Source organism: Sporosarcina sp. SG10008 (assembly GCF_044569405.1).
GTDB lineage: Bacteria > Bacillota > Bacilli > Bacillales_A > Planococcaceae > Sporosarcina > Sporosarcina psychrophila.
This window is the reverse complement of sequence record NZ_CP172607.1, coordinates 2,695,465-2,753,135: the sequence shown is the minus strand read 5'-3', so window position 1 is coordinate 2,753,135 and position 57,671 is coordinate 2,695,465. Positions and strand designations below refer to the sequence as shown.

At 42.0% G+C, this 57,671-nt stretch carries 59 protein-coding genes (2 of these 59 only partly in view); 44 read left to right on the top strand and 15 right to left on the bottom strand.

The window, feature by feature from the left end:
* Nucleotides 1-585: the 3' portion of a TrkA family potassium uptake protein gene (locus ACGLYD_RS13275; protein WP_067211613.1), read on the top strand. Its footprint begins 75 nt before the window's first position; only the last 585 of its 660 coding nucleotides appear in the window; its start codon lies beyond the left edge, outside the window; it ends in the stop codon at nt 583-585.
* A gap of 676 nt (nt 586-1,261) precedes the next feature.
* Here ACGLYD_RS13275 and rnjA read toward each other — a convergent pair.
* The 3 genes from rnjA to def form a co-directional block, all read right to left on the bottom strand.
* Nucleotides 1,262-2,929, bottom strand: a complete 1,668-nt coding sequence (rnjA, locus tag ACGLYD_RS13270) for a ribonuclease J1 (protein WP_187045469.1) — start codon at nt 2,927-2,929, stop codon at nt 1,262-1,264.
* Between the two features lie 2 nt (nt 2,930-2,931).
* Nucleotides 2,932-3,141: a DNA-dependent RNA polymerase subunit epsilon gene (locus ACGLYD_RS13265; protein ID WP_067211608.1), complete on the bottom strand. Its 210-nt coding sequence runs from the start codon at nt 3,139-3,141 to the stop codon at nt 2,932-2,934.
* 462 nt (nt 3,142-3,603) lie between these two features.
* The gene (gene def / locus ACGLYD_RS13260) at nt 3,604-4,161 is read right to left on the bottom strand and encodes a peptide deformylase (protein ID WP_067211605.1); all 558 of its coding nucleotides are present in this window, start codon (nt 4,159-4,161) and stop codon (nt 3,604-3,606) included.
* Nucleotides 4,162-4,297: 136 nt separating this feature from the next.
* Between def and ACGLYD_RS13255 the strand changes: the two genes are divergently transcribed.
* The 7 genes from ACGLYD_RS13255 to ACGLYD_RS13225 all read left to right on the top strand — a co-directional run bounded on the left by ACGLYD_RS13255 (nt 4,298) and on the right by ACGLYD_RS13225 (nt 11,553).
* On the top strand, nt 4,298-4,939 hold the full coding sequence (locus ACGLYD_RS13255) for a YkyA family protein (protein WP_399628369.1): 642 nt from the start codon (nt 4,298-4,300) through the stop codon (nt 4,937-4,939).
* A gap of 266 nt (nt 4,940-5,205) precedes the next feature.
* Complete coding sequence (pdhA, locus tag ACGLYD_RS13250; protein ID WP_067211600.1) at nt 5,206-6,321, top strand: pyruvate dehydrogenase (acetyl-transferring) E1 component subunit alpha; 1,116 nt, start codon at nt 5,206-5,208, stop codon at nt 6,319-6,321.
* 3 nt (nt 6,322-6,324) lie between these two features.
* Nucleotides 6,325-7,302, top strand: a complete 978-nt coding sequence (locus tag ACGLYD_RS13245) for an alpha-ketoacid dehydrogenase subunit beta (RefSeq protein WP_187045468.1) — start codon at nt 6,325-6,327, stop codon at nt 7,300-7,302.
* A 30-nt stretch (nt 7,303-7,332) separates the two neighbouring features.
* A complete protein-coding gene (locus tag ACGLYD_RS13240) occupies nt 7,333-8,682 on the top strand; it encodes a dihydrolipoamide acetyltransferase family protein (protein ID WP_187045467.1) in 1,350 nt (449 codons plus the stop codon).
* A 3-nt stretch (nt 8,683-8,685) separates the two neighbouring features.
* Nucleotides 8,686-10,098 carry a dihydrolipoyl dehydrogenase gene (lpdA, locus tag ACGLYD_RS13235; RefSeq protein WP_067211592.1) on the top strand — a complete coding sequence of 471 codons (1,413 nt, stop codon included), beginning with the start codon at nt 8,686-8,688 and terminating at the stop codon, nt 10,096-10,098.
* A gap of 192 nt (nt 10,099-10,290) precedes the next feature.
* A complete protein-coding gene (locus ACGLYD_RS13230) occupies nt 10,291-11,247 on the top strand; it encodes an NAD(P)H-dependent flavin oxidoreductase (RefSeq protein ID WP_399628364.1) in 957 nt (318 codons plus the stop codon).
* A gap of 24 nt (nt 11,248-11,271) precedes the next feature.
* The gene (locus ACGLYD_RS13225) at nt 11,272-11,553 is read left to right on the top strand and encodes a UPF0223 family protein (RefSeq protein ID WP_399628361.1); all 282 of its coding nucleotides are present in this window, start codon (nt 11,272-11,274) and stop codon (nt 11,551-11,553) included.
* 259 nt (nt 11,554-11,812) lie between these two features.
* On the opposite strand, the gene ACGLYD_RS13220 is transcribed toward ACGLYD_RS13225, so the two are convergent.
* Entirely contained in the window at nt 11,813-12,442 is a 630-nt protein-coding gene (locus ACGLYD_RS13220) for a YktB family protein (protein ID WP_067211585.1), read from the bottom strand.
* A 160-nt stretch (nt 12,443-12,602) separates the two neighbouring features.
* Between ACGLYD_RS13220 and ACGLYD_RS13215 the strand changes: the two genes are divergently transcribed.
* Nucleotides 12,603-12,800, top strand: a complete 198-nt coding sequence (locus tag ACGLYD_RS13215) for a hypothetical protein (protein ID WP_067211583.1) — start codon at nt 12,603-12,605, stop codon at nt 12,798-12,800.
* 118 nt (nt 12,801-12,918) lie between these two features.
* Nucleotides 12,919-13,713: an inositol monophosphatase family protein gene (locus tag ACGLYD_RS13210; protein WP_067211581.1), complete on the top strand. Its 795-nt coding sequence runs from the start codon at nt 12,919-12,921 to the stop codon at nt 13,711-13,713.
* Nucleotides 13,714-13,780: 67 nt separating this feature from the next.
* Here the strand turns inward: ACGLYD_RS13210 and ACGLYD_RS13205 are convergent, their stop codons facing one another.
* Nucleotides 13,781-13,966 (bottom strand): YlaF family protein, encoded by a 186-nt coding sequence (locus ACGLYD_RS13205; protein WP_399628357.1) that lies wholly within the window; start codon nt 13,964-13,966, stop codon nt 13,781-13,783.
* A 99-nt stretch (nt 13,967-14,065) separates the two neighbouring features.
* Here ACGLYD_RS13205 and typA point away from each other — a divergent pair, with 99 nt between their 5' ends.
* The 3 genes from typA (at nt 14,066) to ACGLYD_RS13190 (ending at nt 17,123) form a co-directional block, all read left to right on the top strand.
* On the top strand, nt 14,066-15,895 hold the full coding sequence (gene typA / locus ACGLYD_RS13200; protein WP_067211576.1) for a translational GTPase TypA: 1,830 nt from the start codon (nt 14,066-14,068) through the stop codon (nt 15,893-15,895).
* A gap of 170 nt (nt 15,896-16,065) precedes the next feature.
* Complete coding sequence (locus ACGLYD_RS13195) at nt 16,066-16,413, top strand: YlaH-like family protein (RefSeq protein ID WP_067211573.1); 348 nt, start codon at nt 16,066-16,068, stop codon at nt 16,411-16,413.
* A 572-nt stretch (nt 16,414-16,985) separates the two neighbouring features.
* Nucleotides 16,986-17,123 carry a hypothetical protein gene (locus ACGLYD_RS13190; RefSeq protein WP_156476076.1) on the top strand — a complete coding sequence of 46 codons (138 nt, stop codon included), beginning with the start codon at nt 16,986-16,988 and terminating at the stop codon, nt 17,121-17,123.
* A gap of 103 nt (nt 17,124-17,226) precedes the next feature.
* On the opposite strand, the gene ACGLYD_RS13185 is transcribed toward ACGLYD_RS13190, so the two are convergent.
* Entirely contained in the window at nt 17,227-17,430 is a 204-nt protein-coding gene (locus tag ACGLYD_RS13185) for a YlaI family protein (RefSeq protein ID WP_067211571.1), read from the bottom strand.
* A 13-nt stretch (nt 17,431-17,443) separates the two neighbouring features.
* Nucleotides 17,444-17,944 carry a peptidyl-prolyl cis-trans isomerase gene (locus ACGLYD_RS13180; protein ID WP_187045465.1) on the bottom strand — a complete coding sequence of 167 codons (501 nt, stop codon included), beginning with the start codon at nt 17,942-17,944 and terminating at the stop codon, nt 17,444-17,446.
* Nucleotides 17,945-18,340: 396 nt separating this feature from the next.
* Between ACGLYD_RS13180 and ACGLYD_RS13175 the strand changes: the two genes are divergently transcribed.
* From ACGLYD_RS13175 to pyc, 3 genes are all read left to right on the top strand, one after another.
* Entirely contained in the window at nt 18,341-18,634 is a 294-nt protein-coding gene (locus ACGLYD_RS13175; RefSeq protein ID WP_067211564.1) for a YlaN family protein, read from the top strand.
* 62 nt (nt 18,635-18,696) lie between these two features.
* Nucleotides 18,697-19,860 (top strand): FtsW/RodA/SpoVE family cell cycle protein, encoded by a 1,164-nt coding sequence (locus tag ACGLYD_RS13170; RefSeq protein ID WP_067211561.1) that lies wholly within the window; start codon nt 18,697-18,699, stop codon nt 19,858-19,860.
* An 18-nt stretch (nt 19,861-19,878) separates the two neighbouring features.
* Entirely contained in the window at nt 19,879-23,316 is a 3,438-nt protein-coding gene (gene pyc / locus ACGLYD_RS13165) for a pyruvate carboxylase (RefSeq protein ID WP_187045464.1), read from the top strand.
* A 105-nt stretch (nt 23,317-23,421) separates the two neighbouring features.
* On the opposite strand, the gene ACGLYD_RS13160 is transcribed toward pyc, so the two are convergent.
* A complete protein-coding gene (locus ACGLYD_RS13160; protein WP_399628349.1) occupies nt 23,422-24,333 on the bottom strand; it encodes a heme A synthase in 912 nt (303 codons plus the stop codon).
* Between the two features lie 325 nt (nt 24,334-24,658).
* On the opposite strand from ACGLYD_RS13160, the gene cyoE reads away from it, so the two are divergent.
* The 7 genes from cyoE (at nt 24,659) to ACGLYD_RS13125 (ending at nt 31,572) form a co-directional block, all read left to right on the top strand.
* The gene (cyoE, locus tag ACGLYD_RS13155) at nt 24,659-25,576 is read left to right on the top strand and encodes a heme o synthase (RefSeq protein WP_067211558.1); all 918 of its coding nucleotides are present in this window, start codon (nt 24,659-24,661) and stop codon (nt 25,574-25,576) included.
* Between the two features lie 100 nt (nt 25,577-25,676).
* On the top strand, nt 25,677-26,750 hold the full coding sequence (gene coxB, locus ACGLYD_RS13150; RefSeq protein ID WP_399628345.1) for a cytochrome c oxidase subunit II: 1,074 nt from the start codon (nt 25,677-25,679) through the stop codon (nt 26,748-26,750).
* Nucleotides 26,751-26,784: 34 nt separating this feature from the next.
* On the top strand, nt 26,785-28,659 hold the full coding sequence (gene ctaD / locus ACGLYD_RS13145; RefSeq protein ID WP_342538801.1) for a cytochrome c oxidase subunit I: 1,875 nt from the start codon (nt 26,785-26,787) through the stop codon (nt 28,657-28,659).
* Nucleotides 28,659-29,285: a cytochrome c oxidase subunit 3 gene (locus tag ACGLYD_RS13140; RefSeq protein ID WP_067211552.1), complete on the top strand. Its 627-nt coding sequence runs from the start codon at nt 28,659-28,661 to the stop codon at nt 29,283-29,285. Before ctaD ends, ACGLYD_RS13140 begins: the two co-directional genes overlap by 1 nt.
* A 1-nt stretch (nt 29,286) precedes the next feature.
* Nucleotides 29,287-29,634 carry a cytochrome C oxidase subunit IV family protein gene (locus ACGLYD_RS13135; protein WP_067211550.1) on the top strand — a complete coding sequence of 116 codons (348 nt, stop codon included), beginning with the start codon at nt 29,287-29,289 and terminating at the stop codon, nt 29,632-29,634.
* Nucleotides 29,635-30,040: 406 nt separating this feature from the next.
* A complete protein-coding gene (gene ctaG, locus ACGLYD_RS13130) occupies nt 30,041-30,964 on the top strand; it encodes a cytochrome c oxidase assembly factor CtaG (RefSeq protein WP_067211548.1) in 924 nt (307 codons plus the stop codon).
* Nucleotides 30,965-31,110: 146 nt separating this feature from the next.
* Nucleotides 31,111-31,572, top strand: coding sequence for a DUF420 domain-containing protein (locus ACGLYD_RS13125; protein ID WP_067211545.1), 462 nt, complete (start codon nt 31,111-31,113; stop codon nt 31,570-31,572).
* A 40-nt stretch (nt 31,573-31,612) separates the two neighbouring features.
* On the opposite strand, the gene ytvI is transcribed toward ACGLYD_RS13125, so the two are convergent.
* Both ytvI and ACGLYD_RS13115 read right to left on the bottom strand, forming a co-directional pair.
* Entirely contained in the window at nt 31,613-32,671 is a 1,059-nt protein-coding gene (ytvI, locus tag ACGLYD_RS13120) for a sporulation integral membrane protein YtvI (protein WP_067211542.1), read from the bottom strand.
* Nucleotides 32,672-32,805: 134 nt separating this feature from the next.
* Nucleotides 32,806-33,171, bottom strand: coding sequence for a YugN family protein (locus tag ACGLYD_RS13115; protein ID WP_067211539.1), 366 nt, complete (start codon nt 33,169-33,171; stop codon nt 32,806-32,808).
* Between the two features lie 234 nt (nt 33,172-33,405).
* On the opposite strand from ACGLYD_RS13115, the gene ACGLYD_RS13110 reads away from it, so the two are divergent.
* Nucleotides 33,406-34,476: a CAP domain-containing protein gene (locus ACGLYD_RS13110; protein WP_399628338.1), complete on the top strand. Its 1,071-nt coding sequence runs from the start codon at nt 33,406-33,408 to the stop codon at nt 34,474-34,476.
* A gap of 13 nt (nt 34,477-34,489) precedes the next feature.
* On the opposite strand, the gene ACGLYD_RS13105 is transcribed toward ACGLYD_RS13110, so the two are convergent.
* A complete protein-coding gene (locus tag ACGLYD_RS13105; RefSeq protein ID WP_067214025.1) occupies nt 34,490-35,221 on the bottom strand; it encodes an aspartate kinase in 732 nt (243 codons plus the stop codon).
* Between the two features lie 110 nt (nt 35,222-35,331).
* Here ACGLYD_RS13105 and ACGLYD_RS13100 point away from each other — a divergent pair, with 110 nt between their 5' ends.
* Both ACGLYD_RS13100 and ACGLYD_RS13095 read left to right on the top strand, forming a co-directional pair.
* Nucleotides 35,332-36,771, top strand: a complete 1,440-nt coding sequence (locus tag ACGLYD_RS13100; RefSeq protein ID WP_067211534.1) for a UDP-N-acetylmuramoyl-L-alanyl-D-glutamate--2,6-diaminopimelate ligase — start codon at nt 35,332-35,334, stop codon at nt 36,769-36,771.
* A gap of 57 nt (nt 36,772-36,828) precedes the next feature.
* Nucleotides 36,829-37,269 carry a YlbF family regulator gene (locus ACGLYD_RS13095; RefSeq protein WP_338655768.1) on the top strand — a complete coding sequence of 147 codons (441 nt, stop codon included), beginning with the start codon at nt 36,829-36,831 and terminating at the stop codon, nt 37,267-37,269.
* Between the two features lie 184 nt (nt 37,270-37,453).
* Here ACGLYD_RS13095 and ACGLYD_RS13090 read toward each other — a convergent pair whose 3' ends face one another.
* On the bottom strand, nt 37,454-38,365 hold the full coding sequence (locus ACGLYD_RS13090) for a glycerophosphodiester phosphodiesterase family protein (protein ID WP_340740449.1): 912 nt from the start codon (nt 38,363-38,365) through the stop codon (nt 37,454-37,456).
* Nucleotides 38,366-39,012: 647 nt separating this feature from the next.
* On the opposite strand from ACGLYD_RS13090, the gene ACGLYD_RS13085 reads away from it, so the two are divergent.
* Nucleotides 39,013-39,285, top strand: coding sequence for a YlbG family protein (locus tag ACGLYD_RS13085; protein WP_067211526.1), 273 nt, complete (start codon nt 39,013-39,015; stop codon nt 39,283-39,285).
* A 3-nt stretch (nt 39,286-39,288) separates the two neighbouring features.
* Here the strand turns inward: ACGLYD_RS13085 and ACGLYD_RS13080 are convergent, their stop codons facing one another.
* Entirely contained in the window at nt 39,289-39,684 is a 396-nt protein-coding gene (locus ACGLYD_RS13080) for a methylthioribose kinase (RefSeq protein WP_399628333.1), read from the bottom strand.
* 96 nt (nt 39,685-39,780) lie between these two features.
* On the opposite strand from ACGLYD_RS13080, the gene ACGLYD_RS13075 reads away from it, so the two are divergent.
* From ACGLYD_RS13075 to coaD, 3 genes are read left to right on the top strand one after another with little or no spacing between them, the layout of a single operon-like run.
* A complete protein-coding gene (locus tag ACGLYD_RS13075) occupies nt 39,781-41,220 on the top strand; it encodes a hypothetical protein (RefSeq protein ID WP_399628330.1) in 1,440 nt (479 codons plus the stop codon).
* Nucleotides 41,217-41,765 (top strand): 16S rRNA (guanine(966)-N(2))-methyltransferase RsmD, encoded by a 549-nt coding sequence (gene rsmD, locus ACGLYD_RS13070; RefSeq protein WP_338655773.1) that lies wholly within the window; start codon nt 41,217-41,219, stop codon nt 41,763-41,765. The genes ACGLYD_RS13075 and rsmD overlap by 4 nt, the downstream gene beginning before the upstream one ends.
* A gap of 10 nt (nt 41,766-41,775) precedes the next feature.
* Nucleotides 41,776-42,261, top strand: coding sequence for a pantetheine-phosphate adenylyltransferase (gene coaD / locus ACGLYD_RS13065; RefSeq protein WP_067211517.1), 486 nt, complete (start codon nt 41,776-41,778; stop codon nt 42,259-42,261).
* A 49-nt stretch (nt 42,262-42,310) separates the two neighbouring features.
* On the opposite strand, the gene ACGLYD_RS13060 is transcribed toward coaD, so the two are convergent.
* Complete coding sequence (locus tag ACGLYD_RS13060) at nt 42,311-43,231, bottom strand: hypothetical protein (RefSeq protein ID WP_399628327.1); 921 nt, start codon at nt 43,229-43,231, stop codon at nt 42,311-42,313.
* Between the two features lie 129 nt (nt 43,232-43,360).
* Here ACGLYD_RS13060 and ACGLYD_RS13055 point away from each other — a divergent pair, with 129 nt between their 5' ends.
* Nucleotides 43,361-44,407, top strand: coding sequence for a SepM family pheromone-processing serine protease (locus ACGLYD_RS13055; RefSeq protein WP_399628325.1), 1,047 nt, complete (start codon nt 43,361-43,363; stop codon nt 44,405-44,407).
* Nucleotides 44,408-44,552: 145 nt separating this feature from the next.
* On the opposite strand, the gene ACGLYD_RS13050 is transcribed toward ACGLYD_RS13055, so the two are convergent.
* Nucleotides 44,553-45,782 (bottom strand): nucleotidyltransferase, encoded by a 1,230-nt coding sequence (locus tag ACGLYD_RS13050; protein ID WP_399628322.1) that lies wholly within the window; start codon nt 45,780-45,782, stop codon nt 44,553-44,555.
* A 117-nt stretch (nt 45,783-45,899) separates the two neighbouring features.
* Between ACGLYD_RS13050 and ACGLYD_RS13045 the strand changes: the two genes are divergently transcribed.
* The 13 genes from ACGLYD_RS13045 to ACGLYD_RS12985 form a co-directional block, all read left to right on the top strand.
* Nucleotides 45,900-46,433: a DUF177 domain-containing protein gene (locus tag ACGLYD_RS13045; protein ID WP_067211507.1), complete on the top strand. Its 534-nt coding sequence runs from the start codon at nt 45,900-45,902 to the stop codon at nt 46,431-46,433.
* Between the two features lie 23 nt (nt 46,434-46,456).
* Nucleotides 46,457-46,630 carry a 50S ribosomal protein L32 gene (gene rpmF / locus ACGLYD_RS13040; RefSeq protein WP_067211505.1) on the top strand — a complete coding sequence of 58 codons (174 nt, stop codon included), beginning with the start codon at nt 46,457-46,459 and terminating at the stop codon, nt 46,628-46,630.
* A gap of 399 nt (nt 46,631-47,029) precedes the next feature.
* Entirely contained in the window at nt 47,030-47,788 is a 759-nt protein-coding gene (locus ACGLYD_RS13035; protein WP_187045451.1) for an enoyl-CoA hydratase/isomerase family protein, read from the top strand.
* A gap of 391 nt (nt 47,789-48,179) precedes the next feature.
* A complete protein-coding gene (locus ACGLYD_RS13030) occupies nt 48,180-49,541 on the top strand; it encodes an acetyl/propionyl/methylcrotonyl-CoA carboxylase subunit alpha (protein WP_187045450.1) in 1,362 nt (453 codons plus the stop codon).
* Nucleotides 49,538-49,753: a biotin/lipoyl-binding carrier protein gene (locus ACGLYD_RS13025; RefSeq protein ID WP_067211496.1), complete on the top strand. Its 216-nt coding sequence runs from the start codon at nt 49,538-49,540 to the stop codon at nt 49,751-49,753. The genes ACGLYD_RS13030 and ACGLYD_RS13025 overlap by 4 nt, the downstream gene beginning before the upstream one ends.
* A 264-nt stretch (nt 49,754-50,017) precedes the next feature.
* Complete coding sequence (locus ACGLYD_RS13020; RefSeq protein WP_338655785.1) at nt 50,018-51,568, top strand: acyl-CoA carboxylase subunit beta; 1,551 nt, start codon at nt 50,018-50,020, stop codon at nt 51,566-51,568.
* A gap of 227 nt (nt 51,569-51,795) precedes the next feature.
* Nucleotides 51,796-52,698, top strand: coding sequence for a ketopantoate reductase family protein (locus ACGLYD_RS13015; RefSeq protein WP_399628316.1), 903 nt, complete (start codon nt 51,796-51,798; stop codon nt 52,696-52,698).
* The gene (locus ACGLYD_RS13010; protein WP_187045447.1) at nt 52,695-53,084 is read left to right on the top strand and encodes a DUF3397 domain-containing protein; all 390 of its coding nucleotides are present in this window, start codon (nt 52,695-52,697) and stop codon (nt 53,082-53,084) included. Before ACGLYD_RS13015 ends, ACGLYD_RS13010 begins: the two co-directional genes overlap by 4 nt.
* 95 nt (nt 53,085-53,179) lie before the next feature.
* Nucleotides 53,180-54,796, top strand: a complete 1,617-nt coding sequence (gene bshC, locus ACGLYD_RS13005) for a bacillithiol biosynthesis cysteine-adding enzyme BshC (protein WP_187045446.1) — start codon at nt 53,180-53,182, stop codon at nt 54,794-54,796.
* Between the two features lie 192 nt (nt 54,797-54,988).
* Nucleotides 54,989-55,420, top strand: a complete 432-nt coding sequence (gene mraZ / locus ACGLYD_RS13000) for a division/cell wall cluster transcriptional repressor MraZ (protein ID WP_067211481.1) — start codon at nt 54,989-54,991, stop codon at nt 55,418-55,420.
* 32 nt (nt 55,421-55,452) lie between these two features.
* Nucleotides 55,453-56,385 carry a 16S rRNA (cytosine(1402)-N(4))-methyltransferase RsmH gene (rsmH, locus tag ACGLYD_RS12995; RefSeq protein WP_067211480.1) on the top strand — a complete coding sequence of 311 codons (933 nt, stop codon included), beginning with the start codon at nt 55,453-55,455 and terminating at the stop codon, nt 56,383-56,385.
* A gap of 16 nt (nt 56,386-56,401) precedes the next feature.
* Nucleotides 56,402-56,773, top strand: coding sequence for a cell division protein FtsL (gene ftsL, locus ACGLYD_RS12990; RefSeq protein ID WP_067211479.1), 372 nt, complete (start codon nt 56,402-56,404; stop codon nt 56,771-56,773).
* Nucleotides 56,770-57,671, top strand: the beginning of a protein-coding gene (locus ACGLYD_RS12985; RefSeq protein WP_354312422.1) for a penicillin-binding protein. It continues 1,300 nt past the right edge of the window; only the first 902 of its 2,202 coding nucleotides appear in the window; the start codon lies at nt 56,770-56,772; the stop codon falls past the right edge of the window. The genes ftsL and ACGLYD_RS12985 overlap by 4 nt, the downstream gene beginning before the upstream one ends.

Here is a 57,671-nt window from a genome sequence, read left to right as displayed (position 1 = left end):
GCTGATGTTATGGCTATCGATATTTCATCAGAAAGAGTGGATGAGTATGCTCACATTGCTACACAAGCGGTAGCGGCCGATACGACTGATGAGTCTGTTCTCAGGTCAATAGGCATCCGCAACTTCGAACATGTAGTCGTTGCAATTGGAGAAAATATCCAAGCAAGTATTTTGACAACACTTATGTTGAAGGAAATTGGTGTGAAAAAAATAACAGTGAAAGCTCAAAATGATTCCCATGAAAAAGTGTTGCGTAAAATTGGGGCAGACCAGGTAGTACACCCTGAACGCGATATGGGGATTAGAATTGCGAACAATATGGTATCGAATAATATACTCGATTATCTTGAACTGTCAGATGAGTATTCCATTGCGGAAATAAAGGCGAATGATAAACTCGTTGGATCAACATTAATAGATTTGGACATTAGGGCCAAATATGGTGTCAATATTGTTGCCATCAAACGAGGTAAGCATATACTTGTATCTCCTCAAGCAATTGAAAAAATCCGACTTGAAGATATCCTGATTGTCATTGGATCGGATGAGGAAATCCATAAGTTTGAAAAGAAAGCACTGCATTAATGAATCACGTCTGTTGATTAATCATTTACTTGCATGAAATACTGGTGAGTAGGGCTTGAAGACCTTCATTTTCACTGCACTATTTTCGGCCCGCTTTCGACTAACTATTCATGATAGATTTACTGAGGGGTCCGAGTGTGGTAGAAGTGACTTCGTCACTTCTACCACACTCTTTTCAGTAATACTATTAGGAATAGTTTCCTGTCGCGTACCTACAATGTTCAAGTAAAAAATGCAGTCGTTTGGAAGAAAAGAATAGATTATATTCTATGGAGAGTATCAGTGCCCGAAGATGCAATTTCGGGCACTCTATTACGTTGTACAATGCGTTCCTTGCTTACTTTTAGCAAAGAGTATGCATGTAATCATGTGAACCTTTATAGAAAGTATCAGCCGCCAAAATTGCATCTTTGGCGGCTTTTATCCAGCTAAGAAGCACAAGCTATTCTTTCGTCCCAAAAAGCTTCAGCAATACGTGTACTTATCCCTACACAGTCAGACATCCCGTTAATTGTTTAGAAGTCATTCAATCCAAAGCAATCGAAAAATGCAACTATACACGTAGCGCCCAGTAGGTAATCATGTTATTCACTAGTTACTATTAGGTTTATCAACAGATGTGTTAATGAATAAAAAAACCGTAAACGCTTATAGGCGTTTACGGTTTTTAGCTTTGTTAAACTTCCATGATAACAGGAAGCACCATTGGTTTACGTTTCGTTTTATCGTATAAATACGGTCCGAGAACATCAATGATTTCACTTTTCAGTGCATCGAAATCTGAGGGCGAGCTTGCAAGCTTGCGCTGCATCTGTTTGGATAACATCTGTTGTGCTTCGTGAATCATTGCACCAGATTCACGCATATAAACGAATCCACGAGAAATGATATCTGGTCCTGAAACGACACGATTGCGTTTTAGATCTACAGTTGCTACAACAATTACAAGACCATCTTCAGACAAAATTCTGCGATCACGCAGAACGACGCTGCCGATATCCCCGATTCCGCTTCCGTCAATATAGACATCACCAGAAGGAATCCGACCAGCAAGGTGCGCTTCATCTTGTGTAAGAGCGAGTACATCGCCATTCCCCATGATGAATGTGTTCTCTCGAGGAACATCACAAGAGACAGCAAGATCAGTATGGATTTTCAACATTCTATACTCACCGTGAATCGGCATGAAGAATTTTGGTTTGATCAATCTGATCATCAATTTTTGTTCTTCCTGCGAACCGTGACCGGAAGTATGGATATTATTTAAAGAACCATGGAGCACATCAGCACCTGCACGGAATAGTGCATTAATAGCTTTATTGATGCTAAGTGTATTGCCTGGAATCGGTGAAGACGAGAAAATTACCGTATCGCCAGGATGGATTTGAACTTGTCTATGCGTTCCGTTTGCAATACGAGAAAGTGCAGCCATCGGTTCACCTTGACTACCTGTACAAAGAATTAATACTTTGTTGGCCGGCAGCTTATTCAATGATTGGGTATCGACAAATAATTCTTTCGGTGCATCGATGTAACCAAGTTCTCGACCGATTGTAATGGCATTGTCCATACTGCGGCCAAATACCGCAATTTTACGACCCAATACCTGGGCAGACTCAATTACTTGTTGCAGTCTATGAATATTTGATGCGAATGTCGCGAATATAATACGGCCTTCAACTTTTCTGAAAATCTCATTCAAGCTGTCGCCGACTTTTCGTTCAGACATTGTGAAGTTAGGGATTTCAGCATTTGTACTATCTGATAACAGACAAAGTACGCCTTCGCTACCGATTTTCGCCATCTTCGTCAAGTTTGCTGGTTCCCCAACTGGTGTGAAGTCGAATTTGAAGTCACCCGTGTGAACAATATTACCGGAAGGTGTTTTAACTACAACACCGAATGCATCTGGAATACTATGTGTAGTCCGGAAAAATGATACCGCTGTCTTACGAAACTTGAAAACGTCATCTTCACCAAAAGGGATCAACTTCGTAGTCCGTAACAGACCATGCTCTTCTAGTTTGTTACGCAAAAGTCCAAGTGCAAGTTTTCCGCCATATACTGGCACGTTAATTTTACGAAGAAGATAAGGAATACCACCAATATGATCCTCATGGCCATGTGTAATGAATAGGCCTTTAATCTTGTCCACATTACGTTCAAGGTATGTGTAATCTGGAATGACATAGTCGATACCGAGTAATGCGTCATCAGGGAACTTAATACCAGCATCAATTAGAATAATTTCGTCTTGGAATTGTACACCATATGTGTTTTTACCGATTTCACCTAGTCCGCCTAAAGCGAAAACGGCAGTTTCATTGTTTTTGATAGATTTCATACTTAAACCTCTTCAAGCTCGAAATAGGGTGCAGCCTGTTCGTATTCAAGATGAACACCTTCAAGAAGTTGGATAAATTCGATGTTAAAAGCACGATCTTTCAACTTCGCACGGACTGACCTTTCCGAGTCCGCCTCGATGTACATGCTTTTCGTATTTTCACGGACTGGTATTTGAAGCAAGTTATCTTGATAATAGATTTTATAAATCATCGTTTGCTCTCCTTTTTACGTTCGTTTGAACTGATTCTCTTTATATTAGCATGACACCTCTTTAAAATAAAGAAAAGCCCACCAATTTGATGGCGGACTTAACATAATTAAGCGATAGTTTTTTTTCCGAGTATGCCATTTAGCCGTTTCAACCATTTTCGTTTTAGGCGTTTGTACATGGCGACATCACTCCTCGAAATCATTATACTATATTCAGAACATTGTGTCAAGCGGGATTTTCGGCATAGCCGAAAGATCCATCCGTTATTTAAAAGCGTAGTCGAAAGATCCAAGTAATCACCAGTAACATGGGGGGAGGGGGTTGTATCAGCTACTGCCCTTCAAATTGAGACAGTAGCTGGTACCACACACTTGGCACCATACTACAAACTGAACAAACTCTAGGATCATGTAGGATATAAAGATTCCGTTCAACTTCGCTCTGTTTACACAGAAAACATTTCAATCGCGAACAAGTGGGGTGGCACCGGGAATATCCTTAAAAGGTACTTCTTTATCAATATGGTCATAGAACATGACACCATTCAAGTGATCAAGTTCGTGTTGAAAAGCAATAGCGGCAAGTCCTTTCAATCTTTTTTTGAATTCATGGCCATCGGGATCATAGGCTTTAATTGTAATTCGTGCATAACGAGGTACATATCCTTCTACATCGCGATCTACTGACAGGCAGCCTTCACCTGAAGGAAGATAGGTTTTTTCGATAGAGTGACTGACGATTTTTGGATTAACAGCAATAAAACTAATTGCTTGTTGAACATCATCTGTAATATGGAGTGCAAATATTCTTTTCGATTTATCCAATTGTGGTGCGGCCAGGCCGATTCCAGGGCGGAGGTCGAACTTTTCACTCAGTTCGGAATCTTGACTATTTATAACGTACCCCATCAAATCCTCGCAAAGTTTCCGGTCAACATCGGACAATGGGAAACTTAATTCTTCGGCTCGTTTGCGGAGAGCAGGGTGTCCTTCCCTAACAATATGTTCCATTAAAATCATCGTGCAATCTTCCTTTCGGTTTTACTCTATTCAATAGTATAAACGAATGTGAATAGGGGTGGAAGAAATTGAACGCGAAGTTGAATAGTGAAATATAAAACGTTATAGTGTAGAGGGAAATTGGAGGTCGGCAATTTTGAAGAAATCTATCATTGGATACATATTAGCGGTAACTTTGGTGCTCTCAGGGTGTAGTTCTGACTCGACGATTAAAACGCAACTGTCAGCTACTATAACAAAGATGAATAATGCCGAACAAGCATATAAGGATGCGCAAGCTGAATTGACGGAGCTTGAAAAATTGGAACAGGAATTATTCAATCAGACGATGGAGTTGACGCAACAACAGTTAGGTGAGCTGAAAATAAAGGTAGCTGAGCTTGAAGAATTGCTGGGACAACGACTTACTCATATAGAAGGAGAAGAAAAGTCCATAAGTAAAGCAAGCAAATCCGTGGACGAACTCGATGCAATCATTGAACAAACAGATGGAACTGTTGAAAAAAGTATAGAAGAACTGAAAGAAGCTGTAACTAACCGATATGAGCTCCATTCAGCCTTTGTTGTTGAATATAAAAAACTTACCAGTCTTCAAGAGGAGTTATACGGAATGCTTGTTGCTGAGGAAGTTGAACTAAAGGAACTTAAGGATAAGGTCGGCGAAGTGAATGAACAGAATGAGTTAGTCCATACAGCAGTTATCTCTTTTAATGATGCGACGGTCAAAGTGAATGTGTTAAAGGACGACACTTTCTCTAATTTACAGAAAGAAGAATAAGCAGTAGTGAGGCAGTAGAGTTAATTCTATGCTTTTTTCTATAAATATAAAGTGCGGGAAAATGGTATTCTATTATAATACAGACGTCTTATTGTGCTAATACAGTTTGGTGATGACAATCAATTCTAATAGCTATTATCTGCAAAGGTACATGCGATTACTATGTTTGACCATTCAGTTCTGATTAGATATACTGTGAAGGGAATAGATTGTACCAATCAATACACTAATGGTTCATAATACAGTTATAAAGGAGAGTTGCCGAAATGGCTGCCAAAAAAGACAAGCAGTTCGATCCGGTGGAAACACTTCACGCGATTGAAGAAAAGTTTGAAATGTTCCAGATCTTGAACGAAGAAGGCGAAATCGTTAATAAGGATGCAGATCCGAATTTATCCGATGAAGAACTCATTGAGTTAATGACTCGTATGGTATATACACGTATTTTGGATCAACGTTCAATTTCGTTGAACCGTCAAGGACGTCTAGGATTCTATGCACCGACAGCGGGGCAGGAAGCTTCACAACTTGCTTCACAATTTGCACTTGAGAAAGAGGATTTCATCCTTCCAGGTTATCGTGACGTTCCACAAATGTTATTCCACGGATTACCGTTATCAACGGCATTTTTATGGTCACGCGGCCATTTCCAAGGTGGTAATATTCCAGAAGGCGTCAACGTATTCCCGCCACAAATCATTATCGGTGCACAATATATTCAAGCAGCAGGCATTGCACTTGGCTTCCAAAAACGCGGAACGAAAGCAGTTGCTATGACATACACAGGTGACGGTGGGACATCGCAGGGTGACTTCTATGAAGGGATTAACTTTGCAGGAGCATATCGTTCTCCAGCAATCTTCATCATTCAGAATAACCAATTTGCTATTTCGACTCCACGTGACATGCAAACAGCTGCAAAAACGCTTGCACAAAAAGGTATTGCAGCAGGTATACCAAGTGTTCTTGTTGACGGTATGGACCCTCTTGCGGTGTATGCGGTTACACGTGACGCACGCGAGCGCGCAATCAATGGCGATGGACCAACACTAATCGAGGCGCTTTGCTACCGCTACGGGCCACATACGATGGCAGGAGACGATCCTACGCGTTACCGTACTTCAGAAACAGACAGCGAGTGGGAAAAACGCGATCCGTTAATCCGTTTCCGTACATACCTAGAAGCAAAAGGTATCTGGAATGAAGAACAAGAAAACGTAGTAATTGAACGTGCTAAAGAAGAAATTAAAGAAGCAATCAAAATAGCTGATGCAGCTCCTAAACAAAAAGTAAGCGATTTTATCAACATCATGTACAAAGGCGACCTGCCATACAACTTGCAGGAACAGCTAGCCATTTACACAGAGAAGGAGTCGAAGTAACCGATGGCACAAATGACGATGATTCAAGCAATAACTGATGCTCTACGTACGGAGCTGAAAAATGATGAAAACGTCCTCGTCTTCGGTGAAGACGTTGGAAATAACGGAGGAGTCTTCCGTGCAACTGAAGGCTTGCAAAAAGAATTTGGCGAAGTGCGTGTATTCGATACACCGCTTGCAGAATCTGGTATTGGTGGATTAGCAATCGGGTTGGCATTCACAGGCTACCGTCCAGTTATGGAAATTCAGTTCTTTGGTTTCCTTTATGAAGTAATTGACTCAGTTAGTGGTCAACTTGCGCGCATGAGTTTCCGTAGTGCAGGTCGTTTCAATGCACCTGTTACAATCCGCTCACCATTCGGAGGCGGCGTAGCAACACCTGAGATGCACGCTGATAGCCTTGAAGGTCTCGTAGCTTCACAGCCTGGTTTGAAAGTAGTTATCCCTTCAACTCCATATGACGCGAAAGGGTTACTGATTTCTGCAATCCGCGACGACAATCCGGTCATCTTCCTTGAACATATGAAACTGTACCGTTCATTCAGACAAGAAGTTCCTGAAGAAGAGTACACGATTCCACTTGGGAAAGCGGATGTGAAACGTGAAGGGAAAGACCTTTCAATTATCACGTACGGCGCAATGGTTCACGAAAGCTTGAAAGCGGCTGAAGAACTTGAAAAAGAAGGCTTCTCTGTAGAAGTTATCGACTTGCGTACAATTCAACCAATGGATATCGAAACAATCATTGCATCTGTTGAAAAAACAAACCGTGCAATCGTTGTGCAAGAAGCGCAGAAACAAGCAGGAATCGCTGCGAATATCGTAGCTGAAATTACAGAGCGCGCAATTCTAAGCCTTGAAGCACCTGTTCTTCGCGTAACTGCACCGGATACTATTTATCCATTTGCGCAAGGTGAAAATGCTTGGCTTCCGAATGCGAAAGATATTATTGAAACAGCTAAAAAAGTATTGACGTTCTAAAAAGGTATCAATTAAGAAAGGGTGAATCACGTGGCATTTGAATTCCGTTTACCAGATATCGGAGAAGGAATCCATGAAGGTGAAGTCGTAAAATGGTTCGTCGCTAAAGGCGATAAGATCAATGAAGATGACATACTTCTTGAAATCCAAAACGATAAAGCAGTTGTGGAAATTCCATCACCGGTTACGGGTACTGTTGAAGAAATACTCGTTTCCGAAGGAACAGTTTCAGTCGTAGGGGATGTATTGATTCGCTTCGATGCACCTGGTTATGAAAATGTGAAATCTGAAGAGGATGACAACGCAGAAACTGAAGCACAAGTTCAAGCAACAGCTGAAGCGAGTCAACCGATTGAAAAAGAAGAGGCGCCTAAGGAAGAAGCAACTACAACAGTAGCTGCCCCGACTGCAAGTGTGCAAGCACAAACAGACGTCGATCCGAATCGCCGCATTATTGCAATGCCTTCCGTGCGTAAATTTGCGCGTGAGCAAGGTGTCGAAATTCAGCAAGTTGCAGGATCAGGCAAAAACGGCCGCATCTTGAAAGAAGATATCGAGTCATTCAAAAATGGTGGACAAACACAAGCGGCAACTCCAGCAGTGGCGGATCAAGATGGTCAAGCTGAAAGCGTTGCACAAGAAACTTCGGCTCCGGCTCCAGTTCATCTTGAAGGCGATTTCCCTGAAACACGCGAAAAAATGTCTGGAATCCGAAAAGCAATTGCAAAAGCGATGGTCAATTCAAAACACACTGCTCCGCATGTTACGTTGCTTGACGAAGTGGATGTTACCGAACTCGTTGCACATCGCAAAAAGTTCAAAGACATTGCTGCAGAAAAAGATATCAAACTGACGTATTTGCCTTATGTCGTAAAAGCACTTGTTTCGACATTGCGTGAATTCCCAGCGTTCAATAGCTCACTCGATGATGCTACACAAGAAATTGTTCAGAAGCATTATTACAATATTGGTATCGCTGCGGACACTGACCGCGGACTTCTTGTTCCGGTTATCAAGCATGCAGACCGTAAATCAATCTTCGCAATTTCTGATGAAATCAATAGCCTTGCCGTAAAAGCACGCGATGGTAAATTATCACCTGCTGAAATGAAGGGTGCTTCTTGTTCCATCACGAATATTGGGTCTGCAGGAGGACAATGGTTTACACCTATCATTAATCATCCTGAGGTTGCAATTCTTGGAATTGGTCGTATCGCAGAAAAGCCAGTTGTGAAAAATGGTGAAATTGTAGCGGCACCTATGTTAGCATTGTCATTGGTATTCGATCACCGGATGATCGACGGCGCTACTGCACAACACGCGCTGAATCACCTTAAGAGATTGCTCGCAAATCCGGAACTTTTATTAATGGAGGCGTAAACAATGGTAGTAGGAGACTTTCCAATCGAAGTAGATACACTTGTCGTAGGTTCTGGACCGGGAGGATATGTCGCAGCAATCCGTGCGGCACAATTGGGCCAAAAAGTAATCGTTGTTGAAAAAGGCGATATTGGTGGCGTGTGCTTGAACGTAGGATGTATTCCTTCTAAAGCGCTAATTGCTGTTGGACATCGTTATGCCAATGCAAAAAATTCCGATTCAATGGGAATTACAGCAACAGAAGTGAAACTAGATTTCACTAAAGCGCAAGCGTTCAAAGATAGCGTAGTCAGCAAGTTGACTGGCGGAGTTGCAGGACTTCTTAAAGGCAACAAGGTTGATTATGTTCAAGGTGAAGCTTATTTCGTCGATAGCAACACAGTACGTGTGATGGACGAAAGTTCTGCGCAAACATATAAATTCAAAAATGCAATCATTGCAACGGGTTCACGTCCGATTGAAATCCCGACATTCAAATTTACGAAACGCGTTATCAATTCAACAGGTGCTTTGAGTCTTACAGAATTACCGGGTAAACTTGTCGTTATCGGTGGCGGTTATATCGGTACTGAGCTAGGATCTTCATATGCAAATCTTGGATCTGAAGTAACGATTATTGAAGGCGGCAATGACATTCTTGCAGGTTTTGAAAAACAAATGACACAAATCGTTAAAAAAGGCTTGAAGAAAAAAGGCGTCGAAGTTGTTGTTAAAGCGTCTGCAAAAGGCGTTGAAGAGACAGCTACTGGCGTTACAGTTACATACGAAGTAGGCGGAGAAGAGAAGAAAGTCGAAGCTGATTACGTACTTGTTACTGTAGGTCGTCGTCCAAATACGGATGAAATCGGATTAGAAGAGATGGGCATCAAGTTCCTTGAGCGTGGTCTTATCGAAGTCGACAAACAATGCCGTACAAGCATTCCAAATATCTATGCAATCGGTGATATCGTTCCAGGTCTTCAGCTTGCACACAAAGCTTCTTATGAAGCTAAAATTGCAGCAGAAGCAATTTCAGGCGAGAAGTCTGAAGTTGACTACTTGGCGATTCCTGCCGTTTGTTTCACTGATCCTGAACTTGCAGCTGTTGGCTTGAACGAGCAACAGGCAAAAGAAGAAGGTTATGAAACAGTAGTAGGGAAATTCCCGTTTGCAGCTAATGGACGTGCACTTGCACTTGATGCTTCTGAAGGTTTCGTCAAACTTGTATCACGTAAAGAAGACGGGCTTCTACTTGGAGCGCAAATTGTGGGTGAAAGTGCATCAGATATGATCGCTGAACTTGCTCTTGCAATCGAAGCAGGAATGACACTTGAAGATGTTGCAATGACAATTCATGCTCACCCAACATTGAGTGAAATTTCAATGGAAGCGGCTGAAGTCGCTTTGGGTAAACCAATTCATATGATTACGAAATAATTTTCTAGAGTCAGTGATTAAGACCGTCTATGAGGTAGCAAGATATCCTCGTAGATGGTTTTTTTTAGTTTGAATCGGACTATGAAACAGGTATGTGGATCCGTGTGACCTAGCTTTTTCTGCCTTTTGTTTGCAGGTTTAGTAGATGGGGATGAAGAAGAGTGTCAGTGGAGTAACGGGGGAGGCATTCAAATGGAATGGAAAACAAAAATAACGGAACTGCTCGATATCAATTATCCAATCATTCAAGGGGGACTCGCTTACTTGGCTTATGCCCAACTTGCTGCTGCCGTCTCGGAAGCAGGTGGACTTGGACAAATTACGGCAATGAGTTTGGATTCAGCAGATGCACTGCGCGTTGAAATTAAAAAAGTAAAAACGCTGACTGATAAACCGTTCGGCGTGAACTTTGCGATTGGACAACATGGACGTCCATATGCCCATATGGTGGAAGCTGCTCTGGAGGAAGGCGTTACAGTAATGTCGGTAACGGGTGGGAATCCCGCGCCATTTTTTGCCCAACTTCAAAATACCAACGTTAAAAAGCTTGTGCTAGTTGCTGCAAAAAGGCAGGCTCAGAAAGCGGAATCACTCGGAGCTGATGCAGTTATGGTTGTTGGACAAGAAGGTGGGGGACATCTTGGGCGTGACGATATCGGAACGATGGTACTTGTTCCACAAGTTGTCGATGCTGTTTCAATCCCAGTTATTGCATCCGGTGGTATCGGGGATGGTCGCGGTTGGATGGCCGCTCAGGCATTAGGCGCCGAGGGGATTGAGATGGGAACAAGATTCATTGCGACGAGAGAGTGTGTCCATGCATCTCAAGCTTATATCAATCTACTTCTTGCAAGTAGTGAAACCGATACGACTGTTATTAAAAGAACACTAGGAGCACCCGCTCGAGCATTAGCGGGAAGTTGGACGAAGAAAATAATTGACATGGAAGCTAAAAATGCTGATTATGAAGCGATGAAAGATTTAATCAGTGGCGAAGCTAATCGCCGTTTTATTCATGATGGAGATGCCAATAATGGTTATGGATGGGCGGGTCAGGTTGCTGGGCTTATTAACGATGTACCATCCGTTGCAGAATTAGTTGAGCGTATGGTGAATGAGGCGGAAACAATTCGTAAAAGATGGAACTAAAGAGAGTAAAGGGAGCGAATTAGCATGGATTATAATTATCCAATTAGGCATGATTGGTCGACCACAGAAATTATCGCAGTAGCGGCATTTTATGAGGCGGTTGAAAAAGCATATGAATCAGGAATTGCAGGAGGAAAACTGATGGAGGCATATCGGGGATTCAAAAAAGTGGTTCCTTCCACGGCGGAAGAAAAAACATTGTGCAAGGAATTTGAGGAAGCGAGCGGTTACGTCTGTTACCGTGTTGTTCAAATGGCGAAAGATACAAGTGGTGAAGAAATAATAAAAGGAATGCCCTCGCGTTAAGCGGGAGCATTCCTTTTATCTAAAGCTAAGAAGTATAAGGTTTTCACCTGGAACAGTATCTAGACTCCAGCGCCTAGCCCCACACGACGTGGGTCATGCAGTGGGGAGGGATTGAAACTGCATCCCTCCTTGTTGCGACAGGATGTCGCGATCCTAAGCTGCCTTCCCCTGTCGCATCAGGCCATAAGTTAAAGGGCAAAGAGCGCCTTTCTCTTAAGGCCTTCCAGCGCTTGTTGGGTCTACCAAGGCGCTTACGCTTTTATTGTTTATTAATGACTACATCATAAACAGGTAGCAGTTGGTCAAAAGTCTCTTCTGCAAATGCCATGAATTCTTCGGTGGAAAGTTTAACGGCGTCTTCACTTGGTAAATGCCGACCGACAAGGAACTCCGCTTTTTTGACAGTTTGTAACCGCTCTAAAAGTTGTTCGAGTCCAACGTCCCCCGCTTGTTCGATAGTTGTAGCTTCGGGTTTCATATGATCACCAGAAACGATATAAGTACCAGGGAGGCTAGTTAAAACATCCAATTTGCTATCTAGACGCTCGGCAATCCCTTTTTTATCTGAATTCTCATAAATTACCGCTAAAATAATGAATAAATGTGACCCCCATAAGCCAATCTGAAAGTGAGGCAATGCTTTGTAGCCCCGTTTAGCAGGTGCGAAGGCGACCCAACTGTCATTTGGTGGATTTACTGTCCGTCTTGCGTGTTTTGCGACATGTGGAAAAAACTCATCAGTCCCATGTGCTGAAAGGCGGTCCGCAAAATGCATACCTAGAGTTCCAAACTTGGGTTGGATTCGATTTTGCAATGCTTCCATCCGCTTTTCTAGCCCTTCAATTGAAAATACATCAAAATCATCTTTTTCCCAAAAAAGACCAACCATTTTCATTACCCCCAATTACATTTACACGTTTATCATAACAGAAAAAGGGGAACAATCTTTAGTAACAAGGCTTATAACTAGAGCGAACTCTGGTCGTAGCATATTTTAAGTATAACTAACGGAAAATTTGGACTATATACTGAAAAAGGGGTGTCAACTTATGAAACAAGTCGTCCATGTTATTCGCAAAGCCGATGTAGAGAAAGAATATGTGAAGCTACTTAACCTAGAACTCGATTATGAACTTGCAACACTTTTCGATGCTGTGCAAGAAGATGATGCAAAGCAAAAAATGAAAAGCAAGCATAGGCTTATGGAAATTCACCGTGAGCTGGAGATACTTAATGGCTTCGCATGATTCTGATTGTCGGACCAGAAAAGGCATCCATACACATCCTTTAGAAACAGGGATAGTGTAATGGGATGCCTTTTTCGATATAGTGTACTATAGATAGTCGTTTGGAAGGGGTGGCTTTATGAAGTGGGGAATTATTGATCGTTATGCAAAGTCGTTGATAAAAGAAGCGGGTCATAAAATTCGAGTGTCTTTTTTCAATCAAATCGATATCGATACAAAATCGAGTGCGAATGACCTTGTGACAAATATTGATAAAGAAATCGAACAATTCTTCATCAGCAGGATTAAAAGAGATTTTCCTGACCATAAGATTCTTGGTGAAGAAGGATTTGGCGATGTTGTTCAGACGCTTGATGGGGTCGTTTGGATGCTTGACCCAATTGACGGAACGATGAATTTCATTCACCAAAAACGGAACTTTGCCATCTCTCTCGGAATATATGCAGAAGGCGTCGGTATGCTTGGTTATATTTATGATGTAATGCGCGATGATTTTTATCATGCTGCTAAAGATGAAGGGGCTTATTTCAATGATGAACGGCTACCGCAATTGGAGATTACACCACTAGAAGAAGCCGTTATTGGTATTAATGCCAGTTGGGTGGCTCCGAATCACTTCGTTGACAACGAAAAAATTATTGAACTGATTAGAACGTGTAGAGGGACAAGATCATATGGCTCGGCAGCGCTCGAGTTGGCGTATGTCTCTTCAGGTAGGCTGGATGCATACATGTCTATGAGGCTGTCGCCATGGGATGTTGCTGGGGGCATTGTTATTGCGCAGGAGGTCGGTGCAGTTGCAACAAACATGAAAGGGGATTTCCCGCACCTTCTTGGGCAGGATACATTTATAGTCGCAAGGCCTGGATTGCATCAAGATATAGTGACAAACTATATTGACCTAAAACAATAAAAAAAAGGACGTTACAGGCATCGAATACTACGATTACCATGAAACGTCACATTTGAAAAGAATGTTATTAAAGTAGGCCTTGTTCTCTATATTTCTTTTTCGTTTTAAATCCGTTACCCATAATTAGAATCAATGCAACGATGGCTATAATCGCAATCGTGGGGCTGCTCATACCGACTGCAACGCCGATTGCACACATTGAAGCGATAGCGGCAATGGAGTAAAAAACGAAAATCCATTTGATGTTTTTCAAAAAAATACCTCCATCTACAATTAAATGTTTTCGAATTATCTTTACATGTGCTATAATAACACAGTTAATCAACTGAAAAAAGAATAATGGAGTGAAATCATGACTAAACTTAGAAGTGACTTACGTAACATAGCAATTATCGCCCACGTCGACCACGGAAAAACGACGCTTGTCGATCAACTTTTAAAACAATCGGGAATCTTCCGTTCTAACGAACAAGTAGATGATCGTGCAATGGACTCAAATGAAATTGAACGTGAACGCGGAATTACGATTCTTGCAAAGAATACGGCAATTGAATATAAAGATACAAAAATCAACATTTTGGATACACCAGGTCACGCAGATTTCGGCGGAGAAGTGGAACGTATCTTGAAAATGGTAGATGGTGTAATTCTTGTTGTCGACTCATACGAAGGGTGTATGCCACAAACGCGTTTCGTATTGAAAAAAGCGCTTGAGCAGAACTTGAAACCAATCGTTGTCGTTAATAAAATTGACCGTGAATTTGCACGCCCGGAAGAAGTAGTTGATGAAGTTCTTGAATTATTCATCGAACTTGATGCGAATGATGAACAACTTGAATTCCCAGTTATTTATGCATCAGGATTCAACGGTACTGCAAGCTTATCACCAGACGTTTCAACACAAGAAGAAACGTTGCGTGTACTATATGACGCAATTCTAGAACATATCCCTGCTCCAATCGATAATAGAGACGAGCCTTTACAGTTCCAAGTATCACTTCTTGACTACAGCGATTATGTTGGCCGTATCGGTATCGGACGGATTTTCCGTGGAACGATGCAAGTCGGACAGTCGGTTGCCGTTATAAAACGTGATGGTACTGTCAAAAACTATCGTGTTACGAAAATGTCTGGATTCCTTGGTTTGAAACGCGTTGATATCCAAGAAGCTTTCGCAGGAGATCTTGTTGCGGTATCTGGAATGGAGAACATTGACGTTAGTGAAACAATTTGTCCGGCAGATCATCTGGAAGCACTTCCAGAGTTGTTCATTGACGAACCAACGTTACAAATGACATTCCTTGTAAACAATAGCCCGTTTGCAGGTAAAGAAGGTAAATGGGTAACGTCAAGAAAAATTGACGAACGCCTTCAATCACAATTGCAAACAGATGTATCTCTTCGTGTAGATCCAACTGATTCGCCTGATGCATGGACTGTTTCAGGACGCGGAGAGCTTCACCTTTCTATTCTTATTGAAAACATGCGCCGTGAAGGATTTGAATTGCAAGTTTCGAAACCAACAGTAATCGTGAAAGAAGTAGATGGTGTTCGTTGTGAGCCTATCGAACGTTTACAAATTGATATTCCTGAAGAGCATACAGGCTCTATTATCGAGTCGATTGGTGAGCGTAAAGGCGAAATGCTTGATATGATCAACAATGGTAATGGACAAGTTCGTCTAATATTCAATGTACCTGCGCGTGGATTGATTGGTTATTCAACTGAATTCCTTACATTGACAAGAGGTTACGGAATTATGAACCATACGTTTGATTCTTACCAGCCAATGGCAAAAGGTAAAGTCGGCGGCCGCAGAAACGGTGTTCTTGTTTCAATGGAGAACGGTACAGCTACGCCTTACAGCATCATGCAGCTAGAAGACCGCGGTATTATGTTCGTTGGTGCTGGAACTGAAATCTATGCTGGGATGGTTGTTGGTGAAAATACGCGCGAAAGCGATTTGACAATCAACTTAACAAAAGCTAAACAAGCGACAAACGTACGTTCAGCTTCTAAAGACCAAACAGTTACAACTAAAAAACCACGTATTATGTCGCTTGAAGAAGCGTTACAATATCTGGGTGATGACGAGTATTGTGAAGTGACGCCAGTATCGATTAGACTTCGTAAGAAGATACTTGATAAAAACGAACGCGAACGTGTTCAGAAAAAGAAATAATCGCTGTTTAAACATAAGTGATCTTAGTAAAAGAAAGCATCTTGAGTGCCTTACCTCATACAGGGCTAGTCGACTGATAGGTCAGGTGCGGCTTTCTGAGGTCCTTTAACAGTGACGGGATTATTACTATTCCGACCTATAGAAAAGCTTTACAGAAGGGAATGTGTTGAATGAGTGCTAGTGTTGGCGATACAGAGTTCGTATTCGGAAAGATGTCGGGTATTGCACGCTTTATATACGAAGTGATGCCTTCCTATACGGCTGCCGGTTATGTACTTTTTGCCCTCGTCTTCCTCATGTCGGCAATTGTTTATAAACTGGGATTTGCTAGAAAACTGAGGCCTTTACAGACTTTGCTGATCTATGCCTTCTTGTTTATCGGCTGTCTAATTTTGACGTTTCTTGGCTTTTTCCTCCCGATCGTGGAGGCTCTCATCGTGGCGGCTCTTATTTTAATTATCTACCGAGTGCGCAGGATGAATGAGTATAAAGAGAAAAAAGAAGACTCCATCATCTGATGGAGTCTTCTTTTTTAGAATATAAGAAAGTCACTTCTGTTGATTAACTATCTATTTATATCAAATACTGGTGAGTAGGGCTTGGGGAAATCCATTTTCATTGGATCGTTTCCGGTTCGCTTTCGGCTGAATAATCACGACACCTTTACCGAGGGACCATAGTGTGGCTAGAAGTGAATCCGTCACTTCTAGCCACACTTTTTTCAGTAATTCTGTTGCGAATAGTTGCCTGTCGCGTTCCTACAAAGTTCAAGTGAAAAATGTAGCTGCTTTGAAAGAAAAGAATAGATGACTTTCTATATAGAGTGTAGGTGCCCGAAGATACAATTACGGGCACTCTTGCCCGTCGTACAACGCGTTCCTTACTTACTTTTAGCAAAGATTATTCATGTAATCATGTGATGCCTTATAGAAAGTGACACTTCTTTAAAATAAAAAAGAAAGAACCATAGAGAAAGCATCAGCCGCCAAAATTGTATCTTTGGCGGCCTTTATCCAGATAAGAAGCTAGCTATTCTTTTGTCCCAAAAAGCTTCAGCACTACGTGTACTTATGCATTTGGAGCGCGACGGATGAAGGACACTCATACGATTACCGAAAAAATGTGTAGGGATGCGACGAAGTCGCATCCCTACACATTAAGATATCTCGGTACTGGTATAGGAGTTGTTCAATCCAAAGCAACTGTACTCGGGACGCCTAGTATTTGACTAAGTTATTTTGTGGTTAACTTTGGTTAATCAACACATGTGTAAGAATGTATAAGTTTTCGACACGGAACAGTGTCTAGGCTTCAGGCGCCTTACGCTTTTCTCAGAAATCTTTTTCGATTGACTGGGAACTTCGGTAGAAAATGAAATTCCCAGTCGCGATTCGTGCAATCGTTTTTTCGGCAATCCGATTATTACATTCCTGACACATATACGTATGGATAGGGCGATTCCGGAGTGTTTTTGCTAGTGGCAAATCGTCTGGAAGTTGCCCGACGTTGTCACAGATGACACATTTTACACGCATTGGAAATCCTCCTTCAGTCAACTCGGATCGCAATGACGTTGCGAATCGGATTATCATTGTTCGAACCGTCTTTGAAGACAACATGCACGGGCCCGCCCTCAAGTAGCGGCTTACCCTCGTCGCTGAATTTGAAAATGATATCATCGACTTTCGTAAGTGGGAATGAGTGACTTTCGCCGTCTGATGTTTCAAATGCTAATGTTCGTGCATTTTCGGCAGGCTCCGCGATTTTTAAAAAGTGACGCAATTGGATGCCGTATGTTCCAGTAAGGACTTTTCGTTTTTCAAACTTTTTTTCTGTTTCCAGGGTAGGCGGGAACGTTGCGCCTTCCATTATTTCACGGGACCAATGTTTCCCCATAGCTCTTTTATATTCTTCTAGTTCATCTTTTTCGATGTGACTTTCTGTAAAGTACGTTTTCAAATCAACGCGACGATCATCGAAAATCCACACGGTCGGGTCAAGTGTGATGACATGACGTACATTTCCTTTAATCGGAATTATTGATTCCAAATGAATATCCCCCTACTTGAATTAAATTATCTTTTGTTTCTAGTATAACGCTTTGATGTCTCAAGGAAAAGCTTTTGCTTTTCGATGGCTTAGGAAACTAGAGAATTTTGTCCTATAGATAAGTTGTAACATAAAGATAATACTACCTAACATCAGTCCATAGCGACTCTGGCAATAAGAAGGGCTGAAGAGGCGGCATTTTTTGTTTGAGAAGGATATAGGTTATGTACTGTTGCTACAGGGAGTGGCGCATTTAGGCTTCGTTCATCTGTTACAAGCACTTGTATTTTTGTTTTGTAAAACGCCAAAGGGAAAACGCTTGCTTTTTCCTGTTCTGAAAGATACAATTTATTGATAATAACCATTAAGAAATAAAAGTTTGATGGGGGCGTCCTCATGGATATAGAATTGCAGGAAACGAATAAGGAAACGTATCAGGAAAAGGCATTGAAGCAACTTCAAGCTGATGCTGATAAGATTGGTCAACTTATAAAAGTACAGATGGACCATTTGACGATGCCGCAGTGCCCACTCTATGAAGAAGTGTTGGATACACAAATGTATGGCTTGTCTCGTGAAATTGACTTTGCTGTAAAGCTAGGTTTGATTGACCGTCCGAAAGGCAATGAAATTCTTTCTTTACTTGAGAAAGAAATGACAGTGTTGCATGAAGTATATACGAGAAAATAAGCCGAAAACTCAAACTGACATAATGGTTTGAGTTTTTTGTTTAATGAAAAAGAGGTAACCCTATGAAAACATATACTAAAAAGCTATTCCGCTATTTTGATTTCCCACTGTTTTTTGTCTACCTGTTACTTTGTCTGTTCGGACTTGTCATGATATACAGTTCAAGTATGGTTGTAGCGGTAGGTAGGTATGATCTTCCGGCAGATTCTTTTTATCAAAAACAGTTGTTAAATTTAAAACTTGCCATTCCCGCTTTCTTTTTGGCGGCTTTTTTTCCGTACAAGAATTATAAACGGAAAAAATTGATGATTTTTGCTGTAATAGGTATGCTATTTCTGTTGTTTCTGGTCCATTTCGTTGGTACAGGTGATCATGTTGGAGCCACTAGTTGGATAAAAACGCCTTTTGGTAATCTACAACCCTCAGAAGTTGCGAAATTGGTCTTAATTGTCTATTTTTCAGGAGTTTTTGCAAAAAAATATGAGTCTGGCACAATCGATAATATTAACCAGTCAATATTACCGCCCGTGGTCATTTTAGTATTAGCAGTGGGTTCTATTATGCTCGAGACTGATATCGGAGGCTCGTTCATTATAATCATCACAGCACTTTCGGTCCTAGCAGCAAGCGGTATTAAAAAAAGAACCTTTATGAAAATTAGCGGGATAATTTCTGTGGGTCTTGTCTTTGCTGCGCTTGTCCTTTATTTCAAATGGGAATCGATTATGACCCCAGGTAGGGCTGGCCGTATACTATCATTCCTGAACCCATTCGATTATATCCAAGGGTCTGGCTATCAGATTGCGAACGGCTATATTGCCATTGGTTCTGGAGGTTTGCAAGGGAGAGGTCTTGGTAACTCTATTCAAAAAATGGGCTACTTACCAGAGCCGCAAACAGATGTCATTATGGCGGTGATTTCAGAAGAATTAGGCCTTCTTGGTGCTATTATCGTAATAGGGGGACTCGGTTTCATCGTCTTAAGGGCTTTATCTATTGCGCTTCAGGCAAAAGATCCCCATGCGCGCATGCTTGCGGCGGGAATTGGAAGTATGATAGGAATTCAAACATTCGTTAATTTGGGTGGCCTGACGGGGTTGATACCGCTTACAGGAGTTACTTTGCCGTTTATTAGCTATGGCGGTACATCTGTTATTCTGTTATCTTTAGCTTTAGGAATATTAACGAATGTCTCAATGTTCGTAAAATATGAAAAAAACAATTAGAAAAGGAAGTGCCTTGTGATGGAACAGATTAAGAAAATTCTTGTAGCCAACCGTGGAGAAATAGCAATACGAGTTTTTCGCGCTTGTACCGAATTGAATATACCGACGGTGGGGATTTATTCAGCGGAAGATAGTGGGTCATTCCATCGTTACAAGGCAGATGAGTCTTATCTAGTCGGAGAAGGTAAGAAGCCGATTGATGCTTATCTCGATATCGAAGGGATTATCGCGATAGCGAAAGATTGTGGCGCGAACGCGATCCATCCTGGTTATGGATTTCTTGCTGAAAACACAGAATTTGCAAGGCGTTTAGAAGAAGAAGGAATTATTTTCATCGGCCCAAGTTCAAAGCAACTGGATATGTTTGGGGATAAAGTAAAAGCACGTGAGCAGGCTGTTAAAGCGGGAATTCCAGTGATTCCAGGTAGTGACGGTCCGGTTTCTACAGTCGGAGAAGTCGCAATGTTTGGCGAATCGAATGGTTATCCTGTCATCATTAAAGCATCTCTTGGTGGTGGAGGACGCGGAATGAGGATTGTGAATTCTGCGGAAGAAGTCAACGAGGCTTTTGAACGTGCGCGGTCAGAAGCGAAATCTGCATTCGGATCTGATGAAGTGTATGTCGAGAAATACATCGATAAACCAAAACATATCGAGGTACAAATACTTGGAGATACATATGGCAATGTCATTCATCTATTCGAGCGGGATTGCTCAATTCAGCGTCGCCATCAGAAAGTCGTCGAAATAGCACCCTCGATTTCACTTGAAGACGGATTACGGGAAGCAATTTGCGATGCGGCAGTAAAGGTGATGCGAAATGTTAATTATAAAAATGCGGGAACCGTAGAATTTCTCGTATCGGATGGCCGATTTTATTTCATCGAGGTAAATCCACGTATTCAAGTTGAGCATACAATTACTGAAATGGTGACGGGTATCGATATCGTCCACGCGCAAATTCATATTGCAGACGGGAAAAACCTTCACGCTACTGAAACAGGTATTCCAACACAAGACAAGATTCCGTTATTCGGATATGCAATCCAATCCCGTGTGACAACGGAGGATCCATTGAATGATTTCATGCCGGATACTGGTAAATTATCGGTTTACCGATCGGGTGGAGGATTCGGTGTTCGTCTTGACGCGGGGAACGGTTTCCAAGGGGCTATCATCACGCCGTACTATGATTCATTACTTGTTAAAGTATCTACATGGGGTATGACTTTCCGTGAAGCTGCTTCCAAAATGGACAGGAATTTACAGGAATTCCGGATTCGTGGCATCAAAACAAATATCCCGTTTCTTGAGAATGTTGTGAAGCACAAAAACTTCTTAACAGGTAACTATAATACGAGTTTTATTGATTCAACACCTGAATTATTCCTGTTCCCGAACCGCAAAGACCGTGGGACGAAAATGTTGAATTATATTGGTAATGTGACTGTTAATGGATTCCCGGGAATCGGTAAACAATCTAAGCCGGTTCTACATCCTGTAAGAAAACCGATAATTGACCTTCTTACACCGCCAAAACCGGGTACAAAACAAATTTTGGATGAACGTGGTGCTGAAGGGCTTATCAAATGGATTAAAGAGCAAGACGATGTACTTTTGACAGATACAACATTCCGCGATGCACATCAATCATTGTTGGCTACACGGGTGCGTACTTCCGATATGACGTCAATTGCGGCTGAATCGGCAAGACTGATGCCTGACCTGTTTTCTTATGAAATGTGGGGCGGAGCAACATTCGATGTTGCTTATAGGTTCCTGAAAGAAGATCCTTGGGACAGGCTGTTAAAACTGCGAGAACAAATTCCAAATGTACTTTTCCAAATGCTATTCCGCGGCGCAAATGCCGTAGGTTATACAAATTATCCTGACAATGTCATCCGTGAGTTTGTTAAAAAGTCAGCGGATGCTGGGATTGATGTCTTCCGTATTTTCGACAGCTTGAACTGGATTAAAGGCATGGAAGTTGCAATTGATGCAACACGGGATGCGGGGAAAGTTGCCGAAGCGGCAATTTGTTATACAGGAGATATTCTTGACGATTCCCGAGCGAAATATACGGTTAATTATTATAAAGAGATGGCAAAAGATCTTGAATCAGCTGGAGCCCACATCCTTGCTATCAAAGATATGGCAGGTCTTTTAAAACCGGAGGCGGCTTATCGACTAGTTTCTGAATTGAAAGCAACAGTGGACATTCCAATTCACCTACATTCGCATGATACGAGTGGAAACGGTATCTATATGTATGCCAAAGCGATTGAGGCTGGCGTAGACATCGTTGACACGGCTTTAGGATCAATGGCAGGTCTAACTTCACAACCGTCGGCAAGTTCGCTACACTACGCGCTGCAAGGCGGTAAACGCAATGTACGTGCAAACGTGAAATCACTTGAAGACTTATCGTACTACTGGGAAGATGTTCGGAAGTATTATCAGCACTTTGAAAGTGGCATGATGAGTCCGCATTCGGAAATCTATGTACATGAAATGCCTGGTGGCCAGTATTCAAACTTACAGCAACAAGCGAAAGCGGTAGGTCTAGGTGAGCGCTGGGAAGAAGTGAAGAGCATGTATTCTCGCGTTAACCTGTTATTCGGAGATGTTGTGAAAGTGACACCTTCATCGAAGGTTGTTGGCGATATGGCCTTGTTTATGGTACAGAACGAACTTGACGAAAAGTCAGTCCTTGTACGCGGAAAGTCCATCGATTTCCCGGAATCAGTTATTGAGTTTTTCGAAGGATATATCGGCCAACCATATGGTGGATTCCCAGAAGAACTACAAAAGATTATTTTAAAAGAACGCCAAGCGATTACTGTACGTCCTGGAGAACTATTGGAAGATGTCAATTTTGAAAAGCTACGGGATGAATTGAATGTGAAATTGGAACGTCCAGTTACTAGCCATGAAGTACTTTCTTATGCCCTTTATCCGAAAGTTTTCGAAGAATATTCGCAAACGAATAAGCAGTTCGGTGATGTATCTGTTATTGATACACCTGAATTCCTATATGGGATGCGTCTCGGCGAGGAAATCGAAGTAGAGATTGAAAAAGGGAAAACGTTGATTGTTAAGCTAGTGTCGATTAGCGAACCGCAATCGGATGCAACAAGAGTCATCTATTTCGAATTGAACGGACAGCCGCGTGAAGTGATTATTGAAGATATGAGTGTAGAGTCCGTCGCAGTTAGGAAACAAAAAGCGGATACCTCAAATGCTGCGCATATTGCTGCTACTATGCCGGGAACTGTTTTGAAAGTTGCAGTCTCAAAGGGAGCGAAAGTGAAAAGAGGAGAACATTTGCTCATCACAGAAGCTATGAAAATGGAGACAACGATACAAGCACCTTTCGATGGTATAGTAAAAGAAATATATGTGGCTGCAGGAGAATCGATAGCTACAGGTGATTTGCTCGTTGAACTGGAGCACTAACATAAAAACAAGAGCACTCGAATTATATTCGGGTGCTCTTGTTATTTTTGTTAATAAGTTGGGTAGACAAGTAGTAAGGACTGGCCAAGGGCTGGTCCTTACTACTCATTTTGATAGTTTACTTCTTGATACAAGTAGAATCATGTACGTTAACAAACCGAATAACAACGTGATGAATAATGAATGAAGCAAAGCAATATAAAGGTTTAGTCTAGTCAAAACAACCAACATTCCTGTTGTTGCTTGGAGTGCGACAAGTATAAATGCGATACTCCAGCCCCAATAGATGACGCGTTGATTTTTGTAATGACGAAGTGCATGGATCATGATGATTAATAACCAGACGAAAATAAATGCCGCGGCAGTACGGTGACCCATCTGAACCCACTCGAACATGTTACGCGGAAGGGCGAATGCCGCGTTCTGGCATAGTGGCCAGTCCAGGCAGGCAAGACCAGACTCTGTATGACGGACGAGTGCTCCAGTATAAACTACAAAGTAAGAGTAAACGGATACGCCTATTGTATGCCATTTCAACCGTTTACATATTTGTAACTTATCTGCATCAAACTTTCGATCCACTTCAAATATTAGAAGGGTTAATAGAAGGACTGATGCAAAGCTTAAAAGAGAAATACCAAAATGAAGCGCGAGTATGAAATCACCTTGACCCCATAATACTTGAGCGGCACCAATCAATGCCTGTAATATAAGGAAGAATACGGCCGCGATTGCTAAGAATTTTGTTTCCCTTATATGTCCGATTGATTTCCATGACCAGACAGCTAATATGACAATCAAGATTCCCACAGACCCAGTTACCAGCCGATGTGAAAATTCAATAAGTACTTCTGCGGTAATCTCATCGGGAATAAGTTGCCCGTTACATCCTGGCCAATGTCTGCCGCAGCCCATGCCGCTATCGGTTTTTGTAACAAGCGCCCCTCCAAGTAAGATTAAAAGCATGCCTATTGTCGATGCGACTGCGAACCATTTTAAATATCTATTAGATTTCAAAAAAATGACACCTACTTTTTTATTGATGACCATTGTATAAAAGGTCCCTGCTTTTTTGATGATAACGAAAAATAAGTAAAAAGACAACGAAGATTGGCTGAAAATGCCTCAGTAATGGTCCTTTTCACAAATTGTTCATAAAGAAGACGCTTTAACTTCACAAAAGACCCATCGAAATGATTTACTATAGAGGGTGTTGAGTAATAAATGTGTCGATATTTCAAGGAATTCGGTAGAAATTTTGTATATGTATAGAAATACTACCCGAATTTCGCTATAGTTAACTGTAGCGGTTAACGCTCACAACTTTGGAAGGAGGGGTAACTTGTCAAACGGTCATACAATTTCCACACCTGTCGAATCGAATGTAGTGACGGTGTCTCTTTATAAGGACTTCCTTGCGCTCATTAAAATCGGCATTGTTAATTCGAACATGATCACAACTTTTACGGGACTATTTCTTGCTTTTCAGTTCACTGGTAAAAACTTTCTACATAATATAGATTTGCTTGTCTATGCTCTTCTCGGATCGGGATTGATAATTGCTGGATCTGCGGCACTGAACAACTTGATTGATCGTGATATTGATCCAGTCATGACGAGAACAAAGTCCAGACCAACAGTTACCGGGCGATTCAAGGCACCGGCTGTATTGACACTTGCGCTGACTTTCATCGTAGTAGGCGAAGTGCTATTGTTTTCTGCTTCTATAGCAGCTGGTCTTTGGGGACTTGCAGGTATCTTCAGTTATGTTGTACTCTATTCGATGTGGTCGAAACGTAGGCACGTAGCTAATACAGTTGTTGGAAGTGTTTCGGGAGCAATTCCGCCTTTAATCGGATGGGCTGCGGTTGAACCAGCACTTGGTGCAGGTGCCTTGGCGCTATTCCTGATTATGTTTGTTTGGCAACCGCCGCATTTTTATGCGCTGGCGATGCGTCGGACAGACGAATACCGTGCAGCAAATATTCCAATGCTACCTGTTGTAAAAGGTTTTGCAAGAACGAAGAAATCGATGTTGGTATGGGTACTGTTTTTATTTCCATTGCCGTTTCTACTTACTGAGCTAGGGGTAGGCTTCTTAGTACTTGCGAGCGCATTGAATATAGGGTGGCTGTATTTAGCACTTAAAGGATTTAAAGCAAAAGATGATATAAAATGGGCAACGGGTATGTTCATCTATTCATTGAATTACATGACGATCCTTTTTGTGGCCATGATTATCTTCTCGATATTCATCTAACATATTGGAATTCTTTCTTTGCATAGGAATTCATATAAAGAGGTCAGCAGTCCTCACAAGAAGAAAAACATTTTTTTAGAAAGAGAGGTATCATTAAGCGATGATGAAAGGACTCAAAAAGTGGCGTCTTTTTTCTTTATTAGCAGCTCTTACCGTGTTTCTAGCGGGATGTGGTCAGGAAGGGCTATCCACACTTCTTCCGGCTGGTCAAGTCGGGAAAGATCAATTCAAATTGCTGATGTTATCATCAGGAATCATGTTACTGGTTATTCTAGTAGTAGTGATTATTTATGTAGTTGCAATTGTTCGTTTCAGACGCTCGAAACTGGGTGAGGACTTTGTTCCTAAAGAAGTTGAAGGAAGCCATACATTAGAACTTGTATGGACGATTATTCCTGTTCTCCTTGTTTTACTTCTAGCGGTCCCTACAGTTTATTACACATATAAACTAAGCGATGTCAGTGCGATGAATGAAGTCAACGAGGATGGCGATTCAGAAAATCTGGTCGTAGATGTTACGGCTAAGTTATACTGGTGGGAATTTGAATATCCTAATCTCGGAATTGTTACAGCGCAAGAACTTGTTGTACCAACTGGAGAAAAAGTATATTTCAACCTCCTTGCGGCAGATGTTAAGCACTCCTTCTGGATTCCGGCAATCGGAGGAAAACTCGATACAAACGTTGAAAACGTAAACAAATTTTATTTAACGTTTGATAAAGAATCGAAAGATGTGCAAGACGGAGTGTTTTACGGGAAGTGTGCGGAGCTTTGTGGTCCATCACACGCACTTATGGATTTCAAAGTAAAATCATTACCCCGTGCTGAATTCGATAAATGGGTTACAGCAATGCAAGCAACTGGTGAAGAAACAACAGATGTTGCTGCAGCTGGTCAAGGTGAAGAATTATTCCAACAAAGTTGTATTGCATGTCATGCGACATCTGCAGTCGGTGAAGGCGGAGATAAGGCTGGACCAAACCTAGCGTCATTTGGTGACCGTAATCGTGTTGCTGGATTTATGGATCACACGCAAGAGGATTTGGTTGAGTGGATTTCAGACACTCAGAAACAAAAGCCAGGAAACTTGATGCCGTCATTCGGTGAACAACTTTCTAACGAGGAAATAAATTCAATTGCTGAGTACCTCATGGGACTTTCAGTAGAAAAATAACTATTAACGTGAATTTGAAGAGGAGGTAAACAAATTGAGTTCAGTTGCTCAAAAAAGAGGTTTTGGCGCAACGCTATGGGATTGGCTTACAACAGTTGACCATAAGAAGATCGGTATCCTTTATCTCCTAGGTGGAGGATTCTTCTTCATAGTCGGCGGTATAGAAGCAATGATCATTCGTTTGCAACTTTTAACGCCAAACAACGATCTCGTCAGTGCGGGAATATTTAACCAAATTATTACGATGCACGGAACGACGATGATTTTCTTGGCGGCCATGCCTATATTAATTGGATTTATGAACGCCATTATGCCACTCCAAATTGGAGCGCGTGATGTAGCATTCCCATTTCTTAACTCACTAGGTTTTTGGATGTTCTTCTTCGGTGGAGTATTCTTAAACGTATCATGGTTCTTTGGTCAAGTTCCTGATGCAGGTTGGACATCTTACGCATCACTTGCAATGGCATCTGAAGGACATGGTGTTGATTTTTATGCAATAGGACTTCAAATAGCCGGTGGTGGTACGTTATTAGGGGGGATTAACTTCCTCGTAACGATTATCAATATGCGTGCACCGGGGATGACGTATATGCGTATGCCATTATTCACATGGACTACGTTCGTTGCGTCAGCTATGATTCTGTTCGCATTCCCACCACTTACAGTAGGACTTTTCCTTCTGACATTTGAAAGAATGTTTGGTGCTAACTTCTTCGATCCTGTGATGGGTGGTAATACCATTATATGGGAGCATATATTCTGGATATTTGGTCACCCTGAAGTATATATTCTGATTTTACCGGCATTCGGTATTTTCTCGGAGATCTTTACAATTTTCTCTCGAAAAAGACTATTTGGTTATTCAGCGATGGTATTTGCTACCGTCCTTATTGGATTCCTAGGCTTCATGGTTTGGGCTCACCATATGTTTACAGTTGGTCTTGGGCCAACAGCAAACGCGATCTTCTCTGTAGCGACAATGGCTATTGCCATACCTACTGGAGTTAAGATATTTAACTGGTTGCTAACCATATGGGGCGGAAGTATTAAAGTAACAACACCAATGCTTTGGGCGCTGAGCTTCATCCCAACGTTTGTTATGGGTGGAGTTACGGGTGTTATGCTAGGTACTGCACCACTTGATTACCAATTGCATGACACATACTTTGTTGTTGCTCACTTCCACTATGTAATCGTTGGTGGTACTGTATTCGGTATACTTGCGGGTACGCATCTATATTGGCCGAAGATGTTCGGTACAATGCTAAATGAAGCACTTGGTAAAGTTACATTTTGGTTCTTCTTTATCGGTTTCCATTTAACATTCCTAATTCAACACTGGTTAGGTTTCTGGGGAATGCCGCGTCGTGTATTTACATACATGAATGGTCAAGGTTGGAACTCAGCAAACTTAATTAGTTCTGTAGGTGCACTATTAATGGCTATTGGGATTACGATTATGGTTTATAACATTATCGTAACTTCAATTAAAAACGTACGTGTAGCAAATGACCCTTGGGGTGACGGGCGTACGCTAGAATGGGCGATTGAATCTCCACCGCCATTCTATAACTTTGCGCAGACTCCACTTGTACGTGGTCTTGATACAGTGTACATCGAAAAAATGGAAGGTAATCTGTCGGGAATTACTCCGGCTGAACCTGTTCAAGATATCCATATGCCGAACGGTTCTTTCATTCCATTCATGTTAAGTTTAGGTCTGTTCATTGCAGGATTTGGAGCAATGTTCCGTACTGAGGAATCATGGGGAATGGCAGTTCTAGTAATTGGTCTTATATGGACTTTCGCTTCTATGGCAATGCGTTCATTGAAAGACGATCTTGGCTTCTATGTTAAGAAAGAAGACATCTTAAGAGATATGAAACGTAAAGGGGGACAAAAATAATGGATTTGAATAAAAAATTCACCCCTGAGACGTGGCCTGATCATCCGGAAAAAGCAACGTTAGAGGCAAAGAATAAATTTGTTGGATTCTGGCTGTTCCTTGGCGGAGAGACAATCTTGTTCGCAACGCTTTTTGCGACCTATCTTGCTTTAAAAAACAAAGGACCAAGTGGATTTGAATTTTCGACACAAGGGCTTTTTGAATTACCGCTTGTCTTCGTCATGACGTTGCTTTTATTAACTTCATCTTTGACGAGTGTATACGCGATGTATCATTTGAAAAACTACGATTTCAAGAAAATGCAGCTATGGCTTGTCATTACTGCATTCCTTGGGCTTGGTTTCCTTGCGCTCGAAGTGTATGAGTTTGTACACTATATACATTTAGGCTTTACATTTGATAACAGTGCATTTAGTTCTGCATTCTATACGCTTGTTGGTACGCACGGTTTCCACGTAGCGATCGGACTTGTCTGGCTTACGCTACTCATCTTCCGTAACTCCAAGCGCGGACTGAACTTGTATAACGCGCCTAAGTACTATACATTCTCGTTATACTGGCACTTTATCGATGTTGTTTGGGTATTCATCTTCACTGTAGTCTACTTGATGGGAGTGATAGGTTAATATGTCTGACGTTCAAGTTTATAAAAAGTCACCAGCTGAATTTAACTTAGGTCAAAGACGCGCACGTAAGTCAATGCGCGGTCAGATTATGATGTTCTCGCTTATGATTTTCTTAACGATTATGTCATTTTCAATGGTTATGGCTTATCAAGCTGACGTAGCTGGATTTTCTAAGTATTTGATTATCCCAACGCTTCTGCTTTTTGCAGCTGTGCAAGTTGGCTTACAGTTGTATTACTTCATGCACATGAATGAAAAAGGACATGGTATTCCACAAATGTTCATGTATACGGGAGCCATTTTTGGATTCATTGTTGTGTTAACGTTTGTAGCAATTGTTTGGTGGTAATATCAATAGACGAGAAAGCCTATGGAAGATTTTATTCTCCATAGGCTTTTTCTTTTTTTAAAAGCTTAGAAAGTATAAGTTTTTCAACATGGAACAGTGTCTAGCTCCAACCGCCCGGAGGCCCTCAGAAAGTGGCGCACTTAGGCTGCGTTTCCTCCTAGATCATAAGCCGTTCATTCCTCCTTGGTAGCTTCTTGACTACCTCCTCGTTGGCCAAGTGAGGAGGTAGTCAAGAAGCCGTTTAAGACAACAAGGGGAGCTCTTAGACTGCCTTCCTTTTCATATCTGCCTGTTAGGGCTGGACGGCGCCTTGCACTTTTCTTATCAATTGTCATAGTTCGTACATTGAGTTACACCGCTATTAGTTTTATAATAAAGAAAGACTTTAAAAAAGGGAGCGATGGCAATGCCTTTAAGTATATTTGGATTCCGAGCTTTGTGGAGTCCGTGGTTCTTACTAATTATCATACTTGGTATGGCCTTATATTTATTATTGACGACTAAAATGCGTCATCGATTTCAGGATACGTATCCCGTTACAAGAAAACAAATAATCTTATTCATGTCCGGGATGGTTATACTTTATGTTGTCAAAGGTTCACCTGTAGATTTACTTGGACATATCTTATTTTCAATTCACATGGTTCAAATGGCGGTTCTATTGCTTGTGGTTGCTCCATTAATCATGATGGGGATTCCTAACTGGATGTGGAAAAAAGTTTTTGATATTGGGATTCTTGACCGCATAATAACTTTCTTTACTAAACCGATTCTCAGTCTATTGGTATTCTGTGGTATGTTTTCCGTTTACCATATTCCACTTATTTTAGATAATGTGAAATTAAGTGCTCCATTGCACACAATTTTTACTATCACGTTATTTGTTGCGGCGGTGTTTTTCTGGTGGCCAATCATTAATACGCTGAAGGGACAGCCGAAGCTTCATGGCTTGAAAAAAATAGGTTATATTATTTTAAGTGCAATATTGATCACACCTGCATGTTCCCTTATCATTTTCGTAGATGTACCTGTTTATGAAACATATAAATCTGGCGAATCTTGGTTACGGGCAATGGCGCTTTGTGTGCCCGCAAGTACACTTTCAGGATTAGCGGGCTTAGGCATTTCAGGTCCTGAATTATTTACCAATATGCCTACATTAGTTGATCAGCAACTTGGTGGAATTATTATGAAAGTGTTCCAAGAAATCATTTATGTTGGTGTCCTAGGTAGTATTTTTATTAAATGGCATAGAGAAGAGCAGGACAATGCAGAAGAAATTACTGCCAACGCGTTATTGGAACGTCAAAAAATGACGTTATATAGATAATAGGCTATAAGTTGAAAATCTTAATACTTATATAAACAGCGAAGGCACCTTTTAAGGGGAGCCTTCTGTCGCCAACAGATTCAATGGGATTATTTAATTCAACATATACTGATATAGGGAAACTTTACAAATCGGGGGAATAATGAATGAATCTGCCCTTTCTACCTACAATAAGTACGTTTTTTATTGTTTTATCAGCAGTGCTAGTTGCAATAGGATGGAACTTAATTCGTAAAAGGAAAATTGAAGCGCATAAGAAAACGATGCTGGCAGCCGCGGTATCAGCAATTCTTTTTTTAATCATTTACGTTTCGAGAACTATATTGGTTGGTAATACGTCGTTTGGCGGTCCGGAGAATTTGAAAATCTATTATACGATTTTCCTTATTTTCCACATAATACTTGCGACAACAGGAGCAGTATTTGGTGTGGTGACGATTAATGCAGGATTGAAGAATAATTTGGTCAGACATCGGAAGCTTGGTCCAATCACGAGTGTTATTTGGTTCTTCACAGCAATAACAGGTGTTGCTGTTTATTTACTTCTTTATGTTTTTTATAAGGGTGGGGAAGTAACGTCAATGTTTAAAGCAATTCTTGGTTTTTAACGAACAAAACGCTTTCACAAATATGTGAAAGCGTTTTTGTTTAAATCCTGAAATTGATTTTGAAGATTCCGGCTTCACGGGCTGTTGTAAAGAGGATGACTGCTAATGGTCCAATAAATAATCCGAGGAAGCCGAATAGCTTCAGTCCTAGAAACATAGCGATTAGTGTTGGGAGCGGTGATAAGCCGATTTGAGATCCCATCACTTTAGGTTCGATTGTACTTCGTATAATGAGTAAGATTGCTGCCAAAATCGCAAGTTTCGTTCCTGTTGCGATATCACCGCTGATGAACTGATAAAGTGACCAGGGCGCAAGGACAATAACTGATCCGAGGATGGGGATTAGATCGATAATCCAAATTGTGAGGGACATGATGAGTGCATATTTAGGTGTAATTAAAAACAGTCCGACAAAAGCAACTCCAAGAATAATAAAACTGACAATAAACTGTGCTTTCATAAAACCGAAAAAAGCAGAATTTAGTTTAGCGATTATGAACCGTGCTTTTTCTGCCGTAGAAGTAGTCAAGTGTCTAAATAACATTTTCTTTAATTCAGGTAATTCGAGCATAAATAAGAAAAGTACGATGATATAAACACTCAAGTTGACAAGGAAATTTGGAACTTCAGTCATTAGAGCCATAATCTTATCGTAACTGAGTAAACCCAGAATTGATTCTTGAATAGATTCGAATATGTTTTTGAATTCTTTCTGTATTGCAGTGACAACATCTTTTGGCATTCCAGATGTAAATTGGAATAATTTGCTTTGCGCATCAATCCAGACGCCGGATAGCGAATTGAAATAGTCAGGTGCTACCTTTGTGAAATGTATGATTTTACCCACTAACTGAGTGACTGCATAATAGAAGAACAAAGCTAAAATAACTAGGATAAAAATGAACACTGAAATGACCGACGTTTTTCGACTCCATTTAAACTTTTTTTCGGTAAGTCTAACGATTGGGTCAATCAGTAAAGCCGTAAGAAGTGCAAAAATGATTGGTATTGATATCGGAATGATAAAGATGAAAGTTATAGTAATAAAAATTATAATGAGTATGATACTAATGTTTCGTGTTGTAAGCCATTTTGCCAATGGTTATTCCCCCAAACTATTCACTCTTTCAATTATAGCCAAAATATGGGCAATTGATTAGTCGGGAAAAGTAAAAGGGTAAATAAACATAAAAAAACCAGAGAACATTGAGTTCTCCGGCGGTTATTACATAGTTACTTTTTAAGATTATAAGGCTGTAGTGCTTCGCTTACTGCTTTTAGTGTTGCAACACAGTCTTTGACAAGGCTTTCAGGGAAATGTTCCCCTTCGCCGTATTCAACGCCATGTGGATAGTAATGCTTGCCGACAACTGGTTTTTTAAGGATCATAGTCGCTTGGCGTGTATCAACATCGCCATCAGTTGTATAACTGAATACGCGCAAATAAAACGTGCCTTCTTTGATCATATATTTCTTATCAAATGTTGCGCGTTCGTAGTCCCATTGACCTGCGCGGACAAGGTCGTGTTTTAACATGATTTCATCAAGTATTGATAAGTCAGTAACAATATTTTCAATGCCTGTATCTTCAATATACATAGTTTATATCCTCCTTATATATCGTTGAGCCAATTCCCTATACCTATTTATAATAGAACAAATCACCAGCAGTTGCAATGACAACATTGTGTCAACAAACGTATGATTTAATAAATAAGATAATACTTAACATTTTTCACAGATAGACGAAGTATAATGAAAGAAGAAATCATTTAGTAGTATTATCCTTATAAGAACTGACTAAACTTTATACTCAAGAAAGTAGGTCGAAAAATGAAAGCACTTTGGAAAATAATAATTCTACTCATCATCGTCCTATTGATATTTTATATTATGGATGATCGAGTGAAAGAAAATAAACCGCTTGAGTCGCCTGTGAAACATGGGACGGCGATCCCAGTGCCTGGAAGTGGGGATGGTTTACCGCTACCGCAAGCTGCACGGCCTGAATCGGGCCTGTCCCTGTTTGTCGGTAAGAATGTAGACAGTCTATTTGAGCAGTTGGGTAAGCCAGATCGAATTGAACCCTCAGACTATGGTTACGATTGGTGGATATACGATAAAGATCAACAGTTAATGGTAGGCGTTTGGGAAGGGAAAGTAAATCAAGTTTATACTGCGGATTTATCCTCCGATATTGAGCCTTTTGAGATTGGGCAGGATGTGAAAGACATCTATCGATTTACGATTGTTGAGTCAGAAGTGGCTGTACAAATTGGAGAAAGTATCTATACATTTACATTGAACGGGGATGATGTGAATAATAGGCTGCTTATTGAATATGAGAATGTCTATGCGCAGCTTTATATCGACGGTGTGGATGGGGAATTGGAAGCGATACGTTTTATTGATCCAATTACACTAATTTTGCACCAGCCCTATGACATGGCTTATATGGGGGAAATCGTTAGTGCGGATCGTCCATCGTCAACAATGCAGATGGAAGTAGATCGTGCAATGGAGCGTCAAATCTTCAGTTTAACTAATATTTATCGGAAAAACCATGGATTGAATGAACTTTTGAGTGATTACGATCTTGCTGTTGTAGCACGAAAACATAGTGAGGATATGGCGCTTGAAAATTACTTTTCCCATGAATCTCCTGTGACCGGTAATCTTGCGGATAGGTTAAAAGAGGCAGAAATTGAACATCGTAAAGCACGGGAAAATATTGCTTTCAACTATGTGGATGCAATTGAGGCAGTCCATGGTTGGCTTAATTCTCCCGCGCACCGTGATGTCTTGCTTGAAAAGGAAGTCACACATCTAGGGACAGGTGCATATGGAAAATATTATACACAGGTTATGATTCGTGAGCTTGCAGAAGAAAAAAGGCAGCAATGAAGTTCATTGCTGCTCAAGGAATAATCCAAGTTCCTGTCTCCGTACTGGCGACACCTCTTATATAAAGAGGTGTCGCCGTTTTTTTTGCATGTAATGCAGCCCGTTTTTGAATGATTGGCCTTTCACAATCTAGAAGTGGTATGAAATCGTCCAACTTCAGCAGGTCCAGTTTACGGGGGTTCTCCACTTTGCGCGGATCATGAGTCATAACGCCAGGTACATCTTTAAAAAACTCTACATGGGACGCTTGGAGTGCTCCTGCAAGCGCGATTGCAGACAAGTCGCTGCCACCTCTCCCAAGTGTCATGACATGCCCGTTGTTATCGATCCCTTGAAAGCCTGGAATAATAATACAACGGGTTTGTTTAAGGTTTTCAGCAATGGACGCAGGGTCGATGTGGTCAATAGTAGCATCTCCAAATTCTCCAACAGTCATTATACCAGCCTTAATGCCATGCAGGACAATGTTGGGGACACCTGCTCGTGTTAGTTCGGCTGATATAACTGCGGCAGCAATGAGTTCGCCACAGGACACTGCAAGGTCGCTTGCGGCTGCTGAAGATGAAAAAGCATCCGTAAGCTGAAGAAGGCTGTCCGTCGAATAAGGATCGCCGTAGCGACCAATAGCAGATACGACAACAACGACATCGCCAAACTCATTTAGTCCATCTTTTATATGGTTAATGCAATTCAATCTCATTTCTTCATTTTTCATTGCTACTCCACCGAATTTCTGGATGATCATAAGGCTCCCAACTTTCTTCGTGACGTTCATTGAGTTCTTTTCATACGATAAAGTATGTTCGCTCTCAATATATTCATTTTCACAGAAAAATGTTCGGGAAGGGGAGAGTGGTGCTGTTTTTAACGGAGCTTATAAAAGACTGGCCTTGTACAGTCAATGGCGGGGAACTCAGGACTGTTGTCACGGGAATAACCGAAGATTCTTCACGGGTAAAGAAAGGATGCGTGTTTGTAGCCAGAAAAGGTAATCAAAGCGATGGCGTGAAGTATATTAAAAAAGCAATTGAACAAGGTGCTGCAGCTATTGTTATTGATAGAACAAATTTGACAGAAATACCAGCTGATGTTGTTGTCATTACGGTTTCGGATTGCACAAAGTTCATGTCTCATGCAAGTGCGCAATTAGTTGGTAATCCTGCCAAAAGAATGAAAATGATTGCGGTGACTGGAACAAATGGAAAAACGACAGTTACACATTTCATCGGTCAGTTATTAAGCAAATTTGGAAATCGGGTGGCTGTTATCGGTACGACAGGCATTTTTATCGATGGCGTTAAGATTGATTATGAATGCCCCAAAATGACAACATTACCCGCGGAATACCTCCATCCTTTATTAAAGAAATGTGTTGATGAAAATGTTAGTCATATTGTTCTTGAAGCATCATCACTTGGATTGTCTTCGAATCGTTTAGATCATTGTGATATCGACATTGGAATACTATTGAATATTGGGACCGATCATTACGAAGAACATGGTGGAAAGTTTGCTTATATCAATGCGAAAAAGCGTTTAATTCAAATGGCGAAAACATTCATTGTTAACAATGATGATAAAGAATGTGTGAAAATGGTTCAAAATGCAACTGTTCCACTGGTTTATTTTGGGACGAATTCGTCAGCTGACGTCCAAGTCCCAGAACTAAAAATGAATCCTGATATACTGGGTCATTATAATCGGATGAATACATTAGCAGCAATTAGTGCACTTCTTGTCCTTGGCTATTACTTAGATGATATTTTGCTGCACTGCGAACTGTTACAGCTTCCAGAAGGTAGATTGCAGCAACTAGAGCGGGATGGTGTAAAAGTTTACGTAGATTATGCTCATACGCCAGATGCGCTTGAAGCGGTACTGCAAACGCTATCCAATTCGTGTTATGGGAGACTGATTACAGTCTTTGGGTGCGGCGGCCAACGAGATAAAGGAAAAAGAGCTGAGATGGGTGAACTCGCTGTCCTGTATTCTTCAATTGTCATTGTTACATCCGATAATCCAAGAAATGAAGATCCTAAAGCAATTATTTCGGATATTATGGAGGGTTTCGGAGGTGAATGTTCGGCGATTGAAGCCGAACTAGATCGGAAATATGCAATACGAAAAGCGATTTTTTGCGCGGCGCCGGGTGATATCGTCCTGATTGCTGGAAAAGGTCATGAAAAATCGCAGCACACGGCTGATGGTCTGATACCATTTTCTGATCTCGAAGAAGCAGCACGTGCTCTTTCTGAAAAAACGTTTTTGGATATTAAAGAAATAAATATGGAATAGATGCAAGTTTACCACCTCTTCTGTTATGATAAATGGATGATTGGAGGGGATCATTCTATGATGACAGACGAATGGATCACCATCATTGAAGATGCAGAAGACTTAACGGCAATGTTGCTCTCTTCTGAAGCGGTAGCTGAATACCGCAAAGCCCATGATGATGTCTATTCAGACAAAGAACTTGTGAAGTCAATTCAAGAGTTCACGGCAATGAAGGAACGTTATGAAGAAGTTCAACGATTCGGAAGATACCATCCGGATCATAATATAGTAATGAAAAGCATCCGCGTACAAAAACGTGAGCTTGATATGAACGAACGGGTTGCGGCTCTTCGATTGGCTGAGAATGACGTTCAATTTATATTTGACGAAATTGGTTCAATTATCGCTAAATCGGTTTCGGATGAAGTAAAAGTTCCGGCTGGCAGTGCATTCTTTTCCGACTCATCTTGCGGAGGAAGTTGCGGCACCGGCGGAGGCTGTTCGTGTTCGGCTTAAACAAGAAAAGCGGAAGGCGCCGTCCAGCCCCGAAAGGCATAAGACGGTTTGCGAGGAGGCGTACTTCAGCAGCCCCACAGCAAAACGACTTATGACCCGAGGGGTTGGCGCCTGGAGTCTAGACATAAAAAAAACAGGTTGCATCCATGTCGGAAAGTCGACATGGATGCAACCTGTTTTTTGTTTAATCGCCTACGTTTTCTTGGACAATTTTCATCGCGACGGTCGGTCTGTCTGTGATGAAACCAGCTGCTCCAACATGTAAAAGTTTAACGAACGACTCTTTATCATTCACACCTTCAAAATAAACTGGAATATTAATTTGGGTAAGAAACTTCATGAAACTTTCAGTGCCGAGAGAAAATACGCCCAGTTTTTCTGGAATTCTGAACAAGTCTGCACGGGGACTATAAAGATGACCGAACATGCTTGTAAAAGAGGCGTATGCTCTTTTTACTTCGTTATCACCCGCACCGGTTGCAACTTTGTTTTGTGCGTACAAGTTAAATCTGTCGGTCTGTTCATCATATGAGCTTGTTACTGCGACACAGTCTTCAGCACCCAGCTCTTCAAGAAGTCTCCAAAGTTTGGAAGGAATCAAGCTACCTTCGTATGTATCAGGAGAATCTTTTAGATTAATAACAATTAGCATATGCGGAAACTTCTGTATTAGTTCACGAAGGGTAATAATTTCTACGTTTTTTCCACGGTAAGAATGATTTCCATCCTCATCTTCAAATTGATAACCTGCATCAGCCATTTTCAATTCGCTAAGGGTATAGTCGGCAATTCTTCCAGAGAAATCTGTTGTTCGATCTGCAAATTCATCGTGAAAAACAATGATTTCCTCGTCTTTTGTTAACCGGATATCAACTGCAAAACCATGTACGCCAAGCTCGGCCGATTTTGAAAATGCGGCCAATGTATTCTCAGGAGCCTCTGCTAGTCCACCTCGGTGGGCAAGAATGACTGGATTATCGAAATCGAGTGCTTTTTTACCTTCACGTGGTACCGGTTTTGCGACAACTTTGGAAGCTGCCCACGCGGCAACGCCTGCCGCACCTACTGTAAGGACCACATTTGTTTTTCTACCCATTTAGTTTAGATGCCTCCTTAAGAATCAGCTCTATTTTTCCCATTATAGGGCAAAATATTGACGTTGTCAGCAATATTCAGTGTCCAGATTCAGGCGTCTTCCGCCTTCCTTCTTGAATATAAAGGCAAAGAGCGCCTTATATTCAAGTCCTCCAGCAGGGTGGGATTGAACTGCATCCCACCTACTTGTCGCATCTAGCGGGCGCCTTCCGCTTTTCTTATTGTCCAGCTTCAGGCGTCAGCCCCTCGAGTCGCTTCAGTCCCCAGGATAAAGGCAAAGAACGCCTTTTTCCTGTGGCCCTCCAGCGCTTGTCGGGGCTACACGACGCCTTCTGCATTTCTTATTGTCCAGCTTCAGGCGTCAGCCCCTCGAGTCGCTTCAGTCCCCAGGATAAAGGCAAAGAATGCCTTTTTCCTGTGGCCCTCCAGCGCTTATCGGGGCTACACGACGCCTTCGTCTTTTCTTATTGTCCAGCTTCAGGCGTCAGCCCCTCGAGTCGCTTCAGTCCACAGGATAAAGGCAAAGAACGCCTTTTTCCTGTGGCCCTCCAGCGCTTGTCAGGGCTACACGACGCCTTCTGCATTTCTATTGTTGCAGGGCTTTTCAGTCCTATGGTATTGTATGGGTTAGGAAAAGAGGGGAAATCTATGATCGATCGTCAAGGTATTATTGTCTATCTTCATCATTTAAAACAAGCAAAGTCATTTCGAAAATACGGTCATGTCCATTATATATCACGCACAATGAAGTATGTTGTCCTTTATTGCAATATGGAAGATGTCGATACGGTCATGGGGAAAATAGAACGTCTTCCATCTGTAAAAAAGGTTTTGCCGTCCTACCGCCCATTTGTGAAAACGGAATACGAAAATGCCAAACCGGATAAAGCGAAAGAATATGATTATAAAACCGGGTTATAAGAACTATCTTAATGGAGGGAGCAGCTTGTTGATACGCAGAATACCAATTGTGTATTGATAAAACAACTCAGTTTCCGCAAATACTGAAGAGTTTTTCAACTCGATAACTGCTGGCGTGCTCCCAACTTTCTCTGCTGTTTCCTCAAAAAGTAGCCTTCTTTTTGATTTGATGGTATTCTGCTGGATAATTCCTTCCCGGCAAATGTAAATAGGCATGAACTTACCGTCATTTGCGGGTTCGAAGGCTGCCGCGAGTGACAGTGCATGACCTGGAGGTGTTTCTGAGGATAAGATGAACGTCCTATGCAGGCGGTCGCTATTCGACTTGATTAATTCGCATAGTTCATAAACATCTCCATATCCTTCGCCAAGCTCTATGAATCGTTGATTTAATATCATACATAACACTACCTTTCTAAATACGTAAATCTAGACTTATCATACCATTGTGAGCGCCAAGGTGCATTCATCAATTCGTCCTCGGGGGTGTAGGATTTGAAATTTATCGTAAGGACTATGTTTCTTTTACTGATTGTGAACGGTCTTCTAATTTATATGCATTATTATCAAGCGGTAGGCGCAGACAGTAAAGAGCCTAGCGTTGTAAAGTTCACCCAAGAGATTGAAGTGGTAAATCGTCCCGATGCTCTTCATATCCGCCAGCATTTCAGTGGCTTATTGGACATGCGGTATGAAATTGTTTGGCCAAAAGCCAGCACCAATCGATCTTGTTATCTTGCGGACGCAACATCCTGCAATCGAATGGATGAGAATTCTATCGCTTTTCTTGAAGGGGAGAATGGACGACAATCCATTTCGTATGAAATACCCAAAAAAGGACCTCTAAAACAAACAGCTCTATTCAACGAACCGTTCGCTACACTACATGCTTCTTCTGCCTCGTACACATTATTCCATATGACTGATGAAACAGGGGTTGGTGGATTATGGGTAAATGGTTTGGAGCGAGTGGGTACTAAAAAAATGACGAACATCAATTATTCATTATTCCGTGGCAAGGGAGAAGTCAAGGAACTTTATTGGCAGCGGAATAATTTGCCTGTGCTCTATGCTGGGGATAGGCTCTCGGTATTTGGGGAAAGCGGCAATACTGAGCAACTTGGGGAAGTGGGTAACGTACTTAAAGCAATTGATGCCAATCATTCAACGATTGTAATTGATGATACACGTCAGGCTGTTAATGCTACCCGGTTTATCGTTTCAAAAAATGCGGATGTGGATAAAGTATCGGTTCGATTGCTAAGGGAAAGTATGTATGCGCGTTTTACAATACCCGAAAACGAACGCATGACGGCCGAACTGGTAGCTTCGATTCTAGGAGAAACGCCAACAGGACTCGGGAAATCACGTAAAGCTTATCAAGTCCTTACTGAATCAATTACAGTAGAGGAACTTGGGAAATTCAAAAAAGTGTTGAATAATATGACAGGGCAAGAGCTTAATGCATCTGTTTTGGACGCGATAGCCGGAGAGATAACAGGCTTTAAGACATCTTACTTTACGAAAAATATTCATGATGATACAACTGCTCACCCGTTTCTTATCGAAGATCCACGGGAAATCAAATTTGATGGCACTAGCACTACAGATATTCGAATTCTATTGAAGGATGGAAAGACCCTGTATCCAGCGAAGAGAATTTTAAACCTTGCGGGCTATACCATCAAGACGAATGCGCGGTCCATTTACATTGAAAATGGCATCAGGAAATTTAGATTTCCTAGGAAAGAACTATTCTATGTCTATAATGAACAAAAATACGATGTTGTAACTATGCCATTCGAAGTACTGGAAGGTGATTTATATTTTGAAGAGAGTTGGTTTAAACGGTTGTTCCTATTAAGTGTCGAGAAAACGGCAGATACGATTGATATCATCAGAATGTCAACACTGGTAGAGGAGGGCGACAAGTGAGAGTTGTTGCAGGAACTAGAAAAGGTATTCCCTTGAAATCTTTACAGGGAACGGATACACGCCCGACATCGGATAAAGTGAAAGAGTCCGTATTCAATATAATCGGGCCTTACTTTGATGGTGGAATTGCCGTAGAATTGTTTGGGGGCAGCGGATCTCTTTCCCTTGAAGCTTTATCAAGAGGAATCGATGAGGCATTCCTATTTGAAAAAAATGTGAAAGCGTGTGCGATTATTAAAGCGAACGCGGAAAAATGCCGATTTACGGAAGAATTACATATCAAGCGTGCGGATGCTAGAAATGCGGTTAAAGTTTTGCAAGCGGAAGGGAAGAAAGCAAAACTTCTTTTTATCGATCCCCCATATGCGGAAACAGCATTTTATAATTTGGCACTTGAATTTGTAGAAGCAGACCTTCTGACTGAAAACGCTGTCATCGTTTGTGAGCATGAAAAGCAATTGGAATTACCAGAAGCGTACGGCAGTTATAATAAGATAAAAAGTTCAGTGTATGGAAATAGCGCTGTATCTATTTATGAGAAATGAGGTTTCAATAATGTCGAAAATTGCAGTTGTGCCCGGAAGTTTTGACCCGTTAACGAATGGGCATTTAGATATTATCAAGAGAGCAGCGAGGGTTTTCGGTGACGTCAGAGTTGCTGTGATGAATAACTCCTCAAAAAACTCACTGTTTACTGTCGAAGAGCGTATGGCGCTTATTGAAGAGGTGACGTCTGTGTTTCCGAATGTGAAAGTGGAGTCGTCTTCTGGATTGCTTGTTGATTATGCCAAGAGTGTAGGGGCATCTGTAATTGTTCGCGGATTGCGTGCCGTTTCCGATTTTGAGTATGAAATGCAAATTACGTCTATGAACAGGTTTCTCGATGAGAGTATCGAGACATTTTTCATCATGACGAACAATCAGTATTCGTTCCTCAGTTCGAGTATTGTCAAAGAAGTGGCAAAGTACAGCGGTGAAATCTCAGGACTTGTGCCAATGCAAGTTGAAGAGGCGTTGAAAAAGAAATATCAAACTCGATGATTGTTAAATGGTTATGATGAAATTAAACTTTCATCATAACCATTTTATATTAATAAATAAGGTAGAAGATTACCGGAACGACAATGATGCTCCAAATTCGTCCGATTACGTAAGGGGTCATCGAGATTTTGCAGGTCTTTGCGATGACAAAAACTTGCATATGGATACTCAATCCGTTCATGGAAATGATTGCAGCGATAAGAAAAGGGAAAAACGACAAGCCGTAAAAGTGATCTGTTGCTGATTGAACACCTGATGTCATTTCGAAAATGGCTAAGGCAATTGTTTTCGAAATCCCCATCTCCACAGTGAATGCCGAAGTGAAAACTGTTGACAGCACGGTTCCGAGAGAGGAAAAGAAAATGACCGTGGTTGCGACAAGAATAATGATTGTCGAACTTTCCTTGATAGCGTCTAGAAGTGGCACCCCTTTTACTTTCTTTTGAGGTTGTGAAAGAGGTGTTTCTATTTCGCTTTCGCGGTGCAGAAAAGCTACTGCAAGTAAAAAGAATAAAATATTCGCGATGTGGATGGCCGCAAGTAACTTCCACCCTGAACTTACATTTCCGAATAGTTCTGTTCCAACGAAGCCGATGATAAACATCGGCCCGGGTGCATGGCATGCAGCTAGAAGTAGACCGCTTTGCTTCTGAGATAATTCACCGTTTTTCATCATTTCGGTTACTGTTACGGCACCGACCGGGAATCCGCCAAATGATCCGAGTACATATGCTTTCAAAAAACGCCTCCACTTCGGTACTTTCTGTGTACGATTGGGCATTTTTAAAAGCCATTGTGTCAATATGATATAGGGCAGTAAATAAGGAAGCAGTGCATGGATAAATAACTGTGCGCCCGCTTCGGCTCCGGCATGTGCAACGCTTGGCTGTAAAATGAACAGAATGATAAGTCCCCAAACGACTGAAAGATTTATCATATGATAAAGGCGTGCATGTATTCCGTTGACCACGCACTCGGCTCCTTTCGATTTCCAAGCATGACGAAAAAATTAGATATAAATCTTTTGTCAGTCTTTTTTTGGTGCTACACTTATATATATGTAAAGAAAGTACAGGCTATTAACGGAGGTGGTCCTAAAATGAGAAAGAAACGATTCAGTATGATAGGTGTTTTGCTTGTTATCATAGCCATTTTGTTCATTTACCCGCTCGATTCTTATATATCGCAGCCAGGAGGAGCTTATGACTTGGATCCACTCGTTGAAGTGGTAGGCGGAGATAACAACGATATTGGGACATTCAGTCTTATGACGATTTCCGTTTCAAAAGCGACACCAGCTTCTTATGTTTTATCGAAATTCACCGATAAGAAGAAGCTTCTCCCTGCTGAAAATGTAAGAAGAGATGGAGAAAATGACAAGGAATATAATATCCGACAGAAGAAACTCATGACTGGTTCACAGTTCAATGCAATTACAGTTGCATTTGAAAAAGCGGGTATTCCTGTTGATATCCAGTACGATGGTGTATTTGTCATGATGGTCCTCGAAGGAGGCGCGGCCGACGGTATCTTGGAACTTGGAGACAAGATTCGTGTGGTTGACGGTGTGGAGTTGAAAGAATCAGGACAATTCTTTACGCTTATTGGAGATAAGAAATTGGGTGATGAAGTAAAGATTTCTTTGGATAGGGATGACAAGAAGCTCGATGTAACACTTGTCTTGAAAGAGATACCTGATAGTGATGGACGGGCAGGACTTGGCGTACGTTTTGAAGAGGATCGAACACTCACGACTGATCCAGAAGTCGATTTCAAAACATCGAATATAGGTGGACCATCTGCGGGTCTGATGTTCACACTTGAAATTATGAACCAGTTGCTTGATGAAGACCTCACAAAAGGATATAACATTGCTGGAACTGGAGAAATGTTGGAGGATGGAACCGTCGGAAGAATTGGGGGCGCGGACTTTAAAGTGATTGCTGCTTCTCGCCAAGACGTGGAAATATTCTTCGCACCAGCAGATGATTTACCTGATGAAGTAAGGGCGGCAAATCCTGGAATACTGACTAATTACGAAGAAGCTGTAAAGATGGCAGAGAAAATCGGCACGAAAATGAAAATCGTGCCGGTGGAAACTGTAGATGATGCACTTGATTATTTAGCGACGTTGGAAAAGAAGTAAGTTGTTTGGTGTGGTCTTTTCTATGCAGTGTGTGGTGCCAGTAACTGCCATGTAAATTTAGCGAAGGCGCCTTACAGGGGTAGCCGAAGCCATCCCCGAGCACCGAAGCGGAGTTGAACGGAATCTTTATCTCAAACTAACATCTTCACTGAATGATAATTGGGTGTGTATTGTAATCAACACCGATTCGGGAACTAGAAGTGCCGTTTCCGATACCGAGTGCGTACATATCCGCTGCGTGGATATCGAAATCAAGTGAAGGATTTGAAAAGGCGGCTGCTTTGCTAATTAGAGGAAGCTTCAGCCTTTTTTTATGTTCATTCAAATATAATCTTCCGGCAGATGTCATTCCAAGTAATCGTAGATAGGAAGGAGTTTTCATACTGCTCCGTATATCGTACGTAAACCCGGTAAATATATGAGTAAGCATGCGCTGAAGTCGGGTCCAAGTGTACCTTTTTGATTTCACGTCCTTCATGAAGCCTTCAAACGTGCCGTTATCGGCTGCCGCGCGGTACAACAGATTCTCAATTCCTTCCGTTACGTCTGCAATCATCGCAAGTCGTTTTGGTCCTTCCCGTAAAATTGTGAAACGGAGCTGGGGATAGAAAGTCGGCCAGTTTCCAAAAGATTGATTTTCCGCTTGCCAGTCGTGTAGAAGTTCGAGTGCTGTATCTGGCATGAAGTCTGTAATCGTCCCGAGCATCTCTGATTCAAAAAAGGATTTTCTGATGCCGGTTGCACTTGCAATTGGGTTACCTGCTACAGCATCGTCGTGATACTGGGCGACAATGCGTGGAATTGTGACGGCTTTCATTTCGGAGTCAATATTCCTAGCAGCTTCCATATAATGAAAACCTAAAATGTTGTTCGGTTTCGAGAGATCAGCAAGTGGTCCTTCGATTGTTGAGGAATTGGCGGCCATGGTGTAAGCCTCATTCAACGCTTTTGGATAACTGAGTCCCCGGCTGACAGCATCTTTCACAGTTTGTTCATAATTGTCGCCGGCTTGTTGGAGAAGAAGAAGACTTCTTTCGAAAGAGTTAACTTCACCATCTTCGCTACCGAAGCAGAAAGCACTGCACTGAGCAGCGTCCAGTAGCTGAATAGCACCTCTGGCGAAGGATGGGGCATTAGATGTCGCGAATGCATAAGGAAGCTCCAAAACGATGTCCACACCGTTTTTCAAGGCCATGTTCGCCCGGGACCATTTATCAACAAATGCAGGTTCCCCCCGTTGTAGGAAATTACCGCTCATGACGGCAATTACAACATCCGCACCAGTTGTTATTTTTGCTTGTATCGCGTGATAAAGATGCCCGTTGTGAAACGGGTTATATTCGACGATAATTCCTGAAGCTTTCAAATTCGACACTCCTTTGCTACAATGAATATTAATTATACCTATGCGGCTGACGAAGTGACAAGAAAATATCTTGACATCCCTTTTCGCCCATTATATAATCAACATTGTTGTCTTGAGGTGATAGACATGAAATGGTCAATCCATCAATTGCAGAGATACAGACAAGGTGCGATGCCGCTTGACGAAGCTGTCGACCTTGAATCCGTGAAAAAACGGAATCCGGAAATCCGGAATATTACGCCTGTCCGAGTGACCGGAAGTTGTACAATCAGCTCCAAGAAATTGATATGCCGATTCCGGCTCGAAGGTACGTTGACATTACCCTGTTCACGAACATGGGAAGACGTCGAATTACCATTCGTAATCGAAGCTGACGAACAGTTCAGCTGGGATGAAGAAGTTCTCGCATCAGATGATGAAATTCATCCTGTTGTGGGTGAGGTAGTCGATCCGACCCCTGTATTTGAGGAGCTCGTCCTCCTTGAAGTGCCGCTTCAAATTTTCAGCGAAAATGCTGATGATATGCAAGAGGCTGAAGGAAAAGGCTGGTCATACGCGACTGACGAGGTGTACAATGCCAGGCTCCGTAAGGAACTGGAAACGAAAGTGGATCCTAGACTTGCCGATTTGGCAAAGTTCTTTGAATCCAAGGACGAATAGGCGAACGTAAGGAGGTGCCCCAGATGGCTGTACCAAAAAGAAGAACATCCAAAACAGTTAAAAACAAGCGCCGTACGCATTATAAATTGCAAGTACCGGGAATGACTACTTGTACTAACTGTGGCGAAATCAAATTGGCTCACCGCATTTGTAAATCATGCGGTCATTACAAAGGAAAAGAAGTTGTAGGCGAATAAGTAAGATTTGCCTATGAAGGCTACCGTGAGACCATGGCTCACGGTGGCCTTTTTTCTATACCCAAGAAAAGCGGAAGCGGCCGCTTAGATGCGACAGGCATAAGACGGATCGGCGAAGCGGCGTGTCCTTTGCCGCGCAGCCGGGCCGGCTTATGACCCGAGCATCTGGCCGCTGTAGCTGGACAACAAGAAAAGCGGAAGGCGTCATTTAGCGCCGACAAGCGCTGGAAGTCCTCTGGGAAAAGGCGTTCTTTGCCTTTATCCTAAGGACTGAAGCGACTCGAGGGGCTGACGCCTGAAGCTAGACAGTAAGAAAAGCGGAAGACACCCCGGAGCGCCGAAGCGGATTTGAAGGAAATCTTTATTTCAACTTAATATATACAATTGGGGGGAATGGACATGTCTTACACAATTGCTATCGAAAATGGAATTGCTACTTTTACAATTGACCGTCCTGAAATGCGCAACGCCATTAACTATACGGTTATGGATGGCCTCGAACAATTTCTAAATCGTATTGAAAATAATGAAGAAGTCGCATATGCCGTCATTACGGGTGCGGGAGATCGGGCATTCTGTTCGGGTGGAGATTTATCTGAATTTCATGCCTTACGTACGGCCGATGAGGCATATCCAATGCTAAGCAGAATGGCGGGCCTATTATACCGGGTTGCTACGCTACCGATGCCTGTCATTGCGCTCATCAATGGTGCTGCCGTAGGTGGTGGTTGTGAAATTGCTACTGCTTGTGATTACAGGGTCATGTCATCCACAGCAAAGGCTGGTTTCATTCAAGGGACACTTGCTATTACTACGGGTTGGGGCGGTGCTACGCTGCTATTTGAAAAAGATGGCAAGCATGACCGTGTGTTGCGCCTACTGTCTGAAGCTGGGGTGCATACGGCTGATGAAATGTTTGAAGCGGGTTGGGCAACTGAAACTTATGAGGGCACTGCTGAAAACGGGCTTCAACGGTTTCTTGCCAAAATGTCCGCGCATCATCCGGCTGTCCATCGAGCGTATAAAACGATTGCTATTCGGAAATGGACAGCTGATTTTATTCGTGACCGAATGATTGAAGAGTCGCGTCAATGTTCAATTCTTTGGGGAAGTGATGCACACCATGAAGAAGTGGCGCAGTTTTTATCGAAAAAATAAATTGTTTCAAAGACCGCTGTACATGTCCTACGCATGTGCAACGGTTTTTTAATTGAATTAAATAAGTTTAAGTATTGTCCCTTAGTTATAAGGCGTTTTTTGCTTTGAATGAGACCGTCCATCTTGTTATGACCGGCATGGGGCCAGTTATGCTCGCCTCGGGTACGATTATGACCGGCATGAGCCCTATTATGCTTGGCATCAGCCGTATTATGACCGCCACGACTTTTTAATCGCACAAAACCATTTTGAAGTTAAAACTTCCGGAAATTGACTAGTTGAAATGGCATGAAAAGATGTTTTTTTCAGACAAAGGTTGAAATCGCTTTCATTCATCGTATAAACTAGAGAGGGATGGAGAAATACACATCAAATTGTTTGGGGGATTAATATGGATAAAATACTGATTGCGAATCGTGGGGAAATCGCTCTTAGAATCATAAAGACTTGTAAACGTCTAGGTATTGCCACTGTCGCTGTCTATTCTGAAGCAGACGCGGACATGCCGTTCGTGAAAGAAGCGGACGAGGCGTTCTTGCTAGGACCTGCACAAGTTCAACAATCCTATTTAAAAGCGGATGATATAATCGAAATTGCGGTTCGTGCGGGAGTAGATGGCATTCATCCGGGGTACGGGCTTCTTTCTGAAAATGCAGAATTTGTACGTAAAGTACAAGCTGCGGGAATCCAATTCATCGGGCCTGATGCAGATACAATTGATAAGATGGGTGACAAAATCGGTTCACGTGTAACGATGAAAGCGGCAGGGGTGCCGGTCGTACCTGGAACTGATGAAGGAATTACTTCTTTGGAAGATGCCGTGCGTGCAGCAGTTGAGATCGGTTATCCGATCATGCTGAAAGCGAGTGCTGGCGGCGGTGGGATCGGTATGATTCGTTGTGAAGATGAGCAAGCGCTCAGTCAACAATTCCAATCCGTAAAGAATCGAGCGAAAGCATATTTTGGGGATGATGTTGTTTTCCTTGAAAAATTCATAACGAATGCCCGTCATATCGAGGTGCAGATTTTCGGAGACAACTTCGGAAATGTTGTCCATTTGTTTGAACGTAATTGTTCGGTACAACGACGTAACCAAAAAGTGATTGAGGAATCACCTTCACCACACTTGCCGGAAGAAGCGCGCCATCGTCTTTATAAAGCGGCAGTTGATGCAGCAAAAGCGGTTTCTTATAAAAATGCAGGAACGGTCGAATTTATTGTCGATGAAAATAATGAACACTACTTTTTGGAAATGAATACTAGACTTCAAGTTGAACATCCGGTGACTGAAGAAGTGACTGGGTTTGACCTTGTCGAATGGCAACTTGAAATTGCGAACGGCAATAAGCTTCCTGTGATAGACCAAACGAGCATCAAGTCGACAGGCCATGCAATTGAATTCCGTATTTACGCGGAAGATCCGGTTAAATTCTTGCCATCACCGGGGACAATTAATAAACTTGATTGGGGAGATACTACGGGAATCCGTATTGACTCAGGATATGTTGAGGGTGGGAAAGTGACGCCTTTCTATGATCCACTCATCTCAAAAGTAATTGTCCACGCAACAACTCGGGAAGAAGCGATTCAAAAATCGGCAGCTTTCCTTTCAAAAGTAGAAATTGAAGGTTTGAAAACGAATATACCGCTATTCAATAATTTTCTGAAATCCGAGGAATTCCTTACAGGTGACTATTCGACAGCGGTTTTAAACACATGGAGCGCAAAACAAAAGGAGGAAACAATAAAATGACAGCATTAAAAGCAACGATGGCAGGTACAGTGTTTACAGTGAACGCAGCGGTAGGGGAAGAAGTAACAGCGGGACAAGTTATCATCGTACTCGAATCGATGAAAATGGAAATTCCGGTTGAAGCGGAATCGGCTGGAAAAGTAGCAACGATTAATGTACAAGTCGGCGATTTCGTTAACGAAGAAGACGTTCTAGCTACAATCGAAATCTAGAAAAGCGTAAGCGCCTTGGTAGGCGCTGGAGTCTAGACACATAGAAAAGTGGAGGCGGCCTTCAATGAACACAGCCTAAATTCGCCACATCGTGTGGCGACGGCTGCGTGACCTACATCCTGTAGGCCCGCGACAGGCATAAGACGGAACGGCGAAGCGGTGTTCTTTGTCGCGTAGTTGGGCTGGCTTATGACCCGAGCATCTGGCCGCTGGAGCTAGACATAAGGGAATGCGGGAAAATGGTTGATGAAAGGGGTTTTATAAATGACTAAAATAACACAACAGACGGCTTACAATGAAAAACTTGAAGCGAAATTGCAAGGGATTTTTGCAGGGGGCCATCCAAAATATCACGAAAAGTTGAAAGAGCAGAACAAACTTTTCGTCCGAGATCGATTGGAACTTCTTTTCGATGACGGGGAATATACAGAAGACGGTAGGTTTGCCAATTGTGAAGCAGGGGATTTACCGGCGGATGGTGTCGTTACGGCGATGGGGAAAGTGAACGGCCAGACGGTTTGTGTGATGGCGAATGATTCAACGGTGAAGGCAGGGTCATGGGGAGCCCGTACGGTTGAGAAGATTATTCGTATTCAGGAAATTGCAGAGAAGAACCGTGTACCAATGCTATATCTTGTCGATTCAGCGGGAGCTCGTATTACAGATCAGCTTGACATGTTCCCAAACCGTCGCGGTGCAGGGAAGATATTCCACAATCAAGTGAGGTTATCGGGTTTCATCCCGCAAATTTGTGTTCTATTCGGTCCTTCCGCTGCAGGTGGTGCGTACATACCCGCATTTTGCGATATCGTTATTATGGTAGAGGGCAATGCGTCGATGTATTTAGGTTCACCGCGTATGGCCGAAAAAGTAATCGGTGAAAAAGTAACACTGGAAGAAATGGGCGGTGCCCGCATGCATTGTTCAGTGAGTGGTTGCGGCGATGTCCTTGCGGCGAATGAAGAAGAAGCGATTGCGGAAGCGCGTCGTTATCTAGCATATTTCCCTGCGAACTTTACAGAAAAACCCGCTTTAAAAGAAACGGTGGAGGCGAAAGTAGGCCGAACGCTTGAAGCAATCATTCCGGAAAACCAAAACGCGCCATTTGATATGTATGAAGCGATTGACGCATTAATTGATGAGGGCAGTTACTTTGACGTTAAGAAATTATTTGCCGGTGAAATTATTACAGGTTTGGCTAGAATCGAAGGACAACCGGTTGGTATCATTGCCAATCAACCGAAAGTAAAAGGTGGAGTTTTGTTTGTGGATTCTGCAGACAAAGCAACGAAATTCATTAATCTTTGTGATGCATTCTCTATTCCTCTGCTATTCCTTGCCGACGTTCCGGGCTTTATGATTGGAACGAAAGTTGAGCGTGCAGGAATTATTCGCCACGGCGCGAAATTAATTATGGCGATGAGTTCAGCGACTGTTCCGAAAATATCAGTTATTGTCCGGAAAGCTTATGGAGCTGGACTGTACGCGATGGCAGGTCCAGCGTTTGAGCCGGATGTCTGTATCGCGTTACCGACTGCTCAAATTGCGGTTATGGGACCTGAAGCAGCAGTAAATGCAGTCTATTCGAATAAAATCGAAGCGATTGAAGATCCAAAAGAGCGGATTGCGTTTGTTCAGGAAAAACATAAGGAATACAAAGAAGAAATTGATATTTATAAGATGGCATCTGAACTGATTATTGATGAAATTGTAGCACCATCAAGCTTAAGAGGTGTGCTTGCGGATAGATATCGTTTCTACAGTACAAAAGATGTTCCACAACCACCAAGAAAACATCCAGTTTATCCTGTATAATCGAGTATAGAACAAAAAAGGTCCACTGAAGTTCAGGTGGGCCTTTTCAATTAAAGAAAAATAAGTGTACGGTTTTTGATACGGAACAGTGTCTAGCTCCAGGCGCCATCCCCTTGGGTCATAAATCGTTTTGCTGTGGTGGCTGAAGTGCGCCTCCTCGCAAACATCTTATGCCTGTCGGGGCTGAACGGCGCTTTGCGCTTTTCATTTGAAAGGAGGGATAACGTATGGAGGTAATCATTGCTGGTGCAGGCTCAATTGGACTACTGCTTGGGTCATTTTTGTCCGAGGCTGGAATAGACGTGACGTTCTACGTGAGAAGAGAAGAGCAAGCTGAACTAATTCGAGCAAAAGGAATTCAACGCATTAATCAAGACAATACTACAGACGTATTGCGTGTGCATGCGACGACGGATATCCGAAATCTATCGGCTACCGCGCTTTGGGTTGTGGCGGTCAAATATGCAGGTCTCCGTGATCTCCTTTCAGAAATGCAGGAAACACATATAATCAATCCTGTCCTGTTCGTCCAGAATGGCATCGGGCATTTGGAATTGGTGAAGAGTTGTGAATTTCCGCATGTTGCATTTGCGACTGTCGAGCATGGAGCGCGCCGGATAGATGACCGTACTGTCTCACATAATGGGGTCGGGATGGTAACAATTGCAACTGCCCACGGTGACGACAGCCTATTCGATTTAATTGGACAGGTACATTCGGACATATTTCCAATAAGCCGTCATTCAGATGCGGAACAGATCCTTCTGCGAAAAGTACTGATTAATTGCATGATCAATCCATTGACAGCCATTCTCAAGGTGGAGAATGGTGAGTTGCTTACAAACGATTATTGCCTCACACTTTTCAATGCCTTGTATGAAGAACTGCTAGATGCGTTTCCAGAAATGCAGTCGATTCTCTCGTACGAAGACGTAGCGGATGTCTGTAGAAAAACTGCACGCAATCGCTCGTCGATGCTAGTGGATCGTTTGGCTGGCCGACCGATGGAAATCGAGACGATTGTTACTGCTGTAATTCGAAAAGCAAATGGACGTAACAAGTCGTTACCGTTTCTTACGACATATGAACAGATGTTGTTTGCCGTTGAGTGGAAAGGGGCGAAGCTATGAATGAAGTGGTTGCTGCTTTTCTAGGGATGATCATTTTGTTTCCGTTCATTGTGACGATTGCCTTCATGGTTGTTATGCGGAAGATGGGTAAAGCTCCAGCGTCCATCCTTGGGCTTGCCGCGGACGTCACGACTCCGTTGCTATTTATAGCGGTCTATGTCGTATCACAAGCGATATTTGGACAAGGAATATGGGTTTACATAATAGGGATTGCAATCATCATTGCGATTGTCTATGCCTTCATTGAGCGCAGCAAAGTGAAGGAATTCCAAATTGCTCGGCTCTTGCGAAAAACATGGCGATTTTACTTTCTCGTTTTATTGGCCGCCTATGTCATTCTTTTCATTACCGGTATGGTAATGAAGATCGTCGAATATGTAAGATAGGTATCGGTGTTTATTGTGTAAGCGTATATTTTTCAATCCTGTAGCTTGAAATGTTATACTCTGTTCATACCGATAGTTACAAAGGGGCATGAATAATGGAATTAGAATCATTAGCATTACAAGAAAAAAATAAAGTGATGCAATCGTACAATAACGATAAAGAATTTCTACATACTTTTTTTGATTATGAAAATGAAGAAAGCTCTTATCCCGCTAGGCTAAAGGAACTCGCAGGTCGTACGTTTGAAAGGCGTCAGCTTGCAGAAACAATCCGTTCATTCATGGAACCCTTTGGAATATCAGCGAATGCTAATACGCATATTGAAGAACTTGCGGAAAATGCAGTTGCCGTAGTTGGAGGACAGCAAGCGGGTATTTTAACGGGACCCTTATACTCTGTTCACAAAGCAATATCAGTTATCTTACTTGCGAAAAGGCAAAGGGAGAAACTTGGTGTGCCTGTTGTTCCAGTGTTTTGGGTCGCAGGTGAGGATCATGACTTGAATGAAATTAATCACGTCTATACGGAAATGGAAGGCCGCGCAACGAAACATCAATACCGTGGGAACTTCATACTGAAGCTGATGGCATCCGATGCGCAGTATGACAAACAGGTGATGAAATCGTTAGTGAAAGACATTTTTGGCAAGTTTGGTGAAACGGCATATACAAAAGACTTGTTGGATGAAGTCCTTGGTGCGGTGGAGCATGAAAAGTCGTTTACACAGTTTTTTGTTAGGCTCATGAACGGTCTTTTCAAAGAAGAAGGTCTATTGTTCATAGATTCAGCATCCAAACAGTTACGGGAGCTAGAAAAATCCTATTTTGTTCATCTAATTGAAGAATCTGAGCAGCTTGCTGAAGTCATTTCGAAAAAAGAAGAATTGTTTGCAGAAAAAGGTTTTGGTTCTCCGATGGGTGCTGAATTGGATGCGGCGAATCTCTTCTACATTCATGACACGGGTCGAGTTCTACTTTCAAGAAAAGATGGTTTTTTTGTCAATGAAAGCTCAGGCCTCCGGTTTTCGAAAGCCGAGATGCTTAGAATCGCTCAAGAAGAACCTTGGCTATTGAGTAATAATGTCGCGACAAGACCGCTGATGCAAGACATGGTCTTCCCGGTACTTGCATTCGTTGGAGGGCCTGGAGAAATTGCTTATTGGGCAGTCTTGAAAGAGGCGTTCCATCATCTAGATATGAAAATGCCGATTATTGTACCGAGAATGTCCATGACATTGGTAACTCCACAAGTGAAGCATGCATTAGACGAAAAAAACTTCACGTTTGATGATGTCATGTCGGGAGCGGTATTTACTGCGCGGGAGCAATTCGCTAGTGGGTTACAGGATGAACGTTTCGATTCGGTTGTGGATGAAACGGAGAAGATATTGGGTCAGCAGTATGAAAAAATTGCTGAATTTACTGAGCAACAAGGACCTATGATGCAAGAATTGCTCGAAAAAAATCTTCGTTTCCATACAAAGCAGTTGGATTATCTTAAAGGAAAAGCGGAAGAAGCAGTATTGTTGAAGCATGACGCTGAACTTCGCACATTTGGCATACTGGAAGGGGAATTGTTTCCAGAAGGTGTGTTGCAAGAACGACTTTACACTCCGTACACTTATTTGAATAGTTATGGACCAACCCTTATCCGGGATATTTTAGGATTACCATTTGTAATGGACGGGACCCACAAAATCATCTATTTATAAGTGGTGAACTAGAAAGACACTCTTGCAAGCACAGTTCGTGCTGCGAGGGTGTCTTTCTTTATATTCAGAAAAATCTCACTGAAACAAGTACTATTGACACATTTTCACGTTAAAAGAGCATAAATGTTAGGAAACAGGTGGAGGAATGTGGGGGGATGTGGTACATTAACTTCATATAGTGGGGTGAAGAGTATGTTCATGGGCGAATATCAGCATACTGTCGATATGAAAGGTCGCTTGATTGTTCCTTCGAAATTTCGGGAACATTTAGGTGAGGGCTTTGTATTGACTCGCGGCCTGGACAATTGTCTCTTCGGTTACCCGATGGATGAATGGAAGCGTCTCGAGGAAAAGCTTAAGGCTTTACCCGTGACGAAAAAAGATGCTCGTGCATTTGCAAGATTTTTCTTTTCTGGGGCAACGGAGGTTGAACTGGACAAGCAAGGTCGCATCAATATTCCGGCATCATTACTCCAATATGCAAAGGTTGAAAAAGATTGTGTCGTAATTGGAGTTTCAGGCCGTATTGAAATCTGGTCTAAAGCATTGTGGGATGCCTATTATGATGAATCTGAACAATCGTTCAATGAAATTGCAGAAAACATTATTGACTTTGATTTTTAAACAAAATGAATTTTTGAAAGTGGGCGGTTCCGATTTTTAACCATACAACAGTTTTACTTTATGAAGCCGTCGAAGGCCTAAATATAAAAAATGATGGCATCTATGTCGATTGCACTTTAGGTGGAGCCGGTCACAGTATAGAAATTGCTAAGAAATTATCGCCAGAGGGCAGACTTATCTGCTTTGATCAAGATATAACTGCGATTGAAGTTGCAAAAGAGAGATTGAAGGATTATCTCCCTCAAGTAACGTTTGTCCATTCGAATTTCAGAAACTTGAAATCTGAATTGGAGAAAATAGGGATTTCTGCAGTAGATGGTATTCTTTATGACTTAGGTGTTTCATCACCACAGCTTGATACAGCTGAACGAGGATTTAGCTATAATTTGGATGCGCCACTTGACATGCGCATGGATACGGATGCGCTATTAACCGCACATGATGTTGTGAATGACTGGCCGTATGAAGATTTGGTACGCATCTTTTTCCGTTATGGCGAAGAAAAGTTCTCGAAAAGAGTTGCGCGTAAAGTTGAAGAAGCAAGACAGCAATCTCCAATCGAAACCACTGCTGAACTTGCTGAACTGATCAAGCTAAGCATCCCAGCGGCAACAAGACGGACGGGCGGGCATCCCGCGAAAAGAGTATTCCAAGCAATTCGAATCGCTGTGAACGATGAACTTGGTGCAGCTGAGGACTCTTTAACGGATGCGATTACATTGCTTAATCCTGGAGGACGTATTAGCGTCATTACATTCCATTCATTAGAGGACAGGCTATGTAAAACGATATTTAAAGAAGCATCCTCTTTACCGGATCTTCCACCGAACTTGCCAGTAATACCGGAAGGCATGGAGCCTATATTGAAGCTAGTGACTCGAAAACCAATTGTTCCCGGTGAAAAAGAGATAGAAGAGAATAAGCGGGCAAGATCCGCTAAACTCAGAATCGTTGAAAAGAAGTGAAAGGGGAAATGTGTGAATGGCATTAGAACAAAGAAAATTCCAGACGTCAGCTATACGTGAACTTGAAACACCAGTAGTTCCAAGAAAACAGCCTCAAATACGACCTTCTCGAAAAGTCTTTTCTGCCGGGGAGAAATTCCTGTTCGTGCTGTTTGCAACAATCCTTGTCCTATTCTCAACAATGATTTTACATACACAAGCACAAATTAATGATACAAACAGGGAAGTGCAGTTGCTTGGAAAGGATGTTTCAGAAACAACAAAACAAAATATGGAATTGTCCATCCAAGTGAAAGAAAAGTCTACATATGATCGGATATGGAAGAAAGCGAAGGAACTTGGCCTGAATCCAAACGAGAACAACGTAAAGGTTGTGCCTGGACAATGAAAAAAAAGTTTCGATTCCAATGGGGAGCCTTTCTGATGTTTTTGGTATACGGAGGGCTCTTTTTCCTTTTGTTTGGAAGAATATTATTCATTCAAGCAACAGGACAAGCGGAAGGAAAAGTGATGGCGACGCTTGCAGAGTCGAAATACGCAAGAGAATCGGTATTGAAAGCGGATCGGGGGACGATTGTCGATCGTAACGGAGAGCTAATCGCTTCCGATACGTTGAGTTACCGGCTCATTGCCGTATTGAGTAAAGATGCAAGCAAAGGCTCGAAAAAACCGTTGCATATCACTGATATTGAAAAAACTGCAGAAGTACTTGCCGAATATTTACCACTTGAAAAAGATGCAATTGTATCTCGCCTGACAAATGTGAAAGCAGAAACATATCAAGTGGAATTCGGGAAGGCTGGCCGTGATATTAATCACGAAACGGTTATGGCGATTAAAAAGCAGAAACTACCTGGACTCCTTTTCATTGAAGACCAAACAAGATATTATCCGAATGGCGTTTTTGCATCGTATTTAATTGGCTTTGCGATGAAAGAAGAAGATAGTGAAAGAAATGTAACTACTGTTGGGAAAATGGGTTTGGAGAAAACCTATAATAAAGAGTTAAATGGCACTGACGGCAAAGTAGATTTCAAATCAGATGGCTTCGGTTTCATGTTACCGAAAGCAGAAGAAGCAATTGTCGCTGCCAAAGACGGTTATGAAATTCAGTTGACTCTCGACAAGACTATTCAAAACTTCATGGAAGATGCAATGAATCGTGTTGAAAGCGAATATTCACCCAAAAAAATACTCGCTGTAGTAGCGGATCCAAAAACGGGCAAAATATTAGCAATGAGTCAGCGTCCTGCATTTCACCCATCTACCCGTGAAGGGCTTACGGA

Bases quoted from the DNA above. Each gene is read 5' to 3' on its own strand.
- bshC (WP_187045446.1), top strand. From the start codon at position 53,180: ATGGAATTAGAATCATTAGCATTACAAGAAAAAAATAAAGTGATGCAA.
- ACGLYD_RS13085 (WP_067211526.1), top strand. From the start codon at position 39,013: ATGATCGATCGTCAAGGTATTATTGTCTATCTTCATCATTTAAAACAA.
- ACGLYD_RS13195 (WP_067211573.1), top strand. From the start codon at position 16,066: ATGAGTGCTAGTGTTGGCGATACAGAGTTCGTATTCGGAAAGATGTCG.
- ACGLYD_RS13115 (WP_067211539.1), bottom strand. From the start codon at position 33,171: ATGTATATTGAAGATACAGGCATTGAAAATATTGTTACTGACTTATCA.
- ACGLYD_RS13025 (WP_067211496.1), top strand. From the start codon at position 49,538: ATGACAGCATTAAAAGCAACGATGGCAGGTACAGTGTTTACAGTGAAC.
- rnjA (WP_187045469.1), bottom strand. From the start codon at position 2,929: ATGAAATCTATCAAAAACAATGAAACTGCCGTTTTCGCTTTAGGCGGA.
- ctaG (WP_067211548.1), top strand. From the start codon at position 30,041: ATGCCTTTAAGTATATTTGGATTCCGAGCTTTGTGGAGTCCGTGGTTC.
- ACGLYD_RS13020 (WP_338655785.1), top strand. From the start codon at position 50,018: ATGACTAAAATAACACAACAGACGGCTTACAATGAAAAACTTGAAGCG.
- ACGLYD_RS13210 (WP_067211581.1), top strand. From the start codon at position 12,919: ATGAAGTGGGGAATTATTGATCGTTATGCAAAGTCGTTGATAAAAGAA.
- ACGLYD_RS13175 (WP_067211564.1), top strand. From the start codon at position 18,341: ATGGATATAGAATTGCAGGAAACGAATAAGGAAACGTATCAGGAAAAG.
- ACGLYD_RS13135 (WP_067211550.1), top strand. From the start codon at position 29,287: ATGTCTGACGTTCAAGTTTATAAAAAGTCACCAGCTGAATTTAACTTA.
- ACGLYD_RS13045 (WP_067211507.1), top strand. From the start codon at position 45,900: ATGAAATGGTCAATCCATCAATTGCAGAGATACAGACAAGGTGCGATG.
- def (WP_067211605.1), bottom strand. From the start codon at position 4,161: ATGATTTTAATGGAACATATTGTTAGGGAAGGACACCCTGCTCTCCGC.
- ACGLYD_RS13010 (WP_187045447.1), top strand. From the start codon at position 52,695: ATGAATGAAGTGGTTGCTGCTTTTCTAGGGATGATCATTTTGTTTCCG.
- ACGLYD_RS13055 (WP_399628325.1), top strand. From the start codon at position 43,361: ATGAGAAAGAAACGATTCAGTATGATAGGTGTTTTGCTTGTTATCATA.
- coxB (WP_399628345.1), top strand. From the start codon at position 25,677: ATGATGAAAGGACTCAAAAAGTGGCGTCTTTTTTCTTTATTAGCAGCT.
- pyc (WP_187045464.1), top strand. From the start codon at position 19,879: ATGGAACAGATTAAGAAAATTCTTGTAGCCAACCGTGGAGAAATAGCA.
- ACGLYD_RS13170 (WP_067211561.1), top strand. From the start codon at position 18,697: ATGAAAACATATACTAAAAAGCTATTCCGCTATTTTGATTTCCCACTG.
- ACGLYD_RS13030 (WP_187045450.1), top strand. From the start codon at position 48,180: ATGGATAAAATACTGATTGCGAATCGTGGGGAAATCGCTCTTAGAATC.
- ACGLYD_RS13220 (WP_067211585.1), bottom strand. From the start codon at position 12,442: ATGGTTGGTCTTTTTTGGGAAAAAGATGATTTTGATGTATTTTCAATT.
- ACGLYD_RS13080 (WP_399628333.1), bottom strand. From the start codon at position 39,684: ATGATATTAAATCAACGATTCATAGAGCTTGGCGAAGGATATGGAGAT.
- ACGLYD_RS13110 (WP_399628338.1), top strand. From the start codon at position 33,406: ATGAAAGCACTTTGGAAAATAATAATTCTACTCATCATCGTCCTATTG.
- ACGLYD_RS13090 (WP_340740449.1), bottom strand. From the start codon at position 38,365: ATGGGTAGAAAAACAAATGTGGTCCTTACAGTAGGTGCGGCAGGCGTT.
- ACGLYD_RS13265 (WP_067211608.1), bottom strand. From the start codon at position 3,141: ATGATTTATAAAATCTATTATCAAGATAACTTGCTTCAAATACCAGTC.
- ACGLYD_RS13225 (WP_399628361.1), top strand. From the start codon at position 11,272: ATGGATTATAATTATCCAATTAGGCATGATTGGTCGACCACAGAAATT.
- coaD (WP_067211517.1), top strand. From the start codon at position 41,776: ATGTCGAAAATTGCAGTTGTGCCCGGAAGTTTTGACCCGTTAACGAAT.
- ACGLYD_RS13140 (WP_067211552.1), top strand. From the start codon at position 28,659: ATGGATTTGAATAAAAAATTCACCCCTGAGACGTGGCCTGATCATCCG.
- ACGLYD_RS13190 (WP_156476076.1), top strand. From the start codon at position 16,986: ATGAAGGACACTCATACGATTACCGAAAAAATGTGTAGGGATGCGACG.
- ACGLYD_RS13230 (WP_399628364.1), top strand. From the start codon at position 10,291: ATGGAATGGAAAACAAAAATAACGGAACTGCTCGATATCAATTATCCA.
- mraZ (WP_067211481.1), top strand. From the start codon at position 54,989: ATGTTCATGGGCGAATATCAGCATACTGTCGATATGAAAGGTCGCTTG.
- pdhA (WP_067211600.1), top strand. From the start codon at position 5,206: ATGGCTGCCAAAAAAGACAAGCAGTTCGATCCGGTGGAAACACTTCAC.
- ftsL (WP_067211479.1), top strand. From the start codon at position 56,402: ATGGCATTAGAACAAAGAAAATTCCAGACGTCAGCTATACGTGAACTT.
- typA (WP_067211576.1), top strand. From the start codon at position 14,066: ATGACTAAACTTAGAAGTGACTTACGTAACATAGCAATTATCGCCCAC.
- ACGLYD_RS13245 (WP_187045468.1), top strand. From the start codon at position 6,325: ATGGCACAAATGACGATGATTCAAGCAATAACTGATGCTCTACGTACG.
- ACGLYD_RS13035 (WP_187045451.1), top strand. From the start codon at position 47,030: ATGTCTTACACAATTGCTATCGAAAATGGAATTGCTACTTTTACAATT.
- lpdA (WP_067211592.1), top strand. From the start codon at position 8,686: ATGGTAGTAGGAGACTTTCCAATCGAAGTAGATACACTTGTCGTAGGT.
- ACGLYD_RS13215 (WP_067211583.1), top strand. From the start codon at position 12,603: ATGAAACAAGTCGTCCATGTTATTCGCAAAGCCGATGTAGAGAAAGAA.
- rpmF (WP_067211505.1), top strand. From the start codon at position 46,457: ATGGCTGTACCAAAAAGAAGAACATCCAAAACAGTTAAAAACAAGCGC.
- ACGLYD_RS13185 (WP_067211571.1), bottom strand. From the start codon at position 17,430: ATGCGTGTAAAATGTGTCATCTGTGACAACGTCGGGCAACTTCCAGAC.
- ACGLYD_RS13105 (WP_067214025.1), bottom strand. From the start codon at position 35,221: ATGATCATCCAGAAATTCGGTGGAGTAGCAATGAAAAATGAAGAAATG.
- ACGLYD_RS13125 (WP_067211545.1), top strand. From the start codon at position 31,111: ATGAATCTGCCCTTTCTACCTACAATAAGTACGTTTTTTATTGTTTTA.
- ACGLYD_RS13095 (WP_338655768.1), top strand. From the start codon at position 36,829: ATGATGACAGACGAATGGATCACCATCATTGAAGATGCAGAAGACTTA.
- ACGLYD_RS13015 (WP_399628316.1), top strand. From the start codon at position 51,796: ATGGAGGTAATCATTGCTGGTGCAGGCTCAATTGGACTACTGCTTGGG.